Origin of the sequence: Arthrobacter sp. NPDC058097 (genome assembly GCF_042884885.1) — a bacterium.
GTDB lineage: Bacteria > Actinomycetota > Actinomycetes > Actinomycetales > Micrococcaceae > Arthrobacter.
The window spans coordinates 139,044-196,714 of record NZ_JBHVSZ010000011.1; the positions used below are offsets into that span (position 1 = coordinate 139,044).

Genomic DNA, 57,671 nt, shown 5'->3' on the forward strand with positions numbered 1-57,671 from the left:
CAGGTGAGCCGGCTTGATACTGCGTTGTAGGCGCTGAAATTTGGCGGGAGCCGATCCATTTTGCAAGGCTGCAAAGGAGGTCTCGTCGACATGCGGAATTTTTCGCCGCTCCTGATAGCGGCGCTCGTCGGTTTGTCCCTGACCGGATGCTCTGAGCCGTACCCAGCGAACACATCCGCACAGGGACAACTGACGCAGGCAACCTCGGCGGAGGCATCAGGCATCCGGCTCTATACCGAGCCGTCCTTCAAGGGACAAGCCAGCTCGGAGCTGAACGTCATCAATGACAAGATCCGCGACTACATCGCGGTGTATCCGGAGGTCTTTTCGGGAGGCTACTTTTCTTCTGATTCCTCGCACCTGATGGTGGGCGTTGCGCAGCCTGACCATCCGGCGGCATCAGGTTTTGAGGAGCTGGCAAACAAGCTGGATCCCGGACGCCAGCGCGTGCTCACAAAACCCGCGAAATGGTCTTGGTCTTCCCTCGGCAGGGTGAAGGACATCCTCGCAGCAGAGTACCTCGTGCAGGTGAATGGGGACATCCAGGGGATCGGGCTGAACAATGCTCTAGATACCGTTGTAGTTACAGTGCGAAAAGAGGGCTTTCCCCTGGAAAGCAACCCTGCTGTCCTCCAAATTGCTGAGAAGTACGGAGAGATGGTCATGTTCCGGGAGTCGACCGGCGAGGTAACCTTCAGGCCCGGTAGCTGACGGCGGTCGTCAGCGTCGAGGTGGACGGCCTCGAATGGCGTCTCGGCCGACATCCGTCGGTGGCGCCTGACAAGATGTAGAGAGGTCATCAGCCGAACCTCAACCGGGCCAGTTTCCTTGGTCTACTCCAAAGTGGAAGCCGGAGAGGTCGGATCACCATACCGCAGAACCCATCGGTAGATGAAGGAAGCAGTGATCGGACGAAGAACACCAAGTCCTCAGTGGCCGTCAGGCAACATTGCTCTAAGTTCTTCTGCACGGGAAGCGAGGGCCTGACGCTGGTCTCGGGTGAATCTTCTGGCCTGCAGGTCGAGGACTGCCCGGCTGCCCAACTCTCCCACACCCAACAGCTGACCGACACGGCGAATTGCTTCGCCGCTGTCGTCTGAACCCTCAATCATCTGGAAGACCTCGTCGCGCCGATACATCGCCTGTACCAGGGCAGCTAGGATCATCAATTCTTGCCGTATCTGCCGCTCATCCCCATCCATCCGCCGATTCTTGCACGAGACAACGGCCTAGTTATTCATAATGAATAGTTACGAATCCGTCGGTCCATTGGTCCTCGCCCAGCGTAAAGGTGTCGATCATGAAGCAATCAGGTTCATCTTTGAAGCCTGGCTGCTGCCGAGCTCTTTCAATTCGGCCTTCGGCTTCGGCTTTTGTCGCGTAGATCCCCAGGATCTTCGGATCGTCACCGGATCGTTCGTCCCAGCTCAGTTCCCCGTCCTCACCGAAATGTTCTGTTGGGGATCCGTCCAGAAGTTTGGCATGACCGACATGCCAAACCATAAATACGTCCATGTCGAAAGTGTCTCATCTGCACGGCGCAGTCCCGTGAATCGCACGACCGGATCCGATCCAAGCCTGGTCGGATTCTCAGGAGTCGAACCCGTCACGGGACGGTCTTTGGGGAATTTCCCTGTTTGGGCGTGGTTTTGTTCTTTCTGCCGGTGTTTTGTGATGAGGATGGACCATGAAGTTAGATACAGTCCTTGACCGGTCTGATAGTTCCAGTCTGCTGAGCGAGATCGTGGCTTTGAGAACGCATACTTCCATGCGGGTGAAAGGTATCAGTCAGTTCCGCGGGAGCCATTATCAGTTTGTTGCGGAGCTGGACGCGGGGGCAGAGGAATGGCACATGGTTACCGATCAGGGGCAGAGGTGGTCGGCGGTTGACGGCATGCTCTCGGTGGAACCTGATCCTCCGCATGCAGTTGAATTCCCTCGCGGCATGCCGACCGAGGTCCGAATGCTTCACCCCGAGGCGCTTCTGATGTGGGGTCGTGGCGGCGAGAGCTTCTACCCGATGCTCATCCAAGAGATTGGCCGGCGGTCATTACTGATTACCTTCGAGCATGTAGAAGACCCAGCATTCCGCGCCACCGCCGTGATCAATGGCACCACAGGCATCATCGAGAAGATGGCCATGCTAAGTGACGTCACCATTCTGACGGAAGTGGAGTTCGGAACGCCGCTTGATCCTGGCCGCCAGCTCGAGTTCCTGCCAATTACGACGGATTGGATTCAACCCAATTACTGATTGACAGTGATGTCAGCTGGCTCGCCAGAGGCAAATTGGGGTCAGGCCGGGCGAGCGACCAGGCGTGATGTTATTGCGCCGGGTTGGCCTGCAAGCGTTGGCGGTGATGGAACGCCTTACGGGTGTTCGGCGTTGCCTTCCACTGTCCCTGAACTAGAAACTTCCCTTTAGGCGGACGGATTATGCTCATTCCAGTATTCGTTGCGCTGTCTGCGCAGGGACCTTACGAGCACCGTGATCCCGAGGACCAAGGCGATCGCCGCGATCCCTAGGAAGATCCAAGTCAAAATTTCCGATCCCCGGAAGATGACGTTTGACCAGATAGCGATCAAACCGATCGCCATGAATAGAAGCGATGCGCGGGTCTCCCTTTTATTCATACCGGAGTCTAACCACCATGATGCCGCTGTGATAAGCACCTCTCAGGCTAGGGACAATAAGGAACGTCGATAGTCACTCCGGGGAATAAGCGCCGACCTTGTCACCACAACGTCCCGAAGAGGCCAGTCCGCAAATCGTCCCGTAAGCCGGTCCGGCACAGGGATCTGCCAGGCACTCGCGCGGTGCCGTTCTGGGTGCTGAGCTGACTGCCCCGTATGCCCAGTCCGAATAAATGCCTCGCAGAGCGGCCCCAACTACAAGACCCGATGTTGCATAACCCTTGAGATAAGAGCCGTCTCGCTGCCCGAGTAATCGCGTCAACGGCGTGGTGGAAATTTTTTGCTGATGAGCGCAAGCCGGACGGCGGTCGGCCGTTCTCGTAACTATGTCGCACAACCTTCTTCATCACGCGGTGTATTCACCGTTAGTTATGCGACACATCGGAACAACCCCTGGCGAGTGGTGGGTTCCATTAACTGAGCAGGGCCCATACTTTCTTACGCTCTTGGGCAAGACTGACCCGTCCACCGGCAAGGAGCTCAAGGGTCGGCTGCAGATCCCAACAGATAAGGGCTCCGAAACGCGCTGCGTAGATGCCGACCATATGAATGCCGTACTGGTCTGAGCGGTCAAAGAACGTGTAGCCAAGCAGCTAGTACAGGTCTTCGCGTGAGAGTGCGTTGCCACGCACTGAGGTCTTAAAGTCGATGAGAACCCCATTGCTGATCACGTCGGCGTCAGCAGGACAGCGCGCGGAGGAATCAAATTGGGGTCCCAGATAACAGGGAGCGGCGAGATAGGGGAACAGCCGACGTTGAGCGAGAGATGCCATCTGGTCCAATTGCCAGAGAGCATCTTCGGGAGCGAAAGCCAAAAGCCGTGCAGCACTGAGGCTGCCGTTGTTCAGGGGCGATCCGGGGCGAAGCCCCACGCTAAACCTCGGTGCAGAGAGCAAGGGCCCAGCATGCTCGGCGCAGGGTTACGTGGTCCCCATCCCGGGCTGCGAAGCGCGCTTGGTCGATCACTTCACGGACCGACTTCTCCCGTTTTCCCTGGGACGCATGCACAGCGATGTCGGGGAAATAGCCGGGGTCAATTCGGAAGCGCATCTCGAAGTCGAATGCAGCTCCAAGTGTTCCCGGGTTAGCCCCGCCTTCAGCAAGCGGGGCGACCAGCAGTTGTTTCCCTGTCCAGGACCGGTAATCCTTCTGAAGAGGTTCAACATTCGGGAACCTGGTGTCTAGGTATTGCCGCAACGGAGACGCCGTGTCTTTGATCGCGCTGGTCAGGCTGCGGTACGGATAGTTAGCCACAGACTTATCATCAGCTTTGAACCCGGCATACCTGCGTTGACATGCGGTTCTATGGGTCATCCATCCGTCATAAATCCACCGCTCGCTTAGAAATGGGCTCGAGTATTCATGGCATTTATCTGCAAGGTCGCCAACGTGCCCATTACACGGACCCGATGGACCGAATCCGCGGCGGCGTCCCACTGGCGGTCGTTCCCGTTCCAAGAAAGTGCAGACATCCGTGGATAAGGTGGTTGGACTCGAAACTGTCAGGATGGGATCTTAGATCTTCTCGAGAGCGTGCCCAGAAATGCCGATTAAGGCCCTAATCTGACGGCCATTCGGTCAGGCACCTGACGTCAGGTTGGGGTGTAGTTCAGTGACGAAGGTGCGTGTTGCTGAACCTAGCCTTGCTGTGTTCGAGACGCATTGTTCATTGAGCGGCCCTGGACGTTGCGGGGTCGCGGAAAGTCCAAGCGGAAGGAATTGTGGCTTCGTCGGGCTGACGAGCGGACATCGTGGCGGAGCGCTATTTGCCGGCAGCGAAGTCAGCCAGTACGTCGGATGCCCGCGGGAATCCGAAAGCGTCGGCAGTCGCGGGCGGTAATGTCCCACCAACGCTGACGGTGAACCTCGCCAGGAGGCGCCGGAAGGTTGCGAGGTCGTCCTGGCTCCACCCTTCGACGAATTTCGCCATCATGGCGTTGTCGTGCTTGACAATGGCATTTCCGAGTTCGCGGCCCTTGTGTGTGAGGGCGAGGAGGACGCCGCGGTCGTCTCCGGGGTCCGGAATTTTTACTGCGAGGTCTTCCTTCGCCAGCCGCCCGGCGATTTTGGTCATGTTGGAGCGGCCGGTTTGGATTGCGTCCGCGAGTGTTGTGGGGCGCATGGCTCCACGCAGGGCAAGTTGGTTGACCACGAGGAACAGTTGCACGTCGTCGCTGGGAAAGCCGATCGCAGCCATCACCTCTCGGCGCAGGTGAAGGCTGTCGCCGTGGTGGATGAGAGCACTGAAGGACACGAGCAGATCCATTGGGTGGCGTTCGAGCACCGGAGAAATGTCAACGTCTTCGCCCGCCGCCAGTTCTCCCGGGTTGGGTCGGGGCATGGTCGTTCCCTCCTGCTGGGGTCTCTCAACCCATGTCATCACAGCAAACGGATGCAGGCAAGTTTTTATGCAACTTTCGACAGTAGATATTTTACTTTAAGAAATACTATGTTTTCATAGTTGAGCGGCCACAGTAGGTGTCGGTCGTCACACTCCCCGATCTGAAGGGGCTTGGTGTGCTTCAAAGGAGAAGACAATGACTGTATTGAAAGCCGGGCGTGGCCCGGGTCCCTGGCGTGTTGCTGTGGTGGCGGGTATGGCCTCGTACATTGACGCGGCCGCCTTGATCAGTTTCGGGACCGCCATTGTGATTTATCAGGCCGCTTTCGGGCTGAAGCCCGGCGAGGTGGGTGTGCTTGCAGGGTCGATCACCTTCGGTGTTGCAGTGGGCGCGCTGGCTGGAGGGCGGTTGGGGGACCGGTTCGGACGCCGTCCGGTGTTCTCGATTACCATGCTGCTGATCATCGCCGGAGCCATCCTGCTGGCCACCTCGGGCTCGTTTGTTCCCCTGCTGGCGGGCACCTTGCTCGTGGGCGTTGGCACGGGTGCTGACCTGCCGGTCTCGCTGTCGACCATCTCCGAGGCGGCCGACGATGAGACTCGTGGCCGTCTGATCAGCTTTTCCAACGTACTCTGGATCGTCGGTGTTGTTGCCGCCATCATCCTCTCCGCGGCCGTTGGCAACCTCGGCCGCCTGGGCGGTCAGATCCTGTTCGCGCATATCGGGGTCGTCGCCGCGGTCGTACTCATGGCCCGGTTGAGCATTCCTGAATCGCCCTTGTGGCTCGCCGCGCGGGAAGAGCGGGCCAGGGGCTTGCACACCGTCCGTGCATCAGAGGCCGGTGCTCGCGCCCTGTTCACCAAGCCTTACCGTGCCCCGCTGATTGTGCTGGTCCTCTTCTACTCGCTGGTCAACCTCGCTGCAAACACCGCCGGCCAGTTCGGTACCTACATGCTGGTCAACTTTGCCGGGCTGGACGTGTCCTCCGCTTCCCTGTTCGGGCTGATCGCAATGCCGGTCCTGATGCTCAGCTACTTCTGGTTCATGCGTATCGCCGACGGTCCCCGCCGCTTCGGGTACTTCACCGGCGGCGCCGTCCTCTACGTGGTGAGCCTTCTAGTTCCGGTGATCTTTGGCTTCTCCGCCACGACCTACATTGCCTCCGGCGTTCTGGGTGCAGTGGGCGCTGGCTTCGCTTTCGAAACGATCATGAAGGTCTGGGCCCAGGAATCCTTCCCCACCCTGATCCGCTCCACCGCCCAGGGAACGATCCTGGCAGTGGCACGGTTTGTCGCTGCCATTCTGGCCACCTTCACGCCCATGTTGCTGACCTCAGGGCCCAGCGCCATGTACCTGTTCCTGGCCGGAGTGAGCGCCGCTGGTATGGCCGTGGCCTGGTTCGGGTTCCGCAAACGCGACCGCCACAACGAGTTCGACGTCGAAGACGAACTCGAGTTGGAGCTTGGCGTGCCAGCCCGGACTAACAGCGCAAGCTGACCACCCGAGACGCTCACACGCCGACCGTTCGACGACCGGCTTTCATTCGCCCTCAATCCCGCGGCACCGAGACCCCGGCCGGGTGGCCCTGGCTCCAGCGGGCCCGTACCCAGCCACTAAGCAAATAAGGAAAGAACATGCATTTTCAAGATCTCCGTGTGAACGGGCTTGTTGGCCCCCTTGGGGTGGACAATGATCCCTTCTTCAGCTGGAAAGTCAGCGCCGAGGAGCGTAACGTGCTCCTCCCACACGCCCAGGTGGAGCTTTCCTCGGACGCGGGTGTGGTCTGGAACTCCGGGAAGCTGGCCACCCCAGTAGCGCCGTTGCTTTCCTACGACGGGCCCGGCCTCGCCGCGAAGACCTCGTACCGGTGGCGCGTCCGTGTGTGGGACCAGCACAATACCGTCTCTGACTGGTCCGAGTGGAGCGCCTTCGATACCGGTCTTCGAGGCGCCGGCTTCGGCGAGGCGCAGTGGATCAGGCTCGACGAGGAGACCCCGGTCGGGGTCAAGGCTCCGGTCCAGTACCTGAACACGGAGTTCGAAGTCACAGCGCCGGTGAAGAGGGCACGCGTCTATTCCACCGCGCTGGGCTGGTACCGCCTGAGCATCAACGGTGCAGACGCTACGGGGCCGGGCTACTTTCCGGGATTTACTGCTTTCGACAAGCGTGTTGAATACCAGGCGCGTGACATCACCGACTTGGTGCGCCAGGGCGGGAACGCGGTCGGCATCATCCTCTCAGACGGCCGCTTCCGCGGCCGGATCGGCGCGCAAGCCCAGCCGGCGATCTACGGCAACCGCACAGCCGCAATCGCCCGCCTGGAAATCGAGCAGGAGGACGGCCGGGTAGTCACCGTGGTCACCGACGCCAACTGGCACGGCGGCCACGGCCCAATCGTCGACTCCGACCCGCGGGCCGGCGAGACCATCGACGCCCGCCTCCGGACAACATGGGATGAGCCCGACGGACAGGTCCCCGAACCCATCACGGTGGTGGCAGTCGACGAGGCCCGTGAAGTCGTCGGCGAGTCCAGCGAGCCCATGCTCCGCAAGGCACCCCTCGCCGCGGTATCGATCAAGAGGTCCGCGACGGGAGCGCTGATCGCCGACTTCGGCCAGAATCACCACGGCGTCACCCGGGTAACCCTCAGGGGCCCAGTGGGCAGCACCGTCACCGTCGACCACAGCGAGGTCCTGACAAAGAACGGCGACGTGGACGTCTCCTACCTCATCCCCGGCGGAGACGCTGCCTCGCTCCAGATCCTCCCCAACGTGTTCATCCTTTCCGGCGGAACAGACGTGTTCGAACCGGCCTTCTGCACCCAGGGCTACCGGTACGCGTCGCTGACCATTCCCGAAGGGGTCGAACTCGTCGAGATCGTCAGCCTTCCCGTCCATGCCGACCTGCGCTACCACGGCCGCTTCTCCAGCTCGAACCCCCTGGTGGACCAGTTCCACAAGAACGTCGAATGGAGCATGCGCGGGAACTTCATGGATGTGCCCTCCGATTGCCCCACCCGGGAGCGCAGCGGCTGGACCGGTGATGCCCAGGTATTTGCCCACACGGCCCTGCTCTTTGCAGACGCCAACGCCTACCTCGCGAACTGGCTCACCGATGCCCGCCTGCAGCAGCACTCGGACGGCACGATTCCCGATGTAGTCCCGATGGACGCGGACAGCTGGCGTGAGAACGCCGAACGTGCCGAGATTCTCCCGGGTCTCTCCATGCCGCCTTCCGGGTCGGCGGGCTGGGGCGATGCGATCGTCCAGGTGCCCTGGGAGATCTACCAGGCCACCGGCCTGCTCGCCGCGCTGCGCACGAACTATGACGCTATGAAGAAATGGGTAGAGCGCTTCGCTCACATTGCACGGTCAGCCCGTGGCCAGGGGCGGACGGGACACGCGGAAGCGCACGAAGAATTCTTCGTCGACACCGGCTACCACTGGGGTGAATGGCTGGAGCCGGACGGGGAAGGCGATGGCACGAACGACGTCTTCGCCCTGATGAAGGATCTCGCGGCGACGCCGCGGGCGTGGGTAGCGACCGCCTACTTCGAGCACTCGAGCCGGCTCCTCGCGGAGATCGCCGGGCTGCTGGGCGAGGACGACGACTCCTGCCACTTCCTCCGCTACGCCGACGGCGCACGCGACGCCTGGCAGCGTGAATACATGACCGGTCCCGACCGGCTCGAACCCGACGCCCAGGGTACCTACGTCCGAGCCCTCGAGTTCGCACTGGTCCCCGAGGAGAGGCGCCAACAGACCGCCGACCGCCTTGTGCAGCGGATCCGGGAGCGGGACAACCACCTCGGCACGGGGTTCCTCAGCACCGGCATCCTGCTCAAACAACTCACCCAGCACGGATACGGCGACGTCGCCCTCGACGTACTCCTGCAGGATGAGGCGCCATCCTGGCTTGACCAGGTCCGGCGCGGCGCGACGACCATCTGGGAAAGCTGGACCGGGGTCGACCCGGACGGAAACCCGACGATGTCCTACAACCACTACTCCCTCGGTGCCGCCGCCCGGTGGCTATACGAGCACCTAGCGGGAATCCGTCAGACCTCACCCGGCTGGTGCACCATCGTCATCGATCCGTTCCTGAACGAGCGCTTCTCCCATGTCGAGGCCTCGACAGGCACTCCCTTCGGCGAGGTTTCCTCCAGATGGACGATAACCGACGGGCGCGTCACACTCCGTGTGGCCATCCCGCCGGGAACGACCGCACAGGTGCGCCTGGACGGGGCATCACCGCAGGAGGCAACGATCGACGGTTCCACCCTCGACGACGCCGCCGGCGTGGACACGAACAGTGATGGCACCGCCGTCACCGCACAGGTCGGATCCGGCACGTACACCTTCGAGTGGCAGCGCGCCACAGCCCCGGCACTCGTCTAAGACGACCAACCGAGCCGTCCGATCCCGCAGCATCCAGCCGGGAACGGGCGGCTCACCCGGCCTCAAGGCGGAGACAACGCCGCTCCACACACCCTCCGCCCTATCCCGCACACAACCCCGCCAACACTCGGTCACCAGCCGCTGAAGACTCGTAACCCCTCACCCGAAAGGACCCAACATGGACGAAACCATGACTCTTGAGGAGCTCATTGACGCGCCGGACCCTTCAGGGTTGCCCCCGCTGGCCCAACTGCTTCCAATGCTGTCCTCGATGTCGACGCAGTTGAACCCCGCCGAGACAACCGAAGGCCTTCGCCAAGCGCATTCCGAACTCGCTGCCGTTGAGATCACTGATGTCGACATTGATCCCAACGTTCCCGCCCGTTACTACTCAACACCGGCAAGCGCCGGGCGCCCCCTGCTGGTCTGGGCCCACGGCGGCGCCTTCGTCGGAGGCGACCTCGACATGCCCGAAGCCAACTGGGTCGGACTCGCCCTGGCAGGGCGTAGGTTCAACGTCCTCTCCATCGACTACAGAAAAGCCGTCGACGGCGTCGCCTACCCCGCACCTCTCGAAGACGTACTGACCGGCTGGCGGTGGGTGCAAGCGAACGCCGCAAGGCTAGGCGTCGGGTCAGTCCATATCGGCGGCGCGAGTGCCGGCAGTGCTCTCGTCGCCGGTGCAACGCTCAAGCTCCGGGACGAAGGCGCCCCCGCACCGAGAAGCCTCGTCCTGTCATACCCGAGCCTCCACCGTGTTCTTCCGAAATGGAACCCCACCGAAATTCTGAAGATCCAAAAGGCCGCCGGAATGGTCTACTTCAGCTCATCCTGGGTCAAGGACATGGCCCAAAACTACCTCGGTGACGGCGGCCACGACGACGGACGATACGCTTTCCCGGCAGACTCCGACCTCAGCGGCCTACCGCCACAACTGATCCTGCTCGCAGAGCTGGACTCCATACGCTCCTCCGGAGAGGACTACGCTCGCCGGGTCAAAGCCGCCGGCGGGACCGCCGACACATGGCTCGCAGAGGACGCCCTGCACGGGTTCCTCAGCACCCCCTACGAAACCGGTGGAGAAACCGGCATCACCGCCATCGCCGACTGGCTCGAGTCCCACGCCTGACACGGATCCCCTCCCAGTCTTAGAAGGCGGTGCACTTAGCCCAAGTGCACCGCCTGCACCTGGGATACGAAGCCACAACGGGCGGACCGGACGTGTGAAAATGAGCCAACGGTACGCCCACCCGGCCCACTGAGGCGTGACTCGAGCGTTCCAGCTGAGCCGGAGCCACCCATCACAGCTACGGCAACGAACAAAGGAAACAGCGCGAGACGATTTGCGGTCGTCAGAATAGGGCGAAATTCCGCTTTACTGACGGCGGCTCAATGACGTTCTCAGATCCCACCCTGACAGGTCGGAGGGCAGGAAACACATGGTGCGGTAGCCCGAGAAACATCGAAATCACCGCAGAATCGGTGCCTGAGAGAGATCGATTGGCGAACAAGCGGGTGATGACAATCCGAGCAGCCTGATAGGTGCTTGGGAACAGAGCAAAGCTCCACCAACAGGCGAATCCTTGCTGATCAGGCAGACCGACGTCAGGTTGGGGTGTGATTAGATCTGACATCCGTTGCAAAGCCAGAGCTTCCGGTGGATGCAGTTATTGCATGCACCGGAAAACTCGTAGAGGTGGTTCGGCAGTTCGCCCTAGTCCGCGGCGTGCGGTAGAACTATGTCGAAGCGGGTCCGAGCCCAACTGCGATCGCCGAGTTGCCGCCCGTCAGGAGTAGGGGTTCCGGCGTCCTGCTGGACGAAGTCCTTGATGAGGGATTCCTTGACGCCAAACACGGTGTCGTATTTCAGCAGCTCGTCCCCGCGGACGAAGATGTGGGTGACCAGTGTCCTGAGTCCGGGTTTGGTGACCATGAAGTGCAGGTGGGAAGCGCGCATGGGCGAGCGTCCTACGGCTTCCAGCATTTTTCCGACTGGTCCGTCATGCGGAATGGGGTAGGGGGTGGGGGTCAGGCCCCAGAACCTGTAGTTTCCGTCTTCGTCGCTGTAGAGGTGGGCGCGGCCGGATACACGCTGGTCGTCGTACTGCACGTCGTAGAAGCCGTCTTCGTCTGCTTCCCAGACTTCGATTCGGGCGTTGGGGACAGGGTTTCCGTCCGTGTCCTTGACGCTTCCTTCGATCCAGCAGGGTTCTCCTGGTGCGGCTCCGGCGATGTCTTCGCCGTTTTCGATGCGCGGGGCGTCTTCTACGAAGAAGGGGCCGAAAACGGTGGCTTCGGTTGCGTCGCCGTAGGCTTCGTTGTTGACGTTGATGGTCTGCATCGAGGCGCCGAAGACGTCGGAGAGCAGGATGAATTCCTGTCGGCGGTCGTCGGTGATGTGGCCGACAGCGGTGAGGAACTCAATGGCCTTGTTCCATTCGGCTTCGGTGAGCCGGACGTCGCGGATGAAGTTGTGCAGGTGGGTTACGAGGGACTGCATCAGTTGCTTCAGCCGCGGGTCCTGGCAGTCGTCGAAGGAGCGCAGCACGTTGCGGACCAGTTGTTCCTCAACGTTTTGTTGTGCCTCGGACACGTGCTGGCTGCCGGGGATGCTCTCGGTTTCGGGGACGCGGGTCTGCTGGGTCATTGTCGTTTCCTCGCTGTTGTTTGTGGTGTCGAGTATGCGGGCAGGGACTCAGAGTTGCGATGCCTCGTCGAGCAGCTGCAGATCCTTGGTGGTCAGCTGGATCTGCATTGATTCAACGAGGGGGGAGAGCTGGTCGATTGTGCGGGCGCTGGCGATGGGGGCCGCGACACCGTTCTGCGCTGCGAGCCATGCCAGGGCGATGGAAGCGGGCTGGGTGGAGTGCTGATCGGCGACGCTCTTGACCGCGTCGATGACTTTCCGGCCGTGGGCGTTGAGGTACTTTGCTGCGTCTGGGGCGCGGGGGCTTTCGATTTCCTCGCCGTCATCGTATTTTCCGGTCAGGAAGCCGTGGGCGAGGGAGTAGTAGGGCACGACGGCGAGGCCGTGGGTGCGGGCCAGGGGGAGGATATCGGCTTCAATTCCTCGTTCGACGAGGTTGTATTGGGGCTCGATGACGACGGGCGCATGAAAGCCTTCGCGGGCGGTGAGGTCGAGCCATTCTTCGATTCGTTCCGCTGTGTAGTTCGATATGCCAATGGAGCGGATCTTGCCTTGGTCGACGAGTTCGGACAGTGTCCCGATGCTCTCGATGAGGGGCGTTGAGGGGTCGTCGAAGTGCGCGTAGTAGATGTCAACGGCGTCGATGTCGAGGCGGGTCAGCGAGGCGTCGATCGCAGCCCGGATCGTTTCCGGGGCCATGCCGGCAAATTGAGGGTGGTGACTTACTTTGGTGGCGATGACGAGGTCGTCGCGGTCGGCTCTGGCGGCCAGCCATTTGCCAATGATGGTTTCTGACTCCCCACCGGTATTTCCCTTGGCCCAGAACGAGTAGGAGTCGGCGGTGTCCAGGAAGTTCCCACCGGCAGCAACGTAGCCGTCGAGGACTGCGTGCGATGCTTCGGTGTCGGCGGTCCAGCCGAAGACGTTTGTGCCGAGCGCGAGTGGGGATACGGCGATTCCTGGGGCGATGGTCCGCTTGGCGACCAAGGTCTGCCTCCTAGTTGTTCTTCTATGTGTGGGACGGGGTGGAGTAGGACCCTCCTGTGGTTGTACCCGTGAGGGAGGGTCCTACTCCGTGTGGCTCCGCCAGGTGCCACGACTGACGTGATGACAGGTCGTGGACCTGGGGCTAGACGGTGGGGTTGGCGCTCGGTGGCTTGCCGGCCCATGCCGCGTGCAGGATGCCGCGGACGTCGTCGTAGGTGATCGGGCGGGGGTTGCCGTAGGAGCGGCTGGTGGCCTCTTCGGCGATGCGGTCGATGTCTTCTTCCTTCATGCCCAGCTCGGCCAGGGACCGGGGGGCGTTCAGTTCGCCGGCGATCTGCCACAGCCGTTCGGCGGGATCGGCCGCCCCACCGAGTGCCCGGGACAGGGCCGCCGTCGCTTCGGGAGCGGCTGGCTGGTTGAAGGCCAGGGCGTGGGGGAGGACGACGGTGTGGGTTTGGGCGTGCGGCAGGTTGAGGGTTCCGCCGAGTGCGTGGCAGAGCTTGTGGTGCAGCGACATGGTGGTGGCGCCTAGGCAGGCACCGCACAGCCAGGATCCGTAGAGGGCGTTGCTGCGGGCGTCGGGGTCGGAGCTGTCGGCAACGATGGCGGGCAACGCTACGGCAAGGGCCCGGACGCCTTCTTCGGCCATCAGCGAGATGATCGGCGTTGCATCCGGCGCGTAGAGGGCTTCAACGGCGTGGGCAATAGCGTTGATGCCACTGGTTACCGACATGGCGGCCGGCAGCGTCATGGTGAGCTCGGGATCGTAGACGACGCTGCGGGGCAGAACCCGGGGATCCTTGCCGGTTTCCTTGCGTCCGTCGGTCGTCAGCCCCCACACCGGAGTCATTTCTGATCCGGCGTATGTGGTGGGGACGGCAACGATCGGCAGCCCGTGCTTGAGGGCGATTGCTTTGCCGAGTCCGATTGCTGAACCGCCGCCGACGGCGACGCAGCCGTCGGCACCGACCCTGGAAGCCTCGTCGCTGGCCCGCTGTGCAACTTCGTTGGGCACGTGCATGACGGCTTCCGGGAGGACGCCAACGCAGCGCTCACCCAGGGCCTCGGCTACCCGGTTGCCGGTTTCTTCCTGTTCGGGAGAGCAGAGGACCAGGACGCGCTTGAGTCCGATCTGGTCGAGTTCTTCGGGCAGGGCGGTGAGGGAGTTGACGCCGAAGCGCACCCGCATGGGGAGGGCTTCGTATACAAACTGGTGGGTCATCAGGGGGCTCCTTTTTGAAGGGGGTTGTCGGCGTAATGGTTCATTTCCCGCGGGGCTTCTTTGTGCGGGAAGCGGTTAGCGGGAACCGGCGCGGCGTTTGTTGTAGATGTCGAAGGCGACGGCGAGCATCAGGACCAGGCCCTTGACGACTGATTGCACTGACTGGTCAATGCCCATCAGCTGCATGCCGTTGCTCATGACGGCCATGATGAGGCCGCCGGCCATGGCTCCCACGACTTTTCCAACGCCACCGGTGACGGCCGCGCCGCCGATGAAGGCCGCGGCGATCGCGTCGAGTTCGAACATGTTGCCGGCGCCGGGCTGGGCTCCGTTGGAGCGGGAGGAGAAGACGATGCCGGCCACTGCGGAGAGGAAGCCCATGTTGACGAAGATCCAGAAGTTGACGGTGCGGACCTTGACGCCTGACAGGGCGGCTGCGACGACGTTGCCGCCGATGGCGTAGACCTGGCGGCCGAAGACGCTGCGCTGCATGAGGACGCTGTAGACCATGATGAGGATGGCCAGCATGATCAGGACAAGCGGCATACCGCGGGCGATGGCCAGCTGCCAGGCGAAGACCATGACTGCGATGGCGATGACGAGGATTTTGGCGATGAACAGCGGGAATGACGGGACAAGCTGGTTGTAGCTGATCAGGGTCTTGCGGGTCCGGTACTGGTTGAAGGCGTAGCCGATCACGGCGATGGCGAAGATGAGGAGCGTGAAGACGTCGTATCCTGCGCCTCCCAGGAGGCCGTTGAGGAAGCCCGATGCGATCTGGCCATAGTCGGCCGGGAAGGGGGAGAGGGAGACGTTGTTGAGGACGACCAGGGTCAGGCCACGGAAGAGGAGCATGCCGGCGAGGGTGACGATGAACGCCGGAATCCCGACGTAGGCGACCCAGTAGCCGTGCCACGCTCCAATGGCCAGGCCGGTGGCGAGGGCGGCGACGACGCCGACCCACCATGGTTGGCCGAGTTGGATCACGACGACCGCCGAAACGGCACCGGTCAGAGCGACGACGGAACCCACAGAGAGGTCTATGTGCCCTGCGATGATCACGATGACCATGCCGATCGCCAGGATCAGGATGTAGGAGTACTGCAGGACGATGTTGGTGATGTTTCCGGGACCGAGTGAGGCGCCGCCGGTGAGTCCGGCGAACAGGGCCACGATCGCCACGAGTGCGACGTAGATGCCGCTGGTACGCAGGTTGCGGGTGAACAGCTCGCGGATTTCGCTGGTTCCGGTATTGACGACCGCTGCTGCAGCCGGCGTATCTTTCCTTTGGGATCCCCGGGGGGCTGTCACGGTCATGCTGTGAGTTCCTTCTCTTTGGTCATGAGTGTCATGAGGCGTTCCTCGGATGCTTCAGCCTTGGGCAGCTGCCCGGTGATCCGGCCTGCAGAAAGCGCGTAGATGCGGTCGCAGGTGCCGAGCAGTTCGAGCAGGTCAGAGGAGATGACCACCACTGCCTTTCCGGCGTCCACGAAGCTGTTAATGAGGGTGTAGATTTCGTATTTTGCGCCGACATCAATGCCGCGGGTGGGTTCGTCCAGGATCAGTACCTCGGGGTCCGTGAGCAGCCACTTCGAGAGCACGACTTTCTGCTGGTTCCCGCCGGAGAGTTTGCCGACGATCGACTTCACGTTCGGGGCCTTTATGTTCATCGATTTCATCGCGAACTCGGCGGCCCTTGCCTCTTCGTGGTGGTTCACGAAGCCCCAGCTCGCCAGTTTGCCCAGCGCGGCGGCTGAGATGTTCCGGGCGATGTCATCAATGAGGTTGAGGCCAAAGGCTTTGCGGTCCTCGGTGGCGTAGGCGATCCGTGCTTCGATGGCTGCGGCGACGGATCGGGTGTGGATCTCCTTGCCGTGCATGAAAATTTTGCCTGAGACGTACTTGCCGTAGGAGCGGCCGAACAGGCTCATCATCAATTCGGTGCGTCCAGCGCCCATGAGTCCGGCGACGCCGATGACTTCACCGGCCCGGACTTCAAAGCTCGCACCATCGACGACCAGGCGGTCCTGAGTGGGATGCTTGACCCTCCAGTCCTCCACCCGGAGAACGACCTCGCCAGGGTTAGACTCACGGTCGGGGTAGAACGCTTCGAGGTCCCTGCCGACCATCCCGCGGATAATGCGGTCGACGTTGACGTCCGGATCTGCCATGTCCAGGGTTTCCACGGTCTTCCCGTCCCGGATGACGGTGGTGTGATCGGCAATTGCTTCGATCTCATTGAGTTTGTGGGAAATGATGATCGAGGTGATGCCGCGGTCACGAAGGGCCCGGACCAGGTCGAGCAGGTGGGCGGAGTCATTGTCGTTGAGCGCGGCGGTCGGCTCGTCGAGGATGAGCAGCTGCACTTCCTTGGACAGGGCTTTGGCGATTTCGACCAACTGCTGCTTGCCCACGCCGAGGTGCCCCACCGGGGTGGTGGGCTCTTCCCGCAGACCGACGGAGGCGAGGAGTTCGGCGGCCTCGGCGTTCGTCTTGTGCCAGTCGATCAGACCTGATGCTCCGCGGCGCTCGTTGCCCAGGAAGATGTTCTCGGCGATCGACAGGTGCGGCACGAGGGCCAGTTCCTGGTGGATGATCACGATGCCGGCGTGCTCGGAATCCCGGATGCCGGAGAAGGAACACGTCTGCCCCTTGAAAAGGATGTCACCGCCGTAGCTTCCGGCGGGGTAGACGCCGGAGAGGATTTTCATGAGGGTGGACTTCCCTGCGCCGTTCTCGCCGCAGATGGCGTGGACCTCTCCGCGTTCCACGGCCAGCGAAACGCCGGACAGCGCTTTCACGCCGGGGAAGGTCTTGGTGATGGATTGCATTTCCAGGATGTGGTCGGCCATTGGCCCGCCGTCCTATCGGTCTTGTAGGGGAGAAGGGGTGGGAGGGGCACTGTGTGCCCCTCCCGGGGGCGCTTACTTAAGGCGGCCGGCTGCGACCTCTTCAGAGGTGTAGTACCCGGAATCGATCAGCGCGGGCTTGATGTTGTCCTTGTAGATCGGCTGGATCGGTACCAGGAACGATGGGACAATCTTGGATCCGTTGTTGTAGGACTTGGTGTCGTTGACTTCGGGGTCTTTCCCGGCCAGCAGGTCCTGGGATGCCTTGACGGCCTGCGCGGCCAGGGCGCGGGTGTCCTTGAACACGGTGGAGAACTGAACACCGTCGTTGACGAACTTCACGGAAGCAACCTCGGCGTCCTGACCGGTCGTGACAGGCATCGGCTTGGGCTTTGAGGACAGGGTGGGCCCATAACCGGCGTTTTTCAGCGCGGTGATAACGCCGCGGGCGACGCTGTCATTAGGCGTGAGGACACCGTCGAGCTTGGCTGCTCCGCCACCGTAGCTGGCAGTCAGCAGGTTATCCATGCGCTCCTGGGCTTTTTGCTGCGACCAATTCTCGGTTGCCACCTGGGAGAGCTTGTTCTGCCCCGACTTCACCACGAGGGTGCCGTTATCGATGTACTTCTGCAAAACCGACATGCCGCCGTTGAAGACGAAGGTCGCGTTGTTGTCATCGAGCGATCCGCCGAAAAGTTCAATATTGAACGGACCCTTGGCGGAACCTTCGGAGCCGTCCTTGTTGAGGACACCCAGCCCGATCAGCAGCGACGTGGCCTGCTGGGCGCCGACCTTGAAGTTGTCGAAAGTGACATAAACGTCGACGTCGGCGCTGTTCCGGACGAACCGGTCGTAGGAGACGATCGGGATGTTCGCCCCTGCAGCCTGCTGCAGCTGCGGAGCCAGCGCCGTTCCATCGAGCGGAGCCAGGATCAGCAGGTCCGCTCCCTTGGTCAGCATCTGGTCCACCTGCTGCTGCTGGGTGGGGATGTCGTTGTTGGCGTATTGGAGGTCTACCTGGTAACCGACCTTCTCCAGCCCTTCCTTGATGGCCTTACCATCGGTGATCCACCGCTCCTCATCCTGGCTCGGCAGCGAAACTCCGATGCGGGTATCAGCGGGAGCCTGTGTCCCACCGCCGGCCCCATTGCCGCTGCCTGCACCGCCGCCCGCACAACCAGCAAGTACCAGTGACGTGGCTGCTGTTGCAGCGAACAAGACAATTTTCTTAAACACCGTTCTCCTCCTTTGGAGAGCCGCGTGACGCTGAAGGCGTCAGTTCTGCGCCGGCGCGACCGCCGCGCCTGAAATTAGATGTGATTGCGAGCACTTGGTGCCGTACAATGGACACCATGTTCGCACAGTACCAGCTCTTGAAGCTAGTGGTGTTCCACATTACATTTGCGCACACCCCAAGTCGGGCCTTCCATGGCACGCTGGGCCGGCGGACGACAATGGCAGAGGTGCTCATGTGCGGCGCGTCTGCGCGACGGTAGTTACGCAGATGCTAGAGGCCCCTTCGGGTCAGAAAAGAGGCGGTTGGTGAACACCATCCAGCTGTTGAAAAAAGCCAGCCAGGTAATCGACGAATTGGCCCGTATTGGCCAGTCAACGCCGGCGGAACTGGCGAAAGTCGTGTCCGAGCCGCGGCCGACCGTGTACCGGATCGTCGCTGCACTGGAGCAGGCGAAACTCGTCCGATCGAGCGGTGACGGCAAGCTTGAGCTGGGCACCGGGATACTCAAACTGGGCGACGCGGCGGCCGACGCACTCGTGGACCGCACAGAGCTGCGCGAACAGTTGAACTGGATCCGCGGCCAGCTGGGCATGAGTCCCTACTTCTGCGTCTTGCGCGAAAACGGCGCCGTATGCCTGGACCAGATCCAGGGCGCCGACGTCGACCTGCACGACTTGGCCCCCGGCCGGACCTTTCCGCTTTACGCCGGGGCTGCATCTCAGGCTCTCCTTGCTTTCGGTGGCGCCGAGTTCCGGCATAGCGTCTTGGCCTCAGGCCCATACCCCGGTATCGCTTCCCAAACACCGCTCACCGGAGAGCAGCTGAGGGAGAGGGTCGAGCACACCGCCAACCGCGGATGGAGCGTTGAAGACAGCGAGGTCATCGAAGGCGTCGCCTCAATTGCCGTTCCCGTCTTTCGGCAGGATGGCAGCCTGCTGGGCGCAATCTCGGTCGCGGGCCTGCGGGCAACAGTCCTCGGTCATGAGGAAGCTGCACGGCAAATCCTGGATATCGCCGCCCAAGCCATCGCCGCCTCCATGTCCCAGGAAGACCCGAACGACGGAAAAGAAGCCGCCCGACTCGACCCTCCCGAAGGATCCGAGCGGGACTCCCCCCGCGCCCCGGCCGTCATTGCCAAAGCATCGGCGCTGATGTCGGCCCTGGCAGAAGAACGCATCGCGACGTCGACCCGGCTAACCGAGCTGCTCGAAGAACCCGCCAGCTCCATTTACCGGATGCTGGCTACCTTGGCCGAAGCCGGCTGGGTCGAACAGATCGGCCATCGCGGCGCATATCGGGTCGGAAGCAAAATGATCGCCCTTTCCGGCGACCTCACAAGCCGCTTGGATATCCGCCGGGCCGCAGCCCCCATCCTGCGCGAAATCCACGCAGCAACGGGGGAAACAACCTTCTTGTGCATCCGCCGCGGCACCCGGGCGGTCTGCATCGAACGCATTGACGGGATCCGGGTCAACAGCCGCGTCCTGAAACTGGGGGAGTCCCTCCCCCTTCATGTCGGCGCCGCGCCCCGGGCGCTGCTGGCGTTCGAAGACCGGGCTTCGTGGGATGAATATGCCGCGATCATTGCCAGCAGCGGCGAGCCATGGCGCGACGTGCGGTCCCGTTCAGAGTTCTATTCCGGACTGGAGCACATCCGGGACCAGGGTTTCGTGATCAGCGACAACAACGTCACTCCGGGCATCGCCGCCATCGGGGCACCTATCTTCGACCACCGCGGCGAAGTTGCGGCCTCGCTGTCCGTCAGTGGACTCCGTGAAGGCATTCTGAACCGCCCAGAGGGCGAACAGTCCATCGTCGATCTCCTCCTGCGGGGAACCAAGGCTTTGTCGGACTATCTTGGCGCGCCGCCCACAGCGTCAAAGAAGGACGCAGACGTGTCGCAGGCCATAGCTTGACCGACAGCGCCCGCCATGAAATGCTTTGGACAAGCTGTCCACTAGGTGACACTACATACTGAATCTTATTGCTCCGGCCGGGCGTCGCTGCCCGGCGGATCAAACATCCACCAAATGCACCGATCAGGTGCTCAGTCGAAGGAGACAATGCGTTGGAACCGATTGTCGTAGGACTTCTGGGAATTACACACCCGCACGCCTCTGCCCGGGTTCGCGCCCTGCGCGAAATTGAAGGGGTGGAGGTGGTTGCGGCCGCGGACGACGATCCCCGGCTGCAGTACTTCACCGACAAGTACGACATGGAGCCCCGCGACATCGATGCGCTGCTCCAGGATGACCGCATCAATGCGATCATGGTCCACTCCAAGAGCAAGGACATGGTCCCGCACGCCCTGCGTGCACTGGCGGCCGGCAAGTCCGTTGTCGTCGAAAAACCAGGCGGGGGATCCGTCGAGGACCTGGTTCAGCTGGCCGAGGCCGAGTCTAAGGCCGCGCCCGGGCTGGTGGTGCAGGTCGGCTACAACGTTCGCCTTGCCCAGTCCATCGCAGAGGCCAAGGAACTCATCGACGCCGGGGTCATTGGTGAGGTCGTTTCCGTCTCCGCCCGCGGTGCTGCCCTCGTCGGCGAACACCTGACCGCACACCTGAACCAGCCCGCCGACATGGGAGGCGCACTGTGGATCATCGGATGCCACATGCTTGACTCCCTGGTGCACATGTTCGGTGCACCCGATACGGTCAACGCCCGTGTCCACAAGTCCGGCCGCTTGTCCGACGAGTCGAGCCGGGAAGATTCCGCGGCCGTCCTCCTGAACTACCCGGACATGTCTGTGACCTTCAGCTTCGACGGGCACGACCACCTTGAGTGGTTCGAAAGCTCCCGTATCTCGGTCTATGGAACCGGCGGCATGCTGGAAATCGGCATCCTGCCCCAGAAGTTGCGCGTCTACGTGGACCAGGACCGTGCCGGCTGGCGCGCCGGTTGGACCGAGTGGACCCAAAGCTACTTCACCCCGCCGTTCGCCAGGACCGAACTGAACAAGTTCTCCGAACTGCCCGAACTGGAAAACATCAGCAACTTCCACCCTGAAATGCGCGGCTGGATCGAGAGCATCCGCACCGGCGCCCCGGTAGTCGCACCGGTCGCCGACGCCCTGGCCGTCGCTCGGATTGTCGATGCCTGTTACCGCTCCGAGAAGGAACAGGGAGCATCCATGGAGGTCGAGACCGTATGAGCAGCGAAACCAACGCAACTCCGCAGCTGATCGCAACCTGCTGGGTGAGCGCCGGTGATACCGCCCCCGGACGCCCGGACGAAACCAGTCCCATCCCGATCCAGGAGCGCATCAACCGCATCGCGCAGACCGGGTGGTCAGGCATTGGGTTGGTACACCACGATCTGCTGCAGGCACGCCGCACCATCGGCTACGCCGAGCTGGGGCGCATGATCCGCGAGGCAGGGATCGGCATCATCGAAGTCGAATTCCTTAACGGTTGGTGGGCCACCGGAGCCGAGCGGGCAGAATCCGATATCCAACGCGCGGAGCTGTTTGAGGCCGCCAAGGCCCTCGGTGCCCGGCACATCAAGGTCGGCGCCGGCATGACGGACAGCCCCCTGCCGCTCTCGACGATGGCCAGCGCGTTCTCCGACCTGGCAGACGAAGCTGCTGAGTCCGGCGTCCGGCTCGCCCTCGAGGCGACACCGTTCTCACACCTGCGCACGGTCCAGGAAGCGGTCAAAGTGGTGACCCATTCGGACAGTCCCGCCGCGGGGCTGATGATCGACATCTGGCACACCCACAGGTCGGGCCTTTCCCACGATGACCTATGGAACGTTGTTCCCATGGACAGGGTCTTCGCCGTGGAGATCGACGACGGTTACAAGGACGTCGTTGGCACCATCTTCGAAGACACCATCAACAACCGCGCCTACTGCGGTGAGGGCGACTTCGACACCCGCACGTTCATCCAGCGAACCCTCGACGCCGGCTACAAGGGACCCTGGGGTGTGGAGATTATCTCCGCTGAACACCGCAGCCTGCCCGTCGCCGAGGGCCTCAAGCGCGCTTACGAAACAGCGATCAACTGTTTCCCGGGCGCCACCCTCGCACGCTGAGCGGCCCCAACCCGCACCGTCCCGGCCGTCCCCGGCATCGCGACTAAACCCTTCTCCATTCCTGAAAGGCCACACCCATGTCCAACGACAAACGCCTGCGCCTGGCACTTTTCGGCTCGGGCCGGATCGGGCAGGTACACGCCCGCAACATAGCCGCCCACCCGGAAATCGATCTCGTTCTGATCGCAGACCCGTTCATCGACGGGGCACGCCGGCTGGCTGAAAGCACCGGGGCACGCGCCGTACAGGACCCCGAAGAAGTATTCGCCGACACCAGCCTCGACGGCGTGATCATCGGCTCACCCACCAGCACCCACGTGGACCTCATCTCCCGTTCGGTTGCCCACGGCCTCGCTGTCCTCTGTGAAAAGCCCATCGACCTCGACATTGATACCGTCCTTTCCTGCCGTGAGCAGATCAAGAACTCGACCGTCCCGATCATGCTCGGCTTCAACCGCCGCTTCGATCCGTCCTTCGCCGCCGTGCGCACCCGGGTCGAAGCCGGGGAAATCGGCAAACTCGAGCAGCTCACCATCACAAGCCGCGATCCCGAGCCGGCCCCTCGTGACTACATCGCCGGTTCCGGCGGTATCTTCCGCGACATGACGATCCACGACCTGGACATGGCACGCTCCTTCGTCCCGAACATCGTCGAAGTGTCGGCGGTGGCATCAAATGTGTTCAGCAAAGACATCGCCGAGCTCAACGACTTTGACTCCGCAGTGGTAACCCTCCGCGGCGGCGACGGTGAACTCATCACCATCACCAACTCCCGCCACTGCGCCTTCGGCTACGACCAGCGTCTGGAAGCCTTCGGCCCGCAGGGAATGCTCTCCGCCGGCAACGTTGCTCCCACAACGGTGCGCAAGTCCGGTGCGGCAGGGACAGAAGAGTCAGATGCGTACCTGCCGTTCTTCCTCGAACGGTACCCTCAGGCCTACTACGCCGAGCTTGAGGCCTTCGCCCAGTCCATCCGCACCGGGGCGCCCACCTCACCGAACTTCGCAGATGGAGTATCGGCACTCGTCCTGGCCAACGCGGCTGCCGAATCCGCCGTCACCGGCAAGACCGTGAGCGTCGTCGAGTTCTAATCCCTCGCGGCTGGGGTTTCCCTGCAAACCGGGGAAGCCCCAGTCCAACCACTAGTTCCCTTCATTTTTATCGGACCCCGGCCTTCCTTCCGCCACGCCAGCCGGCGCTGGTGCACGGCTGGCACCGAGCGATCGAGGAGACAACATGTCAACCGGAAAATGGGCATGGAATGTCCGTGAAGGCGATCTAGTCGCATGCGCCGACCGGTACGGCCATATCCGCGGAACAGTCGTGGAAGCCGCCCCCGACATCGGCGTCGTATGGATCAGAGACAACATTTACGGCGAACGCCGCATGCTCATGATGCAAGACCTCGTCCCCGACACCCCGCCACCGACACAGGGCGGCTTTGCGGTGCCACTCGCTCAGTTTCGGGTGCCGTAACCCGGCTCTACGCAGCAGTGAACATCGGGGTCCTCCGGCACTTCGCCCCGCTGAGAAGCACAACGAGAAAGAACGAACCCCAGTGAAAGTCTTTAGCTCGCCGGCTGTTAAAAAGGCCCTTGATGAGGTCATCATCATGTTCCGGCAGGAAACAGGAGTCAGCATCGACGCTGTCTTCGAACCCACAGGCCAACTTCTTCGGCGCATCAACGCCGGTGAATCTTTCGATGTGATGATCGCCGTCACAGAATCCTTCGGCCCCCTCACCACTGTCGTCGCCCCACAGACCCTGACCGCTGTAGCTCGTGCCGGCATCGGCGTCGCAGTAAAGCGCGGCACCCCTGAGCCCGACATCTCCACCGCTGAATCATTCGTCCAGACCCTGCGCGCGGCAAGATCGGTTGCCTACTCCGGCGTCGGCGCAAGCGGCGCTTACTTCACGACCCTCCTGGACAAACTCGGCCTATCAGAGGACGTCGGCGCCCGCGCCACCGTCGTCGATAAGGGCTACGTGGCCCAAGCCGTCGTCACAGGCGACGCCGACGTCGCTATCCAACAGCTGAGCGAACTGCTATTCGTTCCGCAGGCCCAGATCGTGGGTCCCTTCCCGGCAGAGCTCCAGCACTACACGGAGTTCTCAGCAGCAGTCAGCGCCCACTCCAGCGACCCGGCCCAAGCGCAAGCCTTCGTCAACTTCCTCACCTCCGCACCGGCCCGGACAGCCTACGTACAAACGAGGCTGGAACTGCCCACGGCCCCCGCTCAGTAACGACAGTCTTCCCCCGGACGGGATGGTCAACCGCATCCTCACCGACGTGGCCGCCCGAACACCGGATCGGCCTCTCCGCCAAAACCGCCCTGCCAGCGCCAGCAGGACCCTTTCCACCATGGACAACGAAATGGATACAACCCCATGAACCAGGCTTTTGTGTACGATGCTGTGCGCACCCCGTTCGGCAAGTTCGGTTCCGGCCTTGCCGCCATCCGCCCGGACGACTTGGCAGCGCACGTGATCGGCCAGTCTGTGAAGCGGGCCCCCGGACTTGATCCGGAGCGGATTGATGAGGTGCTGTTCGGCAACGCGAACGGCGCCGGTGAGGAGAACCGCAACATCGCCCGGATGGGAACGCTGCTGGCGGGACTGCCGGTCTCGATCCCGGGCACCACGGTGAACCGGCTGTGCGGCTCGTCGCTGGATGCTGCGATCATCGCGTCCCGCCAGATTAATACCGGCGATGCGGATCTGGTGCTGGTGGGCGGCGCCGAGTCGATGTCCCGGGCGCCATGGGTGCTGCCCAAGACCGAGAAGCCGTACCCGGCCGGTGACATGACGCTGGCGTCCACCACCCTGGGCTGGCGGCTGGTGAACAAGGCGATGCCGAAGGAGTGGACCATCTCCCTGGGCGAGGCCACGGAACGTTTGCGCGAGAAGTACGGCGTAACGCGGGAGGCGCAGGACGAGTTCGCTGCTGCTTCGCGCAACCTGTCCGCCGCGGCGTGGGACGAGGGGTTCTACGACAACCTCGTGGCCCCGGTGCCTGGCACGGACCTGGTCCGCGACGAGGGCATCCGGGCGGATTCGTCCGCGGAGAAGCTGGCGGGCCTCAAGACCGTGTTCCGGACCGAGAACGGCACGGTCACCGCCGGAAACGCGTCGCCGTTGTCCGACGGCGCCTCCGCGGCCTGGGTGGGGTCAGAGGCTGCGGCCGGGCTGCTGGGCCTGGACCCGCTGGCCCGGATCGCGGGCCGCGGCGCGCACGGCAACGATCCCCAGTACTTCGGCTACGCGCCCGTGGAGGCCGCGAACAAGGCCCTCGCGAAGGCGGGCATCGGCTGGGACCAGGTGGGCGCCGTCGAACTTAACGAAGCGTTCGCCGCGCAGGCCCTGGCCTGCATCAACGCCTGGGGCATCGACCCCGCCATCGTGAACCGGCACGGCGGCGCGATCGCGATGGGCCACCCGCTCGGCGCGTCCGGCACCCGGATCCTGGGCACCCTGGCCCGGTCGCTGCAGGCCTCCGGGCAGCGCTGGGGTGTGGCAGCGATCTGCATCGGGGTCGGCCAGGGCCTGGCCGTCGTCCTCGAAAATGTAACTCCCGGAGTGAAGGGTTAGTCCGATGCTGAATTTCATTGACACGGTCGGCGAGGCCGTCGCGGCCGTCAAGGACGGCTCCACCGTGATGATCGGCGGGTTCGGCAACGCCGGGCAGCCGTTCGAACTGATCGATGCACTGCTCGAGTGCGGCGCCACGGACCTGACCGTGGTGAACAACAACGCCGGCCAGGGCGACCAGGGCCTGGCACTGCTCATCAAGGAAGGCCGGGTCCGGAAGATGATCTGTTCCTTCCCGCGGCAGTCCGACTCCTGGCACTTCGACGCCAAATACAAGGCCGGACAGATCGAACTCGAACTCGTCCCGCAGGGCAACCTGGCCGAACGGATCCGTGCCGCCGGGGCCGGGATCGGCGGGTTCTTCACCCCCACCGGGTACGGCACCATGCTCGCCGAGGGCAAGGAAACCCGCATCATCGACGGCCGCGGCCAGGTCTTCGAAACCCCCATCCACGCCGACGTCGCCCTGATCAAGGCGCTGAAGGCCGATGGCAAGGGCAACCTCGTGTACCGCAAGACGGCCCGGAACTTCGGCCCCATCATGGCCGCTGCTGCGAAGCAGACCATCGTCCAGGTCTCCGAGATCGTCCCCACCGGGTCGCTGGACCCGGAAAACGTGGTCACCCCGGGCATTTACGTCAACACAGTGGTCCGCGTCGCCGCGCCAGGCACTGCAGAAAAGGTGGCTTGAGATGAGCATTGAAACGTCTATCCAGACCAGTGAGAAGCCGCTGGGCCGGGACGACCTCGCCCGGCTGGTGGCCAGGGACATCGCCCCGGGCTCGTTCGTGAACCTGGGCATCGGCCAGCCCACCCTGGTGTCCAACTACCTCACCGAGGAACAGAAGATCACCCTTCACACGGAGAATGGGATGCTCGGCATGGGGCCGGTGGCTGAGGGGGAGCAGATCGACGGTGACCTCATCAACGCCGGTAAAATCCCCGTCACGGAACTGCCCGGGGCCTCGTACTTCCACCACGCGGACTCGTTCGCGATCATGCGGGGCGGGCACCTGGACATCTGCGTCCTCGGCGCGTTCCAGGTCTCCTCCACCGGAGATCTGGCGAACTGGCACACCGGGGCACCCGGGGCGATTCCCGCCGTCGGCGGCGCCATGGACCTGGCCACCGGCGCCAAGGACGTCTTCGTGATGATGACCCTCCTGACCCGGGAGGGTGCGTCGAAGATCGTGGAGTCCTGCACGTACCCGCTCACCGGCGTCGGCTGCGTCACCCGTGTCTACACCGATAAGGCCGTCTTTCTCACCGGACCGGACGGCGTCTCCGTCCGCGAAACCTTCGGCTGCACCCTCGAGGAACTCCAGGAACTGGTGCCGGTCCCACTGAAAGCCGCTGGTGAATAACAGCATCTTCCTGCAGGCGGCCGATACGGCATCATGCCCCTTTACTGCCTGGCTACCGAAGCTTTTCTTGCGCGGTGGCCAGGCGGGGAATAAGCCGGTGCACGCAATTCTTGAACGGCCGGGGTTCTTTCAGTCGCTTCTACTCCCGCGCTTTTATGCAGGAATCTGGCGCACCGAAATAGGCCGAAAGCCTGCGTGCCCCGTCGCAGGCCAAGTCGATAATGCTGGGAGTGGAACCGGGTTGATGAAGGATGGCGTCTCGGAGGCCGCTCACCGATAGGGAGGCCAGGACATGGCCACGGTGATCAAAAATTGGTGCGCCGACGGCGGCCATCCCCATAGTCACTTCGTCATCGCTCAGAGCGAAGCCGGCGTCGCGGATTTCTTTGAGCTTTCCATAGAACTCCGTTCGGGAGCGGGAACCCAAACTAAAGTCTGAGCTCTGACTCATCACCGCCGCATACTCCTCCCAGGACGGTTGAGTGTCGAAAGCCAGTATTGCGCGTGGGGCCGCCCCAACATGCAACGGCAAGGAACTTCCAAGGGCCAGACGGCGGCTGTTCACTCGCCTGCCGTCCATGCGCTCTATGCACACAGCGCGGTTCCCGCTCCTGATGCACAAAAGTACTGTCTCGCCGGTAGCATCATGAATTTCGCGAAGCACGGGCAGCGCAGCCCGACGCAAGTCCAATTGGTTTAGCAGATTCCCAGCCAAAGAAATCATTTTGCTGCCGATGCGATAGGAGCCGCGGTGTCCGAGCTGTTCTATCCAACCGGCCTCAACAAGAGTGCCTAGCATGCGGTAGACCGAGCTGATGTGTTCGCCTGTGAGGCTGGCAAGTCTGGCGGAAGTTGCGACGCGTTCGACAGCCAGCGCATCCATGAGCGCGCTGGCCTTCGCCAAGACCGATTCCTTCGGTTCTGGCGCATCAAACTCATTATTGGTTGGGACCAGTTTGAAATTTGCCATGAGATCGGTGAGAGAATGCGCGGCGTCTGCGAGAACGGTCTTAGCTTCTTCCTGCAGCTGGACTACTTGGTCCACCAAACCTGCTGCTGTCAGTGCGCCGAAGATGCTGCCGTCCGCATTGAATACCGGAAATCCCACGGCTGCGATCCCATCGACAATCTCGTTGGATTCCATCCTCCAGCCCTCACGTTTGGTGTCTGCTACCAGTTGGCGGAGTGTCTCGGCGTCAATGGGCGTCCTTGACGCCAATTTCTCGTAAGGGGCCTGGTCGAGGATCTCTTCAAGTACCTCGGGGGATTGCCATGCCAGGAGGACATGTGATGCAGCACTAGTGTGGAGCGGAAGGATGCGGCCGGACGAAAGCTCGTGGAGATCCACTTCGGCGGAATCAACCTGCTCCAAGCAGACGGCCGTCCCGTTGCGTGGTATCCAGAATGCGGCCGTTAGACCAAGCGAAGACTGGATGCCCTCGAGCAACTTGTTAAGGGCTTCATGATCAAGGAGTGCGTCGGTTGCCGCGTCCGCCAACCGCAAGATCCGCGTGCCTAGTTCGACGAGGCCCCCCGGTGCACGGCGGAGGATCCCTGACTCTTCCAGCGATCCGATGATCCTGTAAACCGAAGGCCGCGGCTCATCAATAGCTTTTGCCAGGTCCGCCGGAGTCGAGGGGCCAAGAGCGGATGCTCTATCCACCAATTGTGTGGCCTTAAGGACCAACTGAATCAGGTTTGCTGTTTGTGTCATATTGCACCTCTCGGCTCGAACTTCCACGCGGTACAGGCGATATGAATCCAGAGAGCCGCAAAGGATGGCATCATTTTGCTCGGCCGCAAGCGAAAAACTGCGGTGGGAACGGGCACTGTTCTATTGGGGACACACGCAGGTTGTCGTAGTCGAACATCCAGTCCACTATATGCGAGGTCAAGCGCGATCGGAGTTCGCTGAAAATACGTACGCCGACGGGTCGAGTTGACGTCAGATCGGCGCGAAATTTGCTTTTCTTGACGGTCGCTCCTGATGTTCTCAGACCCCACCTTGACAGTCGGAGGGGCGGGGAGACCGAGCCGTGGTAGGCCGAGAATCACCGAAGATGGCCCATAAAATCGGACTTGATGGAGGTCGCTCGCGGAGGGGACGCCAGAGTCACCTCCTTCGGCTAGTCAGGTTTCTGAGAACAAGACCAGAGCTCCGCCGGCAGGCGAATCGTCGCTGATCAGGCGCTCTGAGTCAGGTGTACTCGGACACCCGTCGTGAGTGCCGCGCGGATCCTCGTCAGCAGAGGCAATCGGCCAGAATCAGTCATCACTGCGCCGAGGGTCTCACAACCCTTGGAAAACGGTACATAGCTGACTACGGCCCAAGGGATAGGCGAGAGCAGCCGGAACCTGGTCAGAAGCTTGCCAGGGGACACTTTGCACACGGCCGATGGGGAGGGCCAATAACCACCTCTCTACCCGATTTCGGCACGTCTCTGATCAAAATCGGTGGCTGTTTGTTCGTACCTAACCATTTGATACGTTTTCTACGGATTTATCATAGCGCTGCCCGAAGCCTGCCAAGAGGGCTCTCTGGCATCCGCGCCAACGAACGACGAATGACGGTGGTAGCCAGCAGCACGCCGGTCTTTGGCGCTGCATCAGAGTCGCTGTTGAGTCCACTCCTTCCAGTCCATGGCAGAGGCAGACGCCGCCGGGGACTGAAGTCAGAGAGCCTGCAACGCCTGCAGTGCAAGACCGACGCAAACACCAGCAGTGGAACGGACGGCCGGCCCCGCCGGAAAAAACAGGTCCTCCATCGTTGGATCCCGGAACAACCGCCCCTCATTCGATCACGTAACCGCTCGCCCGCGGCAAGTTTCTGTGGCTATCGTGGCGGATGCCGTAACTGCATCTTGGGGGGTGGCCAGGGCAAAGTTTTTTTACGGAAGGAGATGTCTTTTCCCCTGGCCTCGTCGCTGAAGGCCACCGATGCCTGATGTCGAGGACACCACCTCGGACGGCAACTCACCGCCGAGCCGACGGGACGCCACCATTCCGGACCGCCGCCGGTCACCGTCTCCATGGGCAAGCGCGGTTCGCCGGCCAGCTCCGGGCGGTGCAGAGAGCCTGACTACGGGAGCTGCGTCCCAGGCGAAGTAAACCCTTATTGCGCTTGGGCGGTGGTGGGTTCCTAATAAATGGAAGAAGGCCGAACAGCTGTTTGAGCTGGCCGCGAGGCGGCCACGGGTTCCACCCCACCCATGTTAGGAGGACCCTGTGACTGAAGAAATCCGCGCCGGCCCTGACACCCCGGACGCCCTCGTTTTGGTTCACGGCCTGTGGGTCCCTCCACGCAGCTGGGAGAAATGGGTCGAACACTGCAAGGTCCGCGGGTACCGCGTACCTCGCGCCAGCGTACCCGGGCCTTGAGGTCGAGGTCGAAGCGCTCAACGCCGACCCCTCACCGATTGATGCTCTCACTATCCCGGCTGTCGCCGAGCACCTCGAGCGGATCGTGGGCGGGCTGGACAAGGCGCCGATCATCATGGGCCATTCGGCGGGAGACCTCTTTACCCAGATCCTGCTCGATCACGGTTATGGGGCTGCCGGCGTGGCCATAGACTCCGCACCCGCAGAGGGTGTCATGGTAACGCCGGTCTCGCAGATACGGTCGCTGTTGTTGGTTGATGCTGGGGCGCTAGGGCGTCGAGGGCGTGGGCCCGCGATGCTCTGACGCCGGTCCGGCGGCGAATCCCCGGAGCTGGAAACCTGCTGTCAGGAGCAGAATGCCGAACAGGAAGGCGAACGCTGCCAGCAGTCCAAGGAGGCTGAGGATGCCGGCCCCCGGGAGGACGAGGACGTAGAGGCCGAACAATGCGGTCACAATACCGCTGGCCAGCCATGTCCACCAGGATTTCGACATCTTCCTCGCCTCCAGGGAGAGGGCAATCTGGGTCACGCCCAAAACGAGGGCCCACGCGCCGATCACCACTGCCAGGGACACTGCTGTGGCGGCCGGCCACGCGAAGGCGACGATGCCTGCGAGCACGGACACGATCCCTCCGACGAGCGCCCAGGCGGACCGGCGGGGGCGGTCGGAGAAGTAATGGACGATGTTCGCGATTCCATCCATACCGGCATAGAAGCCGAACAGGTAAATCAGGGCCAGGACGGTAGCGCCGGGCCATAGCATGACAGCGATCGCGAAGAGGATGGCGAGGGCGCCCCGGACGAACAGCGCAGTTCCTGCTCCCTCGAAAGGTCTCTGTCCCGCAAAGTCGGACATGATTTCACCTCACGGTGGTATTGCGTTTCCGATGTGAACTGGCCACGCCTGTCAGCGTGGCGGCGGTGGCCGGAGCTTTCTTTGCCGCGTTCGACGGTCCTGGACGCGCTCCGGGCCACCTAAAACTGTGCGCAAAACTTCAGGGGGATGCGGTTCCCATCTCCAGTATCGACCTGAGAACAAGGAAATTACAGGGTCCAGCTTGAGCCCGCGGGGGTCTTAATGAAGGATCTACAGGAACACCCACGGTCGCCTCTCCGGGTCGCGTCCCGACATGCGTGCGAGCCGACGGGGCGGGCTAATGGAACGAAGGCTACTCCGATACGGCCAGCCGGGGACACGGGACAGCCGGCGGTCCAGGCCTCCCCTCCGGGTAGCTATCCGCGCTGCGTGGCCGCCTCCTTGATCAGTGAAGCAACGGCTTGCGGTTGGGAAACGTAGACCGCGTGGCTCGCGGCGATCTCGGTAACGTTTGAACCCGCACGCTGAGACATTGCCTGCTGCGCGGGCGGGGGGATCATCCGGTCATCCGTTGCCACAAGGTACCAGCTGGGCCGGTCCCGCCATGCAGCTTTGGTGATTTCCCCCTGCAGGGCGCCGACGCCCCAAGGGACCTGGGAATCTGCCATGAACGCCGCCTGCCGGGGAGGTACATCCGCCGCGAATGAGTCCGCGAACTTGTCGCGGTCCAGGAAGAGGAATCCGTCCTGCGGTGGCAGGATCGGCGGGACAGGCGCACCGGGTGGCGGGTCGGCGATGAGGGTGTTCACGGATTCACCGTTGTCGGGTGCGAACGCGGCGATGTAGACCAGGGCGGTGACGTTCTCCTGGCTGCCGGCTTCGGTGATGACGGCGCCGCCGTAGGAGTGACCAACCAGCACGACGGGCCCGCCGCACTGTGCGATGGCCCGCCTTGTCACGGCGACGTCGTCTTCGAGGGTTACCGTCGGGTTCTGGACGATACTGACGTTATATCCGTCCGCGGTCAGCAGGTCGTACACGCCCTGCCACCCTGATCCGTCGACGAAACCGCCGTGCACGAGAACAACATTGTTCACTGATTCTTCGGACATCGGGATTCCTCCTGCTCTAAAAAGGGAGTGACACCCGGATGCTAGACCCGGCGCCCCTCGCGCGCCAGACCCAAAATGGCCCTACTTGTCGGCGCCCACCTGCAATCGATCCGTGGGCCTCCGGTCGCGGCCTCCCTGCACGCTGTTGCCGCCGGCCGCAATGCGCGTAAATCCGCCATGGCGCTGCCTCCCGTTATCGTGGCCATCGATCTGGGCCTGCCTGACGGCGATGGCCTGGACGTCGCCAATGACTTCCAATGCATCATTGGATGCCCCAGTGCTGATCATCAGCGCTCATGCCGAAGCCCAGTGAAATGGCCGGCATGGCGGCCGGGCCCGCCGGTTACCTGACCAACCCGTCCGCCCGCGGCAACTCACGGAGCTTGGTCCAGTCAGGGCGCCCGGCGCCATGTGGGCGGCCGCGGCGGTCAGCGGGTTTGGGGCGTTGGCTGGTAGGCGATGAATTTCCAGCTGCCTGCTACTGGTCCAGACAGCGAGGGCTGAGTTGTTCAGAGCTTTGGTGGTTCCGTTGACTGTCAGCTGGGCGTTCATTTCGCCGATGACGAGGGCGGTGTCGCCGGCCAGCACGATATTGTCCACTGGGTGGTCGATGCGGTGGTAACGGAGTGCGCCGCTGCGGAGCTTGTTCAGGTAGACGGCACGGGAGTCACGGTTTCCGGCGGAGTGCCCGTAGACGAGCTCGGCGTGGCAGAGGCTTTCCAGCGTGTCGAAATCCAGGGCAAGTGCCGCGTCGTACCGCTGGTTTTCTAGCTCGAGGATCGCTCGTTGCTCAGGGGTGGGGAAGTGGGTCATGAGTTCCTTTGTCGCGGACGGCGCTGAGGGGAGGCCCGGGCAGGGGCCCTCCCGTCAATGCATGTCGAATGCATAGCGGGTCAGTCCGTGACGGGTGCGCCGTTCAGGGCGGCCGTGAGCAGCCTGCGGATGCCGTCGGACGTAACTTCCCGCGGGTTGGCGTAAGGGTTCCTGGTGGCCAGATCCACGGCCGTTTCGACGTTTTCTTCCGTCAGCCCAAGGTCCCGCAGCGACGCGGGAGCGCCGAGTTCAAGGCTGAGCTCCCGGAGCCGGGTTGCCGGGTCTGCGCATCCGGTGGCGCGCTGGAGGGCTTCAACGGCGCTGGGGGCTGAGGGCGCGTTGTATGCGAGGGCGTAGGGGAGGACGACGGTGTGGGTTTCTGCGTGGGGCAGGTTGAACGTGCCGCCGAGCGTGTGGCATAGCTTGTGGTGCAGTGACATCGTCGTCGCCCCCAAGGTCGCGCCGCAGAGCCAGGCTCCGTACAAGGCCTCGCTCCGGTATTCGATGTTGTCCGGGTCGCGGGTGATGTCGGGCAGGGCTTTGATGAGGGCGCGGATGCCTTCTTCGGCCATTAGGGAGATAATCGGGGATCCGTCGGGTGCATACAGGGCCTCCACGGCGTGGGCGATGGCGTTGAATCCGCTGGTAACGGACATGCCAACGGGCAGGGAAAGCGTCAGCTCGGGGTCATAGATGACACTGGTGGGAAGGACCCGCGGATCTTTGCCGGTCTTCTTCACCCCGTCCGCGGTGAGTCCCCATACCGGTGTCATTTCCGAACCCGCGTAGGTAGTGGGCAGGGCGATGATGGGTGTCCCGTATTCGAGGGCGATCGCCTTTCCGAGGCCGGTGGTGGATCCGCCGCCGACGGCGATGCAGCCGTCTGCGCCCGCATCGGTGGCGAAGCGCTGGGCGTCCTGGGCGGTTTCGATAGGGACATGCATCTCTGCTTTGGCGTAGACCCCGGCGCTGAGGTCACCGAGGGAGTCGGAGATTTCCTGTGCGAGGTCTTCCTGGAATCCGGTAGACAGGACCAGGACCCGCTTCAGTCCGAGTTTGTTCACCTCATCGGCCAGTTTTGACCGGTATCCGGCACCGAAGCTGACGCGCATAGGCAGAGATGCGTAGAAAAAGGGGCTGGTCATGGATCTACTTTCTAGGTTTCGGGGTGCAGGACGATGTCGAAGTGGCCGTGCCGGAAGGGGCTTTGGACTCCGTAGTGTGCAGCTGCTTCGGGGTCCTGGTCCTCGTCGAAGTCCTTCACCAGGGAGCCCTTGACGGCGAAGACGGCATCGGAGTCGATGTAGTCGCTGCCGCCGATGAATATGTGCGTGGTCAGCTCCCGGTAGCCCGGTGCGGTGACGAGGAAATGGATGTGGGCCGGGCGGTAAGGATGGCGTTTGGTTGCCTCGAGTAGTTCACCAACCGGCCCGTCCGTGGGGATGGGGTAGTACATCGGGACGACGGAGCGGAAATGGAAGCGGCCCTCGGCATCTGACCGGAGCAGGGCGCGGCCGTTTCCGACACTCTGGATCCCTGGCTGCTGCACGTCGTAGAAGCCTTTGGTGTCGGCCTGCCAGATGTCGATCGAGGCATTCGGGACGGGGGTCCCTTCGACCGAGACGATCCTGCCGCTGACGATGCACCGGGGCCCGTCGCTTTCCGGTGAAATGTCGTCTCCCAGGTCCCGGGTGGGGGACTCGACCATGTGGAACGGGCCGAGTACCGTCGAGTCCGTCGCGTCCGGGGTTTCTTGTCCGTTGATGGTCTCCAGCAGCATGGAAACGCCCAGAACGTCCGAGAGGAGGATGAACTCTTGCCGGACGTCGGTGCACGTATTGCCGGTCCTGGTGAGGAAATCGATGGCCTGTTCCCATTCCTCGATGGAAGGAGTGATGTCTTGCACGAAGGCGTGCAGGTGTGTGGTCAGGCTTTCCAGGATTTGCTGCAGTCGTCCGTTGGGGGTTTCGGAGAAGCTTTTCAGCACTTCGGAGGTGAGGGTATCGGCGTCCAGGTTGGTTGCCATGATCGTTTGTTCCTGACTAGGTATTTATCGGGAGTTTGATACAGCGGAGTCGGTGTCATAGGCCGCGAGGAAGGCCCGGGTGGCTTCGCCCAACAGGCGGCCCCGCTCGACCACCGGCAGATCGGCGTTGGACAGGACTGGGGCTTCGACGCCCAGCGGTAGACCCGCCGGCAGGGCATCAAGAATGGCCTTCAGCGGGGCTTCGCCCTGGCCGGGGTAACGCCGGTCAGTGCGGGCTTCCTGCCTCAGTGCTGCGGTGTCAGCTGGCCGGGGCCCTGCCAGGTCTGCCAGCTGGCAGTATGCGAATGCTTCCGGGACAACGGCGCCGAGGCTGCCGGGGCCTCCGCCTGATCTGATCAGGTGGAGGACGTCGATAAGGAACTTTGCGTTCGGCCGCTTCGCTCCCAGAACGAGTCGCTGGGCTGCTTCGAGGGTGCCGGTGACGCAGTAGGGAATGAACTCCACCGCCGCTGTCAGGCCGTAGGGCGCTGCGATGTCGCAAAGCTGGATGTAGTTTTCCAGCTGCCTGCCTTCGTTGGGGTCGTTGCCGACGATGAGAAGGTTGGTCGCGCCAAGCCGGGCGGAGACGTCGAAGACTTCCTCGAGGTCACCAGGCACGATGCCAGGGGTGAGCCAGATGGCTTCGGTATCCAGGACTCGGATCCCGGCGTCGTCTTTCTTGCGGATGATGTCTTTGATCAGCTGCTCGTCGCCGACTACGGGGATGATGCTGTCCGTAGGCATGGGAGGGACGATACGCAGTCCGATGGCGTTGAATCCGCCGGCCACTGCCGCGTCGATGAGCTCCAAGGGGTGCGCATCGACGACGGACAGGTGTGCCAGGGACAGGATCCGTGGAGTATCAGACATCGTTTGTCACGGTGGCGGGCTTCTCTGCGACGACGCCGGCGACCTCTTCAACCCGGACGCCCTTGTGCCGGCCTAGGCGGATAAAGAGCAAGCCTGCGATCAGGACGACGCCGGAGAGAAGGATCAGACCTGCGACGCTGGAGCCGAACGTATCGTTGGCCCAGACCTTGACGTTGGGCGAGACGAAGTTGCCCACGTTGGCGATGGTGTTGACCAGGGCGATGCCGGTCACGGCTGCCGCACCGGTCTTGTAGTTGGTCAGCAGAACCCAGAAGATCGGTTGGCAGGCCCAGAGGCCAGCGACGGCAAAGCACAGGGCGATGACAGCGACGACAGGTGATGACCCAGCGGAGATGAACATACCCAGCGCTGCGACGATCAGGCTGATCCCGCCGACTGCCCCATATTTGCGGACCTTGGCGGCGTACTTGGGGACGAAGTACGTGGCGAGGAGGGCACAGGTCCACGGAATGGCGACGATGAATCCGATGATAACCGGGTCAGTGGGGCCCATCATGGCTGCGATCTGACTCGGGAGGAAGAACAGTGCAACGGAAACGCCCATCTGTACCAGGGCGAAGACAAGGCCGAAAAAGAGCACCGTCTTATCCTTCATTGCGGTGAGCATCCCAGTGTGGCCGTTCTGGTTTTTCACGTCTTTTTCAGCCTCGAGGACGGCCGTCAGGGAGTCCTGTTCGTGCGTGGTCAGCCACTTGGCGCTCTTGGGTCCGTTGGCGAGAACGAAGAACGCGAAAACACCGACAATGCTGGCGGCGAGGCCTTCAACGAGGAACATCCACTGGAAACCGTGCAGACCGGCGAAGCCGTCCATGTTCAGCAGGAGCCCGGAGACAGGGCCGCCGAAGATGAAGGCCAGCGGGGCGCCGAAATAGAAGATACCCGTGACGCGGGCACGGTATTCGTCCGGAAACCAATAGGTCAGGAACAGGATGACGCCCGGGAAGAAGCCCGCTTCCGCGGCGCCAAGCAGGATACGCAGCACGTAGAAAAAGGTCTCGTTGGTGGTGAACATAGTCGCTGCGGAGATCAGGCCCCAGGAGACCATGATGCGGCACATCCACGCTCTGGCCCCGACCTTGTGCATAATGACGTTGCTGGGGACCTCCAGGAAGCAGTACGCCACGAAGAATATCGAAGCTCCGAGGGCGTAGGCTCCGGCGGAGATCCCGGCGTGGGCCTGCAGTTCTTTGACCGCGAAGCCAAGGTTGACCCTATCGATGAACGCCATGATGTACATGAGCAGCAGGAACGGTACGAGCCTTGTAGTGGCCTTTTTGACGGCCGATTTCACGGCCAATGTGTCGATAGCTCCGACGGGTGGCATGGATGTCTCCTTTGACATGGTGAAGAGGGCTAAGGCTGGGTCCCGTGTGGGGTCAGCCGAGTGTTGCAGTGGTTTCGGGGCTCCAGTCGCCGGGGCCGAACCCGAAGAATTCGGCCATGGTGGCAAGCTGGAAATCCATCATGTTGAAGCCGGGCTGGACGAAGCAGCCTGTTTCGGAGGCGAGGGTCAGGAGCTTCGTCATGCGTGGGTGCACAACCACGTCAGCGACGATGGTTGAGGGGGACAGTGCTTCGCAGTTGATGGGCAGGGGATCTTCTGGCTTCATGCCGATGGGGCTGGCGTTGACAACCAGGTCAAAGCCGGAGGCGTTGGCTTCCCCAACTCGGGCTTCTACGCCTGTTGCACTGATGCGGTTGGCGAGGTCCTGTGCCCGTTCGGTGAGGACGTCGGCGACGATGACCTCTTTGGCGCCGGCGTCGGCGATGGCGAAGGCGATGGCTGTTCCGACTCCTCCTGAGCCGACGACGAGTGCGCGCTTGCCGGCCAGGTCATGGCCCTTGGACCTGAGCCCGTTGACGAAGCCGACGCCGTCCAAAATGTCGCCTTCCCATTCGCTTCGGTCGTTGAGGCGAATGACGTTCACGGCGCCGACGCGGCTGGCGCGCTCGGTCGGGTGCTCGACAGATGCCAGGGAAGCAGGTTTGTGGGGGATGGTGACGATCAGGCCGTGGGAGTTTTTCAGGGCCCGGCATCCTGCGAGGAAGTCCTGAAGCCGGTCCGGGCTGACCTGGAGCGGGACGCAGACGGCGTCGACGTTGTTCAGCTCAAAGAGCGCGTTCCATACTTCGGGGGCCCGCACCTGGGCGATAGGGTCTCCGATGATGCCGAAGAATTTGGTGGTGCCGGTCAGTGTGCGTGTCATCGGTTCAGGTCCTCGGTGGTGAGCTGGTAGGCCAGGTCGTAGGTGGCTGCCTGGGTCGCCGTGACGCTGGCAAGATTTGCGAGCCTCATTTCGACGTCTTTCAGTGCTTCCTCCACTTCGGCGCGGCCGATGCCTTCGATCATTACGACGGCATCAAAGACGTCCTCTCCGGTATCGGCCCGGAGCTCGGTTTCCTTGGTCTTGATCCGGGTTGTCTCCGTGCGTGCCACACCTAGGTGAATTCCGGAGATTCCGTGCAGCGCCGAAGCCGTTTCCAGCACGGAACGGGACTGCGAAATGAAGTCTGCTTCGTCCGTGAGGTTAAGCCGGATGGTGGCCAGTGCGCCTCCCGTGCCGAGGCCTGTCGTGGAAACGGTCAGGCACGCGGACCGGGCGAAGTTCAGGAAGTTGGGTTGCATCCTGAAAGTCCATTCCGTCGGGTTGTTCAACCGGCGGCGGTATTCCTCTGATGCGAAGGTCTCCAACTCTTCACCCTCGTAGAGCGTGAAGTAGCGGTATTCGGGCAGGTTCCAATCGACGTAGCGGCGACCGGCCAGGAAGCCCGGAGTGCCGACCCGTTCCGGCATGTGCTCCACTGTGTGCCACTGGTTGTATTCGGTCTCGCCTTCGGCCTTGATGTCGTGCCAGACGGCCATAAAGCCTTTGCCTCGGAGAGTCATGATGTAGCTCTTTCTTCTGTCGTCATCGACGGGGCGCTCCCCAACTCACATTGCCTAGAAACGCCCTGATAGTTTCTATCTAGAAACAGTATTGTGGGTCACACGTCAGCAAATCAAGTCCCGTCTTGATTTTTCTTTGACACCAGCGGTGGTTTCACTCATAGTTGTTTACGTATAGAAACTTGTCCACCAATACGAAGGAGTTCAACGGTGGAAGAACAACTGCTGGAAAAGCTGCGCATCAGGGAAGTAATCGAGAACTGGGCGGTGTGGCGGGACGCCGGCGACTGGGATCGGTTCCGCACGGTATGGGCACCCGAAGGCGAAATGATGGCCACCTGGATGCAGGGCACGGCTGAAGACTTCATCAAGGCAAGCATCGACGGTTGGAACAAGGGCGTCAGCATCCTGCATTTCCTGGGGGGCAGTTCCATCGACGTGGCGGACGGCCGGGCCATAGCCCAGACAAAAATGACCATAACCCAGCGGGCGGATGTCGAAGGCGTCAGCTGCGACATCATCTGCACCGGCAGGTTCTACGATTTCATGGAAAAGCGCGAAGACGACTGGAAGGTAGTCCTCCGGCAGCCGATCTACGAAGCCGACCGGCTCCTCACGGTCACCCCCGGCACAGCCCCTAAGCTGGACGCCGACCTGCTCGCAGAGTTCCCGGCCGGATACCGCCACCTGGCATACGCCCAGTCCCGCATCGGCTACCCGGTCAAGAAGGATATGCCCGGACTGACAGGACCGGCCGTGGAGAATCTCTACGACCGGGGCGCCCGCTGGCTCAGAGGCGAATAGCCGTATCTGCCTGTGCCGGCACAGGCGCCGGCACAGGCAGATAAAATTAGCATCAATTCGAAACGCCACTGCGAGGGAGCAGCAGACATGATCACCGAAGATGGCCCGGCCGCGGTCAAATCCGCTGACCGGGTATTGGACCTGTTTGAACTGCTCGCCGACGCCGGTCAGGGACTCACCCACACCGAAATTGCGTCCGCCCTGGGCATCCCCAAGGGCAGCCTCACAAAGCTGCTCAAGACACTTGTGGTCCGCGGCTACCTCAGCTTCGACGAGCTCAACCGCACTCACACCCTCGGACCGTCAGTCCAGGTTCTCTCACACCGCCCGGCGCACATCCGGCAGCTCATCGACACCGCCACCCCGTACCTGCACACGTTGACGCGGGCGATCAATGAATCCAGTGCCCTCAACCGGCTAAGCGGGAACCGCACTGAAGTCATTGCCTCCTCCACGAGCAACCATCGGCTCGTCTCGCATTTGCGGGACGGAGATCTCGCACCGCTTTACGCCGTCTCGGGCGGTAAATCCATCCTCGCCCACATGCCGCCGGAAAAAATCTCGCAGTACCTGGCCTCAACCACCTTTGAGCACGTCACGCCGCAGACACTGTCAAGCGCTGACGCACTCAACGCTGAGCTGAAAACCATCAGGGAAACGGGTATCGCATACTCCCACGAGGAATACACCCCGGGCATTATCGGCATCGGAACGTACCTCGAACTTCCACCGGTCTATCCTCTGTGTTCCCTCAACTTCGCCATCCCCGCTGTGAGGATGACCGACAGTCTGCAAAAGCGGGCGATCAAGGCACTTAAAGACGCCAAGGCGAACATCGAAACTCACATCGGCTCACTGGAACTGTCTGCATAAGCTCCGTCGGTGCCGCACCCCGCGCCGCTGCCTCACTGCAGCTGGCGAACCCTTCACAGCAGCCCGGCGAAGATGCCAACGCAACGATTTGGAACAGCCATGCACGCTGCTCAAAACGAGCACCCTTCCCCGAGACAAGCCACCATTCACAGCATGACAGCCGCCCCGCGCACTCCGTCAGGAGGCTGGGTGGTCACATGCAGCGATTCCAATGTCGGGGCAAGCGAGTAGATGGGCTCAAGGGTGGTCAGGCGCCGGTCGATGATCTCCAGTTCACGAATCGGTAGCGACATCGGGGCGCTACGCTCGCTGGGCCAGAGCCGATGAGCGTTCAGCTGTCGGGAACTGCCGCCACATGCCGCCGGGCGTCCGGGTCTTGAGCTGGTCGACGACGACCCAGTCGAACTCCGGCACCGTCAACATGGTGCGTCGTCTGGGGCCTGAGCCTGCTGTGCCTTTGGCGAAGCGTACCTGGACTGCTCCGAACCGGCCGTAGTTCACTTCTACTCCCGTTGTTTTTTCGCCGATAATGGTGATTTCGTCGTGCTGGAAGGGAGACGGTGGGCCTGGTTTGGGGCAGCTATTAGCGCCGAAACATAAAGTTACTTAGTCGGACTGGTTGCGCAGCGCTGCCCAGGCTTGGAAACCGCCGATAAGGTCCGTCGCACGGGTCAGCCCAAGCCGTTGCAGGGTGTGTGCAGCGAGGCTGGAGCTGTACCCCTCATTGCAGACGACCACGATCCGTCGAGCGGGGTCGTCTGCGATCGGGAGCCGGTGGGGGCTGGAAGGATCGAGCCGCCACTCGAGAACGTTTCGGTCGATGACCACGGCTCCCGGAAGATGACCGTCGCGGTCTCGCTGATCGACCGGCCGTGTATCAACAACGAGGGCGCCAGCTGCCATCTCCTGCTCAAGATCTGAAGCGTGAACACGTTCAAGCCCGACGCGGCTCTCAAGTAGTAATTGGTTGATCGTAAGGGTCCCGGGGGAATCGCTTGGATCTAGACTGCGTTGGCAGGCCACGGCGCCGTCGTCGGAGATGTGACACTGCTTCACCGTTTTCCTCGCTTGCCCGCTGATCGGTCGGCTCTTCCGCCGCGAATGGAACGATCAGCTATTTTGGTCGTCAGCTTCAAGGGTATGTAGGGAGTCAAGTCAACGTCAGCCACGCAATACGTGCCGTGCCCGGTCCTGTTGCTGGTGTTGTGGTCTGGGATATGCTCCTGAAATGGCACCGCGAAGTTTTCTTCAATGGCCGGTAGTCCGGCAGCTGAGCACGGGCGACCTGCTGGGCCGCGGGCCGGCGGTTACCTCGCCGCAGACGAGGGCAATCGCCCCACGGACGGCCACCGCAGACCGCGTAGTGCAGAGCGTGTGCCCCTACTGCGCTGTTGGCTGTGGGCAGCGCGTCTACGTCAAGGATGAAAAGGTCATCCAGATCGAAGGCGATCCCGACTCACCTATCTCGCGCGGCCGCCTGTGCCCCAAGGGCTCTGCCAGCGAGCAGCTGGTCAATTCGCCTGGCCGGCAGACCAAAGTGCTTTACCGTGCGCCGCGCTCCAAGGAGTGGGAACACCTGGATTTGGCCACGGCGCTCGAGATGGTGGCGGACCGGTTCATCGCAACGCGCCGCAGGACGTGGCAGCAGGAGGATGACCAGGGCCGCCTGCTCCGCCGCACCATGGGCATCGCGTCGCTGGGCGGCGCAACTCTGGACAACGAAGAAAATTACCTGATCAAGAAGCTCTTTACGGCTGCAGGGGCGGTGCAGACCGAGAACCAGGCCCGCATATGACACTCCGCCACAGTTCCCAGTTTGGGAGCCTCGTTTGGACGCGGTGGTGCAACGCAATCACTGCAGGACATGGCCAACGCCGACTGCATCATCATCCAGGGTTCCAACATGGCCGAGTGCCATCCCGTTGGTTACCAGTGGGTGGCGGAGGCCAAAGCCCGCGGAGCCAAGGTCATTCACGTGGACCCCAGGTTCACGCGGACCTCGGCGGTGTCGGATAAGCACATTCCCATTCGGGCCGGCTCTGACGTGGTGCTCCTGGGCGCGCTCATCAACTATGTCCTCACCAATGACCTGTGGTTCAAGGAGTACGTCACTGCGTACACCAACGCCGCCACGCTCGTCCACGAGGACTACCGCGACGCCGAGGACTTGGGCGGCCTGTTCTCCGGCTTTGATCCGGAGAAGCGCGCTTACGACACGTCATCGTGGGCCTATGCCGAAAAAGGGGAGGGGGCCATTGATGAGCCGGGGCCCGGTTCGGAACACGGCGCCGATGCCTCGGCCCGGGCCGCCGGCCACGCTTTTGGAAGCGGCGGCCCACCGCTGGAGCACGCGGAAGTGCAGCGCGACGACACCCTCCAGGACCCGCGGACTGTCTTCCAGATCGTGAAGCGGCATTACGCCCGCTACACGGCGGAGATGGTCCAGGACATGTGCGGTATAGACGCCGCGGACTTCGAGTATCTGGCCCGCACCATCACGGAAAACTCCGGTCGCGACCGGACCACCTGTTTCGCCTACGCCGTCGGGTGGACCCAGCACTCCCTTGGAGCGCAGTTCATCCGGGCAGCCGCTATCCTGCAGCTTTTGCTTGGAAACGTCGGACGCCCGGGCGGCGGAATCATGGCCCTGCGTGGCCATGCCAGCATCCAGGGCTCCACGGACATCCCGACCCTCTTCAACCTACTGCCCGGGTACCTGCCGATGCCCAGCGCCGGACGCCACGACAGCCTCGCGGACTACCTGTCAGTCATCGGCTCGAAACAGCAGAAGGGTTTTTGGGCCGACGCCGACGCCTACACCATCAGCCTCCTGAAGGCCTGGTGGGGTAACGCGGCAACTGCCGACAACGACTGGGCTTACGACTACCTTCCGAGGCTGACCGGAGCCCACGGTACATACGAGACAGTGATGGGCATGCTCGAGGATGAAGTGGAGGGTTACTTTCTCCTCGGACAAAATCCGGCGGTGGGTTCCGCCCACGGCCGGATGCAGCGCCTCGCCATGTCCCATCTGAAGTGGCTTGTGGTGCGTGACCTGAACCTCATCGAGTCTGCGACATGGTGGAAAGACGGGCCGGAAATCGAATCCGGGGAACTGCGCACGGAGGACATTGAAACCGAGGTGTTCTTTCTGCCTGCTGCAACCCACGTCGAGAAAGCCGGCTCTTTCACGCAGACCCAGCGGCTGCTGCAGTGGCGGCACCAGGCGGTGGCACCGCCGGGGGAGTGCCAAAGCGAGCTGCAGTTCTTCTTCGAGCTGGGCCAGCGGATCCGCCAGAAGCTGGCCGGGTCGGAAGATGAACGGGACCGTCCGCTGCTCGACCTCACTTGGGATTATCCCACGGACGAGCATGGCGATCCTGACGCCGAGGCCGTGCTTGCGGAAATCAACGGGCGCCACCTCGCTGGCCCGGATGCCGGCAAGTCACTCTCGGCATACACCGAACTCCGTGCCGACGGGTCCACGGCGGCGGGCTGTTGGATCTACACCGGCGTGTACGCTGACGGTTTCAACCATGCGGCCAGTCGTAAGCCGGGCCAGGAACAGGGGCCTGCGGCTCCGGAGTGGGGCTGGGCATGGCCAGCCAACCGCCGGATCCTCTACAACCGGGCGTCGGCCGATCCGGCCGGCAAGCCGTGGAGCGAGCGGAAGAAATACATCTGGTGGGATGAGGAACAGGGTAAGTGGGTTGGAGACGACGTGCCGGACTTCCCGGTTGACCGGGCACCGGGCAGCAAGCCCGATCCCTCTGTCGGTGGTCCAGCCGCACTCAGCGGAGATGATCCCTTCATCATGCAGGCCGACGGCAAGGGCTGGTTGTTCGCGCCGAAGGGCCTCATGGACGGCCCCCTTCCCACCCATTACGAAGCCCAGGAATCCCCGGTGGCGAACGCACTTTACCCGCAGCAGCAGAGTCCTGCGCGGCTGGTGTTCCCCCGCGCGGATAACCTCAGCGCGCCAAGCGCTGGAACCAGTGGGGCAGACGTCTACCCTTACGTCTTCACCACCTATCGGCTCACCGAGCACCATACGGCGGGCGGGATGAGCCGCTGGCTTCCTTACCTTTCGGAGCTGCAGCCGGAGATGTTCTGCGAGGTCTCCCCTGAACTGGCCGCCGAGCGAGGCTTGGAGCCCTACGGGTGGGCCACGATTATTTCGCCCCGCTCCGCCATCGAGGCCAAGGTGCTTGTCACAGACCGGATGAGGCCCCTGGCTGTTGGCGGTCACACCGTGCACCAAATCGGACTGCCCTACCACTGGGGCGTGGGCAGCAATGCCGTGGTCAGCGGTGACGCCGCTAACGACCTGTTGGGTGTGACCCTGGACCCAAACGTCCAGATCCAGGAGTCCAAGGCGGCTTCATGCGACATCCGACCGGGCCGCCGGCCCCGCGGGGGGGAGCTGCTTGCCTTGGTTGCCGAGTACCAGGAACGGGCCGGAGTGACCATCGAGACCAGTAACCGTGCCGTTACCGACCCGGCGGCGGAAGGCATCAAACCCGCTCCGGATCACGACGGCCGGGCCGACGGCGGGCCGCTCCGATGAACGTAATCGCCCCTGCCCTGGCCGAAGCACACAATGCCCCGCCCGGACAACGCCTGCCTCCGGGCAGAGTTCCGGGCAACAACCAAACGTTGGAGGACTAGATGGGCCAGCTGTCCGGACCGACCGACCCCACCGCCGATGCCCACTGGGACCACAACCATCCGCGCAAGGGGTTCTTCACCGACACATCGATCTGCATCGGCTGCAAGGCCTGCGAAGTCGCCTGCAAGGAATGGAACCACAACCCGCAAGACGGAAACCTCGAGTTGCTGGGGTCTTCCTATGACAACACCGGATCGCTGGGCGCCAGCACCTGGCGGCATGTGGCGTTCATTGAGCAAGGCCAGGAACGCATTGCCGAGGCTCGGGAATCTGGTCGGGCCCTGGTCAATTTGGGCATGCCCCGCCTTGGTCCTCCCGCCCAGGCGGGGTCCGTGGCGACGGACCTGGCAGGGGCGGATACGACGCCCCCGGACACGGCGGATTTCCGGTGGCTGATGTCCTCGGATGTCTGCAAGCACTGCACCCACGCGGGATGCCTCGACGTCTGCCCCACAGGGGCCCTTTTCCGCACCGAATTTGGCACCGTTGTGGTCCAGGACGATGTCTGTAACGGCTGCGGAACCTGCGTGGCCGGGTGCCCTTTCGGCGTGATCGAACGCCGCAGTAACGGCACTGTCAAGGTCGCCACCAGCAGGGAGGACCAGCACGCCGACCATCCCACCGTGCCGAACGAGGGCATCGCCCAGAAGTGCACGCTGTGCTACGACCGGCTGGTGGCCGACGAGACGCCGGCGTGCGCCAAGGCATGCCCGACGACGTCCATCAAGTTCGGTGACCACGAGGACATGGTGGACACGGCCCGGGAGCGCGTCGCCACCCTGCATGCGCAGGGCTTGACCGAAGCGAGGCTTTACGGCGCGAATGAGAACGACGGCGTCGGCGGAACCGGATCGGTCTTCCTGCTGCTTGATGAGCCCGAGGTGTACGGGCTCCCGCCGGACCCCCGCGTCCCCACAGCCGACCTGCCGCAGATGTACCGGCGGGCAGGCTTGGCAGTGGCGGGCATGGCCGCAGCCGTAGCATTGGCCTTCCTGGGAGGACGGGCGTGACCCTTTCGGACTTCGACAGCTTCCGGCCGGCGGAGCCTGCCCGGCGTCGCCAGCAGGACGGCAAACGTAGTACGCGCCGCCGCAGGGACAACGGCGACGGTTCCCGCGAAATGCCCATGGTCCCGGAGCCGGAATTCACCTCTTACTACGGCCGTCCCGTTGTAAAGCCCGCACCCTGGGGCGATGACGTTGCCATCTACCTGTTCCTTGGTGGCGTGGCAGCCGGCTCGGCGCTGCTTGGCCTCGGCGGGCAAATGACCGGACGGCCGACACTTCGCCGGAATGCCCGGCTGGGTGCCTTGACCGCCGTCAGCGCCGGCGCCGTCGCTTTGGTGAAGGATCTGGGCAGGCCGGACCGTTTCCTGCATATGCTGCGGACCTTCAAGGTGACCTCGCCAATGAGCGTGGGCTCCTGGATCCTTAGCGCCTTCAGCGCCGGTGCGGGCGTCACGGCAGTGGCGGAACTCGATCGGATGAGCGGAAACCGGCTGCCGCTGGGACCTTTGCGCAAGGTGCTGCAGGCTGTCGAAGGACCGGCAGGCGTTGAGGCTGCGTTATTTGCCGGACCACTGGCGGCATACACTGCGGTGCTGCTTGGCGACACCGCCACACCTACATGGAACGCCGCGCACGAGGAACTGCCCTTTGTCTTTGTGAGTTCCGCGTGCCTGGCTTCTGCCGGGCTCGCCATGGTCACCACACCGGTGCGCGAGGCCGGTCCTGCACGGAACCTGGCCGTGCTCGGCGTCGTGGGCGACGTGCTGGCCATGAAGGTCATGGAGCGCCGAATGGACCCGGTGGCAGCCGAGCCCCTGCATCAGGGTAAGGCAGGCACCATGCTGAAATGGAGCGAGCGGCTGGCAGTGGCCGGCGGTTTGGGTGCACTTCTGGGCGGCCGCAACCGCGTCGCAGCTGCGGCTTCAGGGGTGGTTTTGCTGGCTGCTTCGGCACTGACCCGGTTCGGCGTGTTCGAGGCGGGACTGGCCTCCGCCAAGGATCCGCGGTACACCATCGAGCCGCAGAAGAACCGGCTCGCGGCACGCCGCGCAGCGGGCGTGACCGGCGACGCGATCACCACCGGCAGCTGACTGACCTGTCAGGCGTCAGCGGATCGCGATGCCGCGGCCGGCAGTGGTGTGTCCGATTACGGGGTGCCCGGGCAGTTCGCCGACCACCAGCAGCCCGCCGGAGGTCTGGGCATCGGCCAGCAGCAGCAGGTCGTCTTCGGTGATGCCTGGTGCGGCATCGAGGTGCGGACGCACCCAGTCGAGGTTGCGCCGTGTCCCGCCGGAGACAAAGCCGTCACGGAGAGCCTCGCGGGCTCCGTCAATCAGCGGTACAGCCTTCAGATCGATCACTGCGCCTACTTCCGATGCCCGGACCATCTTGTAAAGATGGCCAAGCAGGCCAAAACCCGTGACGTCAGTCGCTGCCCGGACCCCGGCGGCCACCGCCGCTTCGGACGCGTCCCGATTGAGGCTCGCCATCGTCTCTATCGCCTCGGCGAACACCTCACCGGTCTTTTTGTGCCGGTTGTTCAAAAGGCCGACGCCGATCGGCTTGGTAAGCGTGATGGGCAACCCCGGCTGGGCGGCGTCGTTGCGCAGCAACCGGTCGGGGTGCGCGACGCCGGTGACTGCCATGCCGTACTTAGGCTCCGGATCGTCAATGGAGTGCCCGCCGAGCACCGGGCAACCGGCCTCCGACGCCACACTCAGTCCGCCGCGGAGGACCTGCGTCATCAGCTCCATCGGCAGGACGCCACGTGGCCAGCCGACCAGGTTGATGGCCGTGACCGGCCTGCCGCCCATTGCGTAAATGTCCGAAAGCGCATTGGCGGCAGCGATCCGCCCCCAGTCAAAGGCATCGTTGACAACGGGAGTGAAGAAATCGGCGGTGGTAAGAACCGCAAGGTCGCCGCGCACCAGGACGGCGGCCGCGTCGTCGCCACTGTCCAGGCCAACCAGCACCCCTGCATCCGGCGGGCCGATGAGGCCACGGACAGCATCTTCGAGTTCGCCCGGTGGAATTTTGCAGGCACAGCCTCCACCGTGGGCATAGTCGGTGAGCCGGGGCGCGCCGACGGCGCCCCCATCAAGTTGCTGGACTGACGTCTGGGCCTCATTCACCCGCCCAGCGTACCCCCGTCAAGCGACCTGCTATATTGATGCGCGGTGGCGTCCGGGTCCTGGTGGGCCCCCCGGTCTTCAAAACCGGTGAGGCTGAGCATCTCGGCCTGGCGGGTTCGATTCCCGTCCGCCACCGCCAATTTTCGGCAGTGAGTGCCGCGATCTGAGGAGGGCTGTGGACCACATCGATCCCCGGCGCCTGATTCCCCGCACGAACGACTTGCTGGCACTGCCGCCCGTTCGCGAAGCCCGGACACGGCTGCATGAGCGTGTGATCCGCGAGCTTGTCCGGGACATCCAGGACCGGGCCCGGCGCGGCGACCTCCCTCCTGGCCAGGTGGAGCCAGTCCTGCTGGCCGCCATCGCTGACCGCAAGGCAACAGCCCTGCGTCCGGTGCTGAACGCAACCGGGGTAATCGTCCACACCAATCTCGGGCGGGCACCTCTTTCCGCGGCTGCGGTCGAAGCTGTTGTCGCAGCCAGCGGCTACGTCGATGTGGAACTCGACCTGGCTGACGGAAACCGCTCCCGACGTGGCGCCGGAGCCCGGGCGGCACTGCTCGAAGCCTGTCCCGCCGCTGAGGACGCACTGGTGGTCAACAACGGAGCCGCGGCGCTGGTACTGGCCACGACAGCTCTGGCGGCCGGCCGGGAGGTGGTGGTGAGCCGCGGCGAACTCGTTGAGATTGGTGCCGGCTTCAGGCTCACCGACCTGATGGAATCAACAGGTGCAAGGCTTCGCGAGGTGGGCACTACCAACCGGACCCACCTGCACGACTACGCCGGAGCCCTCAGCCCCGATACGGGCATCGTCCTGAAGGTGCATCCGAGCAACTTCCGGGTGGACGGTTTCACGTCCGCTGTTCCGCTGCACGAACTGAGGCCGCTGACACAGGTAAACGGGGTACCGCTCGTGGCCGACCTTGGCAGTGGACTGCTGGCACCCGACCCGTACCTCCCTGATGAACCTGATGTTGCCTCCGCCTTGGCGGACGGGGCCGACGTCGTCATCGCCAGCGGCGACAAACTGCTGGGCGGACCCCAGGCAGGTCTGCTGCTGGGCCGCAAGGAGGTCATCACCCGGTTGGCACGCCACCCGCTTGCCCGTGCCGTCCGGGCCGACAAACTTGCCCTCGCCGCCCTGGAGGCAACCGTCGCGGGCGGAATGCCGCCCGTCGTGCAGGCGCTGCACGCCGACGTGGGGCAACTGCGGCGCCGCACGGAACGGCTGGCCCAGGAACTCGGAGTACCCGTGGTGCCGCATGACGGCAGGGTAGGCGGCGGAGGCGCTCCCGGCTTTCCCCTGCCTGGGTGGGCGCTCCGGCTCCCCGAAGGACTGGCGCGGCTCCTGCGCACCGGCGATCCCGCCGTGCTTCCGCGCGTCCACGACAGTTCCTGCCTGATCGATTTGCGGTGCGTGCCCGCAGGGGACGACGACCGGATTCTCGAGGCCGTACGGCAGGCGCTGGCAACCCTTGAGGCTGCGGATGCCGGCAGGGCGGGCTGAGCAGTGCACGTCGTTGCCACGGCCGGACATGTGGACTCCGGCAAGAGCACCCTTGTCCGCGCCCTTACCGGCATGGAGCCGGACCGATGGGAAGAAGAACGGCGCCGCGGGCTGACCATCGACCTGGGTTACGCCTGGACCACGTTGCCGTCCGGGCGGGACGTTGCATTCGTGGACGTCCCCGGGCACGAGCGTTTCCTTGGCAACATGCTTGCCGGAATCGGGCCGGCTCCGGTGGTCTGTTTCGTCGTCGCCGCGGACGAAGGCTGGCAGGCGCAGTCGAGCGACCACCGGGACGCCGTGGCGGCGCTGGGTATCGAACATGGCGTGGTGGTCCTCAGCCGCGCAGACCGGGCGTCCAGCCAGAGGGTGGCGGACGTGCTGGCACGGACCCGCGTGGAGTTGGCCGGGACTGGCCTGGGGAACGCCCCGGCAGTTGCCGTGTCCGCCATCGACGGGACCGGCCTGGCCGACCTGCGATCAGCGCTCGACGGCGTTCTGGCCAGCGCGCCGCATCCCGCCACCGGTGGGCGGGTCCGATTGTGGGTGGACCGCTCGTTCACGATCACCGGTTCCGGCACGGTGGTGACTGGTACGCTGGCAGCAGGAACGATCGTCAAGGGGGACCGGCTTACCCTGCTTGGTCACTCTGGTTCCCGGTCCGTCGTCGTCCGTGGCCTGCAAAGCCGCGACACCTCGTACACCTCGGTGGCGCCGGTGAGCCGTGTGGCTTTGAACCTGCGCGACGTTTCCGCCACGGACATCCGGCGCGGGGACTCACTGCTTACCCCCGATGCCTGGCCCACCACTGGAGTCCTGGGCATCCAACGGACGACGGGTGTGGCCTATACGGATGTGCCGGAGCAGCTGACGGTCCATGTCGGCACCGCGTCCGTGCCAGCCCGGCTGCGTCCTTTCGGCGCTGATCACGCCCGGCTCGCCCTCGACAGGCAGCTGCCTCTCGTCCTGGGAGACCGGTTGGTGCTCCGTGACCCCGGGAGCCGCTCCGTGCTGGGCGGGGCACGCATCCTGGACGCCGATCCGCCGGCCTTGCGGCGGCGCGGCGACGGCGCCCACTGGGCCGAGCGGCTTGCAGGCATGGCCCCGGCGGGCGACGTGCTGGGGGAGGTCGCAGCACGCAAAGCCGTTCAGCTGGAGCATCTGCGCCGGCTCGGGCTTTTGTCCGGGGACCGCCCCAAGGCGCCGCCCGGCGTACAGGAACTTGATGACTGGTGGGTGCACGCTCCTGTCCTTGAGGCCTGGCAGCACCAGCTTCGCAGCGCAGTGCAGGCGCTGCAGGAACGTGATCCCTTGGCGCCAGGCCTTTCCAAGGGGGCAGCCCGCGACCTGCTTCGCCTGCCCGACGAGAGGCTGCTTTCCCATGTCATCCGCGGGGCTGCCCTGGAACAGGACGCAGGCCACGTCCGGCTGGTTGGCAGCCGGGGCAACCTTGGCCCGATCGAACCGGCAATCGCCGAGCTGGAGCGCAGACTCACCGCCCATGCGTTTCAGGCCCCGGAATCCGAGGAACTGGCCGCACTGGGCTTAGGAACGCGCGAGCTGGCTGCAGCCGAACGCACGGGTCGCCTGCTGCGGCTGCGTGACGGCGTGGTTCTGCTGCCAACGGCGCCGGCCCTTGCGATGCGAACCCTCGCCGGCTTGGAGCAGCCCTTCACCACCAGCCAGGCGCGTCAGGCTCTCGGAACAACGCGCCGGATTGCGGTTCCGCTGCTGGAGCATCTCGATTCCCGCGGCTGGACCGAGCGCCTGGATGCAGGCCATCGCAAGGTGCGGCGCGGCCATGGCTGATCAGACCCAGAGTCACGAAGTCCTGGTTACCATCGATCAGAACGCCTCGATGCAGATCGCAGTGCTACCGAATCCGGCGTCGGCGAGGTCGTCCTGGGCGCGCGCTGAGCACCTTGGCTGACCAATGCAGTCTGCGGGGTAGGATTCGGGGCCATGTCCTCTTCGATCGCCTGGCCCATTAGAGGTTCGAAGGAGGTCTCAACGCTATGACGTTCATTAAATCCCATCCCCCGGCGTGTTCGGGACAGAAGCGCCCGGCCCAGGTCATGTGTCGGACTCCGGCTCTGCCAGGGAATGTGGGCAGAGTGGCGGACGGCGGTGGTGAGGGATTCTCCACGTCCGGAGGGACCGTTCACTCGGGTCCGTCGTGGCTCACAATGCTCACAAAAGAGGGTGTGGACGGTGTCCACACCCTGGGCTTCGGATTCGGTTGTACAGGCGTCGGAGCGTGTCGGGTTGGGGATGTTTTCCGGTGAAGGCGGGATTCTAAAGGCGACGGGCTGGTTGGAGTCCCACCTCGGGCACGTCTTTCCCCTGTTCAGGGGGGTTTTTAGCCTCTGAGTGTGCACATTTTGTGTGGTGAATGGCCCCTTCGGGGGCCTTTTTCATTGCTGGCCAGTGCTGTGGCCGGCGGCCTCCTTGCCTTGCTGGACGGACGGGTTGTTGTTCGTTACCTGTTCATGGGTGTTTATGGGTCGGCGCACATGACGTTCGAAAAGTTTTTTGGGGATTTGATCCGCTGCTCCAGCACAGTAGCAGTAGGGTTACCCGCCCGACCGTAGAGGTTACCTGTACGGCGCAAAGCGAAAATCTCTTTGGCGGCCTCGAAATTCTCGAATTCGAACGCGGCCGACTGGTAGATCGGAACCACCGCAGTGTTCTGCGCAGTTCCCGGGGTGTATCCGGCGCTGTTGTGCCACGCCTACCAACACTCGTAGAGCTAAGCCCGCCGTCTATAACTTTGAGAACAGCAACTCCCGCTTGCCCAACAGGCGGAGGAGCCGAACCACCAGAGGAGCCCCGCGAAATGAGCATTTCGCAGGGTCTCCGTCTGCCTGACCGGAACGTGCCACGAGTCATCGGCTCGCGCGAGATCTGGATTCGCGTACCTACTGACGTCTCAAACCGAACACCGATAACAAAGATTTCGTCAACCTTCGCCGAGAAGGAAGGCTGCTCGTGAGGTTCAAGGCAAGGCACGGCTTCGACCAAGGGCCGGGATCTTCCAGGCAAAGGCAAAGGGCGCACCCCGTTCGCTGGGTGCGCCCTTTACTGCAGGTTGATCAATCCTTCTTGAAAGCGTCCTTGACCTTCTCGCCGGTCTGCTTCAAATCGCCTTTGGCCTGATCGGCTTGGCCCTCGGTCCGCAGGCTTTCATCGCCCGTGGCGGCACCGGCCGCTTCCTTGCCCTTGCCGCCGGCTTTCTCAGCGGCGTTCTCAATCTTGTCGCCCAGTCCCATGGTGTTTCCTCCTCTGGTTGGCAGCCGTTCGCATTCGGCTAGAAACATCATAAGCATGCTTAGCAACAAGTTTTCAAGCACACGGCGGATGCTCGGCTGCCAGGACGGCTCACATTGCTGACCATCGCGCACCGCCAGTTCCGCCCATAAAACGACAGATCAGGCGATAGACGGGAGCTATCGCTGCTACTTCTACTCCCGTGGTTTTAGCGCCGACAATGATGACTCTGTAAGGCTGGACGGGTAGCTGAGTGCCCGATGCCATCCATCAGGATGGAGCAGCTGTTGCAGTGCCTTGCCAGGCTGGTCCGTCTACCTGACCCGGTTTACTTGGCCAGTTCCACCCTGTTCCGTCCGGCAGACTTGGCGGCGTAGAGGGCGGCATCGGCCTCGCCCAGGAGAGTGTCGGCATCGACCGGGTGCTCGAGACTGAACGAGGAGATCCCGGCACTGATCCGCACTTGGCCGGATGGATCACCTGCGTGCGCAATGGCCAGATCGCGGACGGCGTTCAGCGCGCGGTGCATCAGTGCTTTCGCTGCGGCGGCCGACTGTTGGGGCAGCACCAGCAGGAATTCCTCGCCGCCGTACCGGTACACGCCGTCGCTTTTGCGGACTGAGCCCAGGAGCGCGGCCGCCACTGCCCGCAGTGCCAGGTCTCCTGCTTGGTGGCCGTAGACATCGTTGTAGCTTTTGAAATTGTCCACGTCGCACATGGCTACGCTGTACTCCTCCGCGTACCGGTGGCTCCGCAGGTGCAGCTGTTCGAGGTCCTCCGAGAGCTTGAGCCGGTTGTGCAGGCCCGTCAGCGGGTCGGTGCGTGCCTGCCGCGACAGGACCTTGCGGTAATGGGCGAGGTCAGCGTGCAGGGTGGTGATGCGTCGGGCCACCAGTAGCCGGGCGTGCAGGACGAACGGGTCCAGCGGTTTGGTGACGTAGTCGTCGGCGCCGGCCTCCAGCCCGGCCAGTACGTCGTCCCGCGACCCCTGCGATGTCAGCAGCACCACGTAGGTGTACAGCTCCTGCTCGCGTGCCCTGATGGCACGGCACAGCGCCAGCCCGTCCAGTCCGGGCATCATCCAGTCGGTGACCACCACGTCCGGCTGGTGCTCCAGGTACAGCGCCCACGCCTGGTCACCGTCCGCGGCGGTGAGGCAGTCATGGCCGGAACGTTCGACGGCGGCCCTGGCCACCAGCAATGACCCCGGGTCGTCGTCGGCTACCAGTACTTTCAGGGGGCCACCTCCAGCGCCGCGTCCAGTTCGTCGTCCAGCCGCTCCAGCTCTTCCTCAAGGCGGCGGACCAGCGGGGTCCCGCCGCCGGGTGTTCCGCGCCGGCCCAGCCCTTCCAGCTCGGCGCAGATCCCTGCCACGGCCGCCGCCCCGATATTGGCAGCGGCCCCCTTCAGCGCGTGCGCAGCCTGTGCCAGAGCCGGTCCGTCGCCGTCGTCCACTGCCGTCTTGAGCGCACCCACCCGGGCGGGCAGGTCCCGGCGGAAGGCAGCCGCCGCCTCGGGCAGCAGGCCCCGGCCGTCCTCCGGCCCCAGCTCCCGCAGCATGGTGATCCTGTCCTGGTCTAGGGCCGGTGTTGCCGCGGTGCGCGCTGACGGGGCGGTGCCCGTGACAGCAAGCGGCTGGGGGACAGGCTCGGGAACAACCCCCTTTTCCCGGTCCGGGACCCAGCGGATGAGCGTGGCCTGCAGCGCGGCGGCGTCCACGGGCTTGGCGAGATAGTCGTCCATGCCGGCGGCGAGGCATCGTTCCCGGTCACCGTCCAGGGCTCCGGCGGTCATCGCGATGATCGGCTGGCGGGGATGCCTGCCATCCCGTTGCCGGATCCGGCGGGTGGCCTCGAACCCGTCCATCACCGGCATGTGGCAGTCCATCAGCACGGCCGCGTACCGGAAATCGGCGGTGGCGGACAGGGCCTCGGCGCCGTTGGACACCACGTCCACCGCATATCCCAGTCGGCTGACGGTGGCCCGTGCTACCAGCTGGTTCACCTCGTTGTCTTCCACGACAAGGATCCGGCCGCGTGATGGCCCGTCCTGCGCCGGAGCCGCCTGGGCAGGCGCGGACGCCGGAACTGGAGGATGGTGTGTGGACATTAGACGGACCAGGCGGTTGTAGAACTCAGAGCTTCGGACCGGCTTCATCAGCCATTCACGGACGCCGGCCTGGCTGATCTCGGCAGCGTTCACCTGCATCGTGGACGTAAGCATGATCAATTCGATAGCAGCCAGCCCGGCATCGGCCTTGATGCTCCGCGCCAGTTCCAGCCCGTCCGTGCCCGGCATGCATAAGTCCAGGACGGCCAGGTCGAAAGGCTCCCGGGCAGCCTCCGCCTCCCTGGCCCGGGCCAGTGCCGAGGCAGCATCGGGGACGGCTTCGGGCTGGAGCCGCCAGCCGCGCAGCTGGGATTCGAGCACGAGCCTGTTGGTGGCGTTGTCATCCACCACCAGCACCCGCAGGCCGTTGAGGAAGACGGCCGCCGGCACCGGGTCCGTGGACGGGGGCGCCACCGGAAGCGGCAGCCGGAACCAGAACGTGCTGCCCTTCCCAGGGGTGCTGTCGAGGCCGATTTCGCCCTCCATCGCGTCCGTCAGTCGGCTGCAGATGGCCAGGCCCAACCCGGTGCCGCCGTATCGGCGGGTGGTGGACGCGTCGGCCTGGGAGAAGGACTGGAAGAGCCTGCCGTGCTGGGAAGGGTCAATGCCGATACCAGTGTCACGGACCTCGAAGTACACCGCCGCGGTGCTCCCGGCAGCGGCACCGGGGTTCTCCGTCTTAACTCTGATGGACACCTCGCCGGAGGCCGTGAACTTCACCGCGTTGGACGCCAGGTTCAGGAGGACCTGCCGGATCCGGCCGGAATCGCCCAACAGCCGGGCCGGCACCTCGGGTTCGCAAAAGGCGATCAGTTCCAGATTCTTGGCCTGCGCCGGTCCGGCCAGGAGCCCGGCCACTTCCTCCACGAGGACCCGAGGGTCGAAGGGGCGCACGTCCAGGTCGACCTTGCCGGCTTCCAGCTTGGAGAAATCCAGGATGTCGTTGATTAGGGCCAGCAGAGCCTCACCGGCCCCCTTGACGCCATCCGCGTACTGCCTCTGGGTCGGGTCAAGCGGCGTTTCCAGCAACAGTGCCGTCAGCCCCACCACCCCGTTCATGGGGGTGCGGATCTCGTGGCTCATGGTGGCAAGGAACTCCGACTTCAACCGGCTGGACTCCATGGCCGCCTCGCGGGCCGCCTCCAGTTCCCTGGTGCGGACGGCCACCTCATCCTCCAGCCCGGTGGTCAGGGTGATGTTCTCCAGGATGATCAGCACCTGGCGGACCATAACGAAGACGAGGACGGCAGCGCCCACCGCCAGCAGGAAAGGGTTCAGTTCCGCCAAGTGGGGGCCTGCGAACAGCAGCACCGCCACGAGCAGCGGCACATACGGCAGCAGCTCCAGCGCCAGGGTATAGCCCGGCCTGCGCGGCCCGGCGCCCTCCCGGTACGGCGCCAGCGGCGCAAGGGCAACCAGGAGGAACGCGACGATCCAGCCCAACGCGAGAGGAGAACCCGTGGTGCCCGTGACGCCCTCGAACGTTAACCGCACGTAGATGCTGTCCGTCACGGCCAATACCAGCAGGCCGCCGCCAAAGCACAACCACGACAACCGTTCGCCCGGCTGCCGGCGTACTGCCAGTACCAGCACCAGCGACGTAATCACCAGGTCCACCACCGGGTAGCCCATCCCGGTCAACCGGGACAGCGGATCACCCTCGGCATCGAACGCCGGGCCTAGCACCACGAACCAGCTGACCACCAGGACGGATCCGGCAATCACCGCCGCGTCCATCACCGCCCGGTACAGCGCCACATGGTTGCCGCCGCGCCTCTTAAACGCAAACAGGGCGACGACGGCGGGCACCGAGTATCCGAGGAACAAGGCGTCAGCAAGGGAGGGGAAGGGGTACACATGGCTATTGGCCAGGCCGAAGGACGTGTAGACGGCCATTCCCGCAGCCCAGATGAAAGCCGCCGCCGACATAAAGGTCCAGGCCCTGGCATTGGCACCCCCGCGACGCGCCGCCCGGGCACAGCTCACGCAGGCCAGCAGCGACGCTGCCAGAATCACGAC

Annotated in this window: 50 protein-coding genes, 1 tRNA gene and 1 pseudogene (1 of these 52 only partly in view); 22 read left to right on the top strand and 30 right to left on the bottom strand. The window is 63.4% G+C overall.

Features of this window, described 5'->3' with window-relative positions:
* Positions 1-90 precede the first annotated feature (90 nt).
* Entirely contained in the window at positions 91-711 is a 621-nt protein-coding gene (locus tag ACFVTE_RS18800) for a hypothetical protein (RefSeq protein ID WP_387102947.1), read from the top strand.
* 218 nt (positions 712-929) lie between these two features.
* Here the strand turns inward: ACFVTE_RS18800 and ACFVTE_RS18805 are convergent, their stop codons facing one another.
* Positions 930-1,202 (bottom strand): DNA gyrase subunit A, encoded by a 273-nt coding sequence (locus ACFVTE_RS18805; protein ID WP_387102948.1) that lies wholly within the window; start codon positions 1,200-1,202, stop codon positions 930-932.
* Between the two features lie 31 nt (positions 1,203-1,233).
* Positions 1,234-1,515 (bottom strand): hypothetical protein, encoded by a 282-nt coding sequence (locus tag ACFVTE_RS18810; protein ID WP_387102950.1) that lies wholly within the window; start codon positions 1,513-1,515, stop codon positions 1,234-1,236.
* Positions 1,516-1,687: 172 nt separating this feature from the next.
* On the opposite strand from ACFVTE_RS18810, the gene ACFVTE_RS18815 reads away from it, so the two are divergent.
* Positions 1,688-2,254, top strand: coding sequence for a hypothetical protein (locus ACFVTE_RS18815; RefSeq protein WP_387102952.1), 567 nt, complete (start codon positions 1,688-1,690; stop codon positions 2,252-2,254).
* Between the two features lie 1,313 nt (positions 2,255-3,567).
* Here the strand turns inward: ACFVTE_RS18815 and ACFVTE_RS18820 are convergent.
* Entirely contained in the window at positions 3,568-3,948 is a 381-nt protein-coding gene (locus tag ACFVTE_RS18820; protein ID WP_387102954.1) for a hypothetical protein, read from the bottom strand.
* 508 nt (positions 3,949-4,456) lie between these two features.
* Positions 4,457-5,035, bottom strand: a complete 579-nt coding sequence (locus ACFVTE_RS18825) for a MarR family winged helix-turn-helix transcriptional regulator (RefSeq protein ID WP_387102956.1) — start codon at positions 5,033-5,035, stop codon at positions 4,457-4,459.
* Positions 5,036-5,231: 196 nt separating this feature from the next.
* Here ACFVTE_RS18825 and ACFVTE_RS18830 point away from each other — a divergent pair, with 196 nt between their 5' ends.
* The 3 genes from ACFVTE_RS18830 (at position 5,232) to ACFVTE_RS18840 (ending at position 10,562) form a co-directional block, all read left to right on the top strand.
* Positions 5,232-6,533, top strand: coding sequence for an MFS transporter (locus tag ACFVTE_RS18830; RefSeq protein WP_387102958.1), 1,302 nt, complete (start codon positions 5,232-5,234; stop codon positions 6,531-6,533).
* A gap of 137 nt (positions 6,534-6,670) precedes the next feature.
* Positions 6,671-9,433, top strand: a complete 2,763-nt coding sequence (locus tag ACFVTE_RS18835) for a family 78 glycoside hydrolase catalytic domain (RefSeq protein ID WP_387102960.1) — start codon at positions 6,671-6,673, stop codon at positions 9,431-9,433.
* A 178-nt stretch (positions 9,434-9,611) separates the two neighbouring features.
* Positions 9,612-10,562 carry an alpha/beta hydrolase gene (locus ACFVTE_RS18840; RefSeq protein ID WP_387102962.1) on the top strand — a complete coding sequence of 317 codons (951 nt, stop codon included), beginning with the start codon at positions 9,612-9,614 and terminating at the stop codon, positions 10,560-10,562.
* Positions 10,563-11,147: 585 nt separating this feature from the next.
* On the opposite strand, the gene ACFVTE_RS18845 is transcribed toward ACFVTE_RS18840, so the two are convergent.
* The 6 genes from ACFVTE_RS18845 to chvE form a co-directional block, all read right to left on the bottom strand.
* On the bottom strand, positions 11,148-12,080 hold the full coding sequence (locus tag ACFVTE_RS18845; RefSeq protein ID WP_387102964.1) for an intradiol ring-cleavage dioxygenase: 933 nt from the start codon (positions 12,078-12,080) through the stop codon (positions 11,148-11,150).
* Between the two features lie 48 nt (positions 12,081-12,128).
* Positions 12,129-13,067 carry an aldo/keto reductase gene (locus ACFVTE_RS18850; protein ID WP_387102966.1) on the bottom strand — a complete coding sequence of 313 codons (939 nt, stop codon included), beginning with the start codon at positions 13,065-13,067 and terminating at the stop codon, positions 12,129-12,131.
* A 142-nt stretch (positions 13,068-13,209) separates the two neighbouring features.
* Positions 13,210-14,289 (bottom strand): maleylacetate reductase, encoded by a 1,080-nt coding sequence (locus ACFVTE_RS18855; protein WP_387102968.1) that lies wholly within the window; start codon positions 14,287-14,289, stop codon positions 13,210-13,212.
* 75 nt (positions 14,290-14,364) lie between these two features.
* Positions 14,365-15,606, bottom strand: coding sequence for a multiple monosaccharide ABC transporter permease (gene mmsB, locus ACFVTE_RS18860; RefSeq protein WP_377993716.1), 1,242 nt, complete (start codon positions 15,604-15,606; stop codon positions 14,365-14,367).
* Entirely contained in the window at positions 15,603-17,141 is a 1,539-nt protein-coding gene (mmsA, locus tag ACFVTE_RS18865; protein WP_387102970.1) for a multiple monosaccharide ABC transporter ATP-binding protein, read from the bottom strand. The genes mmsB and mmsA overlap by 4 nt, the downstream gene beginning before the upstream one ends.
* A gap of 72 nt (positions 17,142-17,213) precedes the next feature.
* A complete protein-coding gene (chvE, locus tag ACFVTE_RS18870; protein ID WP_387102972.1) occupies positions 17,214-18,374 on the bottom strand; it encodes a multiple monosaccharide ABC transporter substrate-binding protein in 1,161 nt (386 codons plus the stop codon).
* A gap of 192 nt (positions 18,375-18,566) precedes the next feature.
* Here chvE and ACFVTE_RS18875 point away from each other — a divergent pair, with 192 nt between their 5' ends.
* From ACFVTE_RS18875 to ACFVTE_RS18915, 9 genes are all read left to right on the top strand, one after another.
* The gene (locus tag ACFVTE_RS18875; RefSeq protein WP_387102974.1) at positions 18,567-20,291 is read left to right on the top strand and encodes an IclR family transcriptional regulator; all 1,725 of its coding nucleotides are present in this window, start codon (positions 18,567-18,569) and stop codon (positions 20,289-20,291) included.
* A 152-nt stretch (positions 20,292-20,443) separates the two neighbouring features.
* On the top strand, positions 20,444-21,526 hold the full coding sequence (locus ACFVTE_RS18880; protein WP_387102976.1) for a Gfo/Idh/MocA family protein: 1,083 nt from the start codon (positions 20,444-20,446) through the stop codon (positions 21,524-21,526).
* Positions 21,523-22,407 (top strand): sugar phosphate isomerase/epimerase family protein, encoded by an 885-nt coding sequence (locus ACFVTE_RS18885; protein WP_387102978.1) that lies wholly within the window; start codon positions 21,523-21,525, stop codon positions 22,405-22,407. The genes ACFVTE_RS18880 and ACFVTE_RS18885 overlap by 4 nt, the downstream gene beginning before the upstream one ends.
* A 77-nt stretch (positions 22,408-22,484) precedes the next feature.
* On the top strand, positions 22,485-23,498 hold the full coding sequence (gene iolG / locus ACFVTE_RS18890) for an inositol 2-dehydrogenase (RefSeq protein WP_387102979.1): 1,014 nt from the start codon (positions 22,485-22,487) through the stop codon (positions 23,496-23,498).
* A gap of 145 nt (positions 23,499-23,643) precedes the next feature.
* Entirely contained in the window at positions 23,644-23,883 is a 240-nt protein-coding gene (locus ACFVTE_RS18895) for a hypothetical protein (RefSeq protein ID WP_387102981.1), read from the top strand.
* Positions 23,884-23,965: 82 nt separating this feature from the next.
* The gene (locus tag ACFVTE_RS18900) at positions 23,966-24,652 is read left to right on the top strand and encodes a molybdate ABC transporter substrate-binding protein (RefSeq protein ID WP_387102983.1); all 687 of its coding nucleotides are present in this window, start codon (positions 23,966-23,968) and stop codon (positions 24,650-24,652) included.
* Between the two features lie 144 nt (positions 24,653-24,796).
* Complete coding sequence (locus tag ACFVTE_RS18905) at positions 24,797-25,996, top strand: thiolase family protein (protein ID WP_387102985.1); 1,200 nt, start codon at positions 24,797-24,799, stop codon at positions 25,994-25,996.
* Positions 25,997-26,000: 4 nt separating this feature from the next.
* Entirely contained in the window at positions 26,001-26,687 is a 687-nt protein-coding gene (locus tag ACFVTE_RS18910; protein ID WP_387102986.1) for a 3-oxoacid CoA-transferase subunit A, read from the top strand.
* A 1-nt stretch (position 26,688) separates the two neighbouring features.
* A complete protein-coding gene (locus ACFVTE_RS18915) occupies positions 26,689-27,360 on the top strand; it encodes a 3-oxoacid CoA-transferase subunit B (RefSeq protein WP_387102988.1) in 672 nt (223 codons plus the stop codon).
* Between the two features lie 139 nt (positions 27,361-27,499).
* On the opposite strand, the gene ACFVTE_RS18920 is transcribed toward ACFVTE_RS18915, so the two are convergent.
* The 12 genes from ACFVTE_RS18920 to ACFVTE_RS18975 all read right to left on the bottom strand — a co-directional run bounded on the left by ACFVTE_RS18920 (position 27,500) and on the right by ACFVTE_RS18975 (position 39,284).
* Positions 27,500-29,074: an IclR family transcriptional regulator gene (locus ACFVTE_RS18920; RefSeq protein WP_387102990.1), complete on the bottom strand. Its 1,575-nt coding sequence runs from the start codon at positions 29,072-29,074 to the stop codon at positions 27,500-27,502.
* Between the two features lie 1,695 nt (positions 29,075-30,769).
* A complete protein-coding gene (locus ACFVTE_RS18925; protein ID WP_387102991.1) occupies positions 30,770-30,901 on the bottom strand; it encodes a hypothetical protein in 132 nt (43 codons plus the stop codon).
* A 105-nt stretch (positions 30,902-31,006) separates the two neighbouring features.
* On the bottom strand, positions 31,007-31,594 hold the full coding sequence (locus tag ACFVTE_RS18930; protein WP_387102993.1) for an HdeD family acid-resistance protein: 588 nt from the start codon (positions 31,592-31,594) through the stop codon (positions 31,007-31,009).
* Positions 31,595-31,971: 377 nt separating this feature from the next.
* The gene (locus ACFVTE_RS18935; protein ID WP_387102995.1) at positions 31,972-32,667 is read right to left on the bottom strand and encodes an alpha/beta hydrolase; all 696 of its coding nucleotides are present in this window, start codon (positions 32,665-32,667) and stop codon (positions 31,972-31,974) included.
* An 81-nt stretch (positions 32,668-32,748) separates the two neighbouring features.
* On the bottom strand, positions 32,749-32,955 hold the full coding sequence (locus tag ACFVTE_RS18940) for a hypothetical protein (RefSeq protein ID WP_387102996.1): 207 nt from the start codon (positions 32,953-32,955) through the stop codon (positions 32,749-32,751).
* A 6-nt stretch (positions 32,956-32,961) separates the two neighbouring features.
* Entirely contained in the window at positions 32,962-33,480 is a 519-nt protein-coding gene (locus ACFVTE_RS18945) for a nuclear transport factor 2 family protein (protein WP_387102998.1), read from the bottom strand.
* A gap of 80 nt (positions 33,481-33,560) precedes the next feature.
* Positions 33,561-34,625, bottom strand: coding sequence for a maleylacetate reductase (locus tag ACFVTE_RS18950; RefSeq protein ID WP_387103000.1), 1,065 nt, complete (start codon positions 34,623-34,625; stop codon positions 33,561-33,563).
* 11 nt (positions 34,626-34,636) lie between these two features.
* Positions 34,637-35,506 (bottom strand): dioxygenase, encoded by an 870-nt coding sequence (locus tag ACFVTE_RS18955; protein WP_387103002.1) that lies wholly within the window; start codon positions 35,504-35,506, stop codon positions 34,637-34,639.
* Between the two features lie 24 nt (positions 35,507-35,530).
* Complete coding sequence (locus ACFVTE_RS18960; RefSeq protein WP_387103004.1) at positions 35,531-36,376, bottom strand: sugar phosphate isomerase/epimerase family protein; 846 nt, start codon at positions 36,374-36,376, stop codon at positions 35,531-35,533.
* Positions 36,369-37,721, bottom strand: a complete 1,353-nt coding sequence (locus ACFVTE_RS18965) for an MFS transporter (RefSeq protein ID WP_387103006.1) — start codon at positions 37,719-37,721, stop codon at positions 36,369-36,371. Before ACFVTE_RS18965 ends, ACFVTE_RS18960 begins: the two co-directional genes overlap by 8 nt.
* 52 nt (positions 37,722-37,773) lie before the next feature.
* A complete protein-coding gene (locus tag ACFVTE_RS18970; protein ID WP_387103007.1) occupies positions 37,774-38,604 on the bottom strand; it encodes a shikimate dehydrogenase family protein in 831 nt (276 codons plus the stop codon).
* Positions 38,601-39,284 carry a hypothetical protein gene (locus ACFVTE_RS18975; RefSeq protein ID WP_387103009.1) on the bottom strand — a complete coding sequence of 228 codons (684 nt, stop codon included), beginning with the start codon at positions 39,282-39,284 and terminating at the stop codon, positions 38,601-38,603. Before ACFVTE_RS18975 ends, ACFVTE_RS18970 begins: the two co-directional genes overlap by 4 nt.
* Before the next feature lie 210 nt (positions 39,285-39,494).
* Here ACFVTE_RS18975 and ACFVTE_RS18980 point away from each other — a divergent pair, with 210 nt between their 5' ends.
* Both ACFVTE_RS18980 and ACFVTE_RS18985 read left to right on the top strand, forming a co-directional pair.
* Positions 39,495-40,088: a nuclear transport factor 2 family protein gene (locus ACFVTE_RS18980; RefSeq protein ID WP_387103010.1), complete on the top strand. Its 594-nt coding sequence runs from the start codon at positions 39,495-39,497 to the stop codon at positions 40,086-40,088.
* 87 nt (positions 40,089-40,175) lie between these two features.
* Positions 40,176-40,961, top strand: coding sequence for an IclR family transcriptional regulator (locus ACFVTE_RS18985; protein ID WP_387103012.1), 786 nt, complete (start codon positions 40,176-40,178; stop codon positions 40,959-40,961).
* 146 nt (positions 40,962-41,107) lie between these two features.
* Here ACFVTE_RS18985 and ACFVTE_RS18990 read toward each other — a convergent pair whose 3' ends face one another.
* The 3 genes from ACFVTE_RS18990 to ACFVTE_RS19000 form a co-directional block, all read right to left on the bottom strand.
* The gene (locus ACFVTE_RS18990; RefSeq protein WP_387103014.1) at positions 41,108-41,254 is read right to left on the bottom strand and encodes a hypothetical protein; all 147 of its coding nucleotides are present in this window, start codon (positions 41,252-41,254) and stop codon (positions 41,108-41,110) included.
* Positions 41,255-41,261: 7 nt separating this feature from the next.
* Positions 41,262-41,384, bottom strand: coding sequence for a hypothetical protein (locus ACFVTE_RS18995; RefSeq protein WP_387103015.1), 123 nt, complete (start codon positions 41,382-41,384; stop codon positions 41,262-41,264).
* 183 nt (positions 41,385-41,567) lie between these two features.
* Positions 41,568-42,017 carry a rhodanese-like domain-containing protein gene (locus ACFVTE_RS19000; RefSeq protein WP_387103017.1) on the bottom strand — a complete coding sequence of 150 codons (450 nt, stop codon included), beginning with the start codon at positions 42,015-42,017 and terminating at the stop codon, positions 41,568-41,570.
* 172 nt (positions 42,018-42,189) lie between these two features.
* On the opposite strand from ACFVTE_RS19000, the gene fdh reads away from it, so the two are divergent.
* The 3 genes from fdh (at position 42,190) to nrfD (ending at position 47,728) form a co-directional block, all read left to right on the top strand.
* On the top strand, positions 42,190-45,528 hold the full coding sequence (gene fdh / locus ACFVTE_RS19005; RefSeq protein ID WP_387103019.1) for a formate dehydrogenase: 3,339 nt from the start codon (positions 42,190-42,192) through the stop codon (positions 45,526-45,528).
* 101 nt (positions 45,529-45,629) lie between these two features.
* Positions 45,630-46,640, top strand: coding sequence for a 4Fe-4S dicluster domain-containing protein (locus ACFVTE_RS19010; protein WP_387103020.1), 1,011 nt, complete (start codon positions 45,630-45,632; stop codon positions 46,638-46,640).
* Positions 46,637-47,728, top strand: coding sequence for an NrfD/PsrC family molybdoenzyme membrane anchor subunit (gene nrfD, locus ACFVTE_RS19015; RefSeq protein WP_387103022.1), 1,092 nt, complete (start codon positions 46,637-46,639; stop codon positions 47,726-47,728). The genes ACFVTE_RS19010 and nrfD overlap by 4 nt, the downstream gene beginning before the upstream one ends.
* A gap of 15 nt (positions 47,729-47,743) precedes the next feature.
* Here nrfD and selD read toward each other — a convergent pair whose 3' ends face one another.
* A complete protein-coding gene (gene selD, locus ACFVTE_RS19020; protein ID WP_387103024.1) occupies positions 47,744-48,769 on the bottom strand; it encodes a selenide, water dikinase SelD in 1,026 nt (341 codons plus the stop codon).
* A 44-nt stretch (positions 48,770-48,813) separates the two neighbouring features.
* On the opposite strand from selD, the gene ACFVTE_RS19025 reads away from it, so the two are divergent.
* The 3 genes from ACFVTE_RS19025 (at position 48,814) to selB (ending at position 52,085) form a co-directional block, all read left to right on the top strand.
* A tRNA-Sec gene (locus ACFVTE_RS19025) sits at positions 48,814-48,908 on the top strand.
* Positions 48,909-48,944: 36 nt separating this feature from the next.
* Entirely contained in the window at positions 48,945-50,276 is a 1,332-nt protein-coding gene (gene selA / locus ACFVTE_RS19030) for an L-seryl-tRNA(Sec) selenium transferase (protein WP_387103026.1), read from the top strand.
* A gap of 3 nt (positions 50,277-50,279) precedes the next feature.
* The gene (gene selB, locus ACFVTE_RS19035; RefSeq protein WP_387103028.1) at positions 50,280-52,085 is read left to right on the top strand and encodes a selenocysteine-specific translation elongation factor; all 1,806 of its coding nucleotides are present in this window, start codon (positions 50,280-50,282) and stop codon (positions 52,083-52,085) included.
* Positions 52,086-52,773: 688 nt separating this feature from the next.
* Here selB and ACFVTE_RS19040 read toward each other — a convergent pair.
* From ACFVTE_RS19040 to ACFVTE_RS19055, 4 genes and pseudogenes are all read right to left on the bottom strand, one after another.
* Positions 52,774-52,977, bottom strand: a pseudogene (locus ACFVTE_RS19040) (PLP-dependent transferase); the annotation flags it as partial.
* A gap of 391 nt (positions 52,978-53,368) precedes the next feature.
* Positions 53,369-53,545: a CsbD family protein gene (locus tag ACFVTE_RS19045; protein WP_387103030.1), complete on the bottom strand. Its 177-nt coding sequence runs from the start codon at positions 53,543-53,545 to the stop codon at positions 53,369-53,371.
* 326 nt (positions 53,546-53,871) lie between these two features.
* Positions 53,872-54,780, bottom strand: a complete 909-nt coding sequence (locus tag ACFVTE_RS19050) for a diguanylate cyclase (protein ID WP_387103089.1) — start codon at positions 54,778-54,780, stop codon at positions 53,872-53,874.
* Positions 54,777-57,671, bottom strand: partial view of a response regulator gene (locus ACFVTE_RS19055; protein WP_387103032.1) — the 3' portion only. The gene runs 156 nt beyond the window's last position; only the last 2,895 of its 3,051 coding nucleotides appear in the window; its start codon lies off the right edge, out of view — the gene reads right to left on this strand; the stop codon is at positions 54,777-54,779. Before ACFVTE_RS19055 ends, ACFVTE_RS19050 begins: the two co-directional genes overlap by 4 nt.

Coding starts and splice junctions, on each gene's coding strand:
- ACFVTE_RS18800 (WP_387102947.1), top strand. CDS start 91: ATGCGGAATTTTTCGCCGCTCCTGATAGCGGCGCTCGTCGGTTTGTCC.
- ACFVTE_RS18805 (WP_387102948.1), bottom strand. CDS start 1,202: ATGGATGGGGATGAGCGGCAGATACGGCAAGAATTGATGATCCTAGCT.
- ACFVTE_RS18810 (WP_387102950.1), bottom strand. CDS start 1,515: ATGGACGTATTTATGGTTTGGCATGTCGGTCATGCCAAACTTCTGGAC.
- ACFVTE_RS18815 (WP_387102952.1), top strand. CDS start 1,688: ATGAAGTTAGATACAGTCCTTGACCGGTCTGATAGTTCCAGTCTGCTG.
- ACFVTE_RS18825 (WP_387102956.1), bottom strand. CDS start 5,035: ATGCCCCGACCCAACCCGGGAGAACTGGCGGCGGGCGAAGACGTTGAC.
- ACFVTE_RS18830 (WP_387102958.1), top strand. CDS start 5,232: ATGACTGTATTGAAAGCCGGGCGTGGCCCGGGTCCCTGGCGTGTTGCT.
- ACFVTE_RS18835 (WP_387102960.1), top strand. CDS start 6,671: ATGCATTTTCAAGATCTCCGTGTGAACGGGCTTGTTGGCCCCCTTGGG.
- ACFVTE_RS18840 (WP_387102962.1), top strand. CDS start 9,612: ATGGACGAAACCATGACTCTTGAGGAGCTCATTGACGCGCCGGACCCT.
- ACFVTE_RS18845 (WP_387102964.1), bottom strand. CDS start 12,080: ATGACCCAGCAGACCCGCGTCCCCGAAACCGAGAGCATCCCCGGCAGC.
- ACFVTE_RS18855 (WP_387102968.1), bottom strand. CDS start 14,289: ATGACCCACCAGTTTGTATACGAAGCCCTCCCCATGCGGGTGCGCTTC.
- mmsB (WP_377993716.1), bottom strand. CDS start 15,606: ATGACCGTGACAGCCCCCCGGGGATCCCAAAGGAAAGATACGCCGGCT.
- mmsA (WP_387102970.1), bottom strand. CDS start 17,141: ATGGCCGACCACATCCTGGAAATGCAATCCATCACCAAGACCTTCCCC.
- ACFVTE_RS18875 (WP_387102974.1), top strand. CDS start 18,567: ATGGCACGCTGGGCCGGCGGACGACAATGGCAGAGGTGCTCATGTGCG.
- ACFVTE_RS18885 (WP_387102978.1), top strand. CDS start 21,523: ATGAGCAGCGAAACCAACGCAACTCCGCAGCTGATCGCAACCTGCTGG.
- iolG (WP_387102979.1), top strand. CDS start 22,485: ATGTCCAACGACAAACGCCTGCGCCTGGCACTTTTCGGCTCGGGCCGG.
- ACFVTE_RS18895 (WP_387102981.1), top strand. CDS start 23,644: ATGTCAACCGGAAAATGGGCATGGAATGTCCGTGAAGGCGATCTAGTC.
- ACFVTE_RS18905 (WP_387102985.1), top strand. CDS start 24,797: ATGAACCAGGCTTTTGTGTACGATGCTGTGCGCACCCCGTTCGGCAAG.
- ACFVTE_RS18910 (WP_387102986.1), top strand. CDS start 26,001: ATGCTGAATTTCATTGACACGGTCGGCGAGGCCGTCGCGGCCGTCAAG.
- ACFVTE_RS18915 (WP_387102988.1), top strand. CDS start 26,689: ATGAGCATTGAAACGTCTATCCAGACCAGTGAGAAGCCGCTGGGCCGG.
- ACFVTE_RS18920 (WP_387102990.1), bottom strand. CDS start 29,074: ATGACACAAACAGCAAACCTGATTCAGTTGGTCCTTAAGGCCACACAA.
- ACFVTE_RS18930 (WP_387102993.1), bottom strand. CDS start 31,594: ATGTCCGACTTTGCGGGACAGAGACCTTTCGAGGGAGCAGGAACTGCG.
- ACFVTE_RS18935 (WP_387102995.1), bottom strand. CDS start 32,667: ATGTCCGAAGAATCAGTGAACAATGTTGTTCTCGTGCACGGCGGTTTC.
- ACFVTE_RS18940 (WP_387102996.1), bottom strand. CDS start 32,955: ATGATCAGCACTGGGGCATCCAATGATGCATTGGAAGTCATTGGCGAC.
- ACFVTE_RS18945 (WP_387102998.1), bottom strand. CDS start 33,480: ATGACCCACTTCCCCACCCCTGAGCAACGAGCGATCCTCGAGCTAGAA.
- ACFVTE_RS18950 (WP_387103000.1), bottom strand. CDS start 34,625: ATGACCAGCCCCTTTTTCTACGCATCTCTGCCTATGCGCGTCAGCTTC.
- ACFVTE_RS18955 (WP_387103002.1), bottom strand. CDS start 35,506: ATGGCAACCAACCTGGACGCCGATACCCTCACCTCCGAAGTGCTGAAA.
- ACFVTE_RS18960 (WP_387103004.1), bottom strand. CDS start 36,376: ATGTCTGATACTCCACGGATCCTGTCCCTGGCACACCTGTCCGTCGTC.
- ACFVTE_RS18965 (WP_387103006.1), bottom strand. CDS start 37,721: ATGCCACCCGTCGGAGCTATCGACACATTGGCCGTGAAATCGGCCGTC.
- ACFVTE_RS18970 (WP_387103007.1), bottom strand. CDS start 38,604: ATGACACGCACACTGACCGGCACCACCAAATTCTTCGGCATCATCGGA.
- ACFVTE_RS18975 (WP_387103009.1), bottom strand. CDS start 39,284: ATGACTCTCCGAGGCAAAGGCTTTATGGCCGTCTGGCACGACATCAAG.
- ACFVTE_RS18985 (WP_387103012.1), top strand. CDS start 40,176: ATGATCACCGAAGATGGCCCGGCCGCGGTCAAATCCGCTGACCGGGTA.
- ACFVTE_RS18990 (WP_387103014.1), bottom strand. CDS start 41,254: ATGTCGCTACCGATTCGTGAACTGGAGATCATCGACCGGCGCCTGACC.
- ACFVTE_RS18995 (WP_387103015.1), bottom strand. CDS start 41,384: ATGTTGACGGTGCCGGAGTTCGACTGGGTCGTCGTCGACCAGCTCAAG.
- ACFVTE_RS19010 (WP_387103020.1), top strand. CDS start 45,630: ATGGGCCAGCTGTCCGGACCGACCGACCCCACCGCCGATGCCCACTGG.
- ACFVTE_RS19045 (WP_387103030.1), bottom strand. CDS start 53,545: ATGGGACTGGGCGACAAGATTGAGAACGCCGCTGAGAAAGCCGGCGGC.